This is a genomic window from Caballeronia sp. LZ034LL, from assembly GCF_031451215.1.
Taxonomy (GTDB): domain Bacteria; phylum Pseudomonadota; class Gammaproteobacteria; order Burkholderiales; family Burkholderiaceae; genus Caballeronia.
The window spans coordinates 1-57671 of sequence record NZ_JARUXR010000005.1; the positions used below are offsets into that span (position 1 = coordinate 1).

At 58.0% G+C, this 57671-nt stretch carries 53 protein-coding genes (1 of these 53 running past the window's edge); 28 read left to right on the forward strand and 25 right to left on the reverse strand.

What is annotated here, in order from left to right:
- Window positions 1–126: 126 nt before the first annotated feature.
- The 24 genes from QCE83_RS34095 (at window position 127) to QCE83_RS34210 (ending at window position 20491) form a co-directional block, all read left to right on the forward strand.
- Window positions 127–342: a hypothetical protein gene (locus tag QCE83_RS34095; RefSeq protein ID WP_309821222.1), complete on the forward strand. Its 216-nt coding sequence runs from the start codon at window positions 127–129 to the stop codon at window positions 340–342.
- Entirely contained in the window at window positions 314–850 is a 537-nt protein-coding gene (locus QCE83_RS34100; protein WP_309821223.1) for a hypothetical protein, read from the forward strand. Before QCE83_RS34095 ends, QCE83_RS34100 begins: the two co-directional genes overlap by 29 nt.
- Window positions 850–1056, forward strand: a complete 207-nt coding sequence (locus QCE83_RS34105; RefSeq protein ID WP_309821224.1) for a hypothetical protein — start codon at window positions 850–852, stop codon at window positions 1054–1056. Before QCE83_RS34100 ends, QCE83_RS34105 begins: the two co-directional genes overlap by 1 nt.
- Before the next feature lie 12 nt (window positions 1057–1068).
- Complete coding sequence (locus QCE83_RS34110) at window positions 1069–1242, forward strand: hypothetical protein (RefSeq protein WP_309821225.1); 174 nt, start codon at window positions 1069–1071, stop codon at window positions 1240–1242.
- Complete coding sequence (locus QCE83_RS34115) at window positions 1242–1418, forward strand: hypothetical protein (RefSeq protein ID WP_309821226.1); 177 nt, start codon at window positions 1242–1244, stop codon at window positions 1416–1418. The genes QCE83_RS34110 and QCE83_RS34115 overlap by 1 nt, the downstream gene beginning before the upstream one ends.
- A gap of 86 nt (window positions 1419–1504) precedes the next feature.
- Window positions 1505–1984: a hypothetical protein gene (locus tag QCE83_RS34120; RefSeq protein WP_309821227.1), complete on the forward strand. Its 480-nt coding sequence runs from the start codon at window positions 1505–1507 to the stop codon at window positions 1982–1984.
- Complete coding sequence (locus QCE83_RS34125; RefSeq protein WP_309821228.1) at window positions 1981–2874, forward strand: FAD-dependent thymidylate synthase; 894 nt, start codon at window positions 1981–1983, stop codon at window positions 2872–2874. Before QCE83_RS34120 ends, QCE83_RS34125 begins: the two co-directional genes overlap by 4 nt.
- A 150-nt stretch (window positions 2875–3024) precedes the next feature.
- Window positions 3025–3351, forward strand: coding sequence for a hypothetical protein (locus QCE83_RS34130; RefSeq protein ID WP_309821229.1), 327 nt, complete (start codon window positions 3025–3027; stop codon window positions 3349–3351).
- Window positions 3352–3355: 4 nt separating this feature from the next.
- Window positions 3356–5851, forward strand: coding sequence for an ATP-binding protein (locus QCE83_RS34135; RefSeq protein WP_309821230.1), 2496 nt, complete (start codon window positions 3356–3358; stop codon window positions 5849–5851).
- Window positions 5844–7847 carry a hypothetical protein gene (locus tag QCE83_RS34140; RefSeq protein ID WP_309821231.1) on the forward strand — a complete coding sequence of 668 codons (2004 nt, stop codon included), beginning with the start codon at window positions 5844–5846 and terminating at the stop codon, window positions 7845–7847. The genes QCE83_RS34135 and QCE83_RS34140 overlap by 8 nt, the downstream gene beginning before the upstream one ends.
- Window positions 7848–7946: 99 nt before the next feature.
- On the forward strand, window positions 7947–8294 hold the full coding sequence (locus tag QCE83_RS34145; protein WP_309821232.1) for a hypothetical protein: 348 nt from the start codon (window positions 7947–7949) through the stop codon (window positions 8292–8294).
- Window positions 8257–8766: a hypothetical protein gene (locus QCE83_RS34150; RefSeq protein ID WP_309821233.1), complete on the forward strand. Its 510-nt coding sequence runs from the start codon at window positions 8257–8259 to the stop codon at window positions 8764–8766. The genes QCE83_RS34145 and QCE83_RS34150 overlap by 38 nt, the downstream gene beginning before the upstream one ends.
- 61 nt (window positions 8767–8827) lie before the next feature.
- Window positions 8828–10141, forward strand: coding sequence for an AAA family ATPase (locus QCE83_RS34155; protein WP_309821234.1), 1314 nt, complete (start codon window positions 8828–8830; stop codon window positions 10139–10141).
- A 7-nt stretch (window positions 10142–10148) separates the two neighbouring features.
- Complete coding sequence (locus QCE83_RS34160) at window positions 10149–10682, forward strand: hypothetical protein (RefSeq protein ID WP_309821235.1); 534 nt, start codon at window positions 10149–10151, stop codon at window positions 10680–10682.
- 17 nt (window positions 10683–10699) lie between these two features.
- Window positions 10700–13321: a DNA polymerase gene (locus QCE83_RS34165; RefSeq protein WP_309821236.1), complete on the forward strand. Its 2622-nt coding sequence runs from the start codon at window positions 10700–10702 to the stop codon at window positions 13319–13321.
- A 131-nt stretch (window positions 13322–13452) separates the two neighbouring features.
- On the forward strand, window positions 13453–13824 hold the full coding sequence (locus QCE83_RS34170; RefSeq protein ID WP_309821237.1) for a hypothetical protein: 372 nt from the start codon (window positions 13453–13455) through the stop codon (window positions 13822–13824).
- Window positions 13821–14369 (forward strand): hypothetical protein, encoded by a 549-nt coding sequence (locus tag QCE83_RS34175; RefSeq protein WP_309821238.1) that lies wholly within the window; start codon window positions 13821–13823, stop codon window positions 14367–14369. Before QCE83_RS34170 ends, QCE83_RS34175 begins: the two co-directional genes overlap by 4 nt.
- 49 nt (window positions 14370–14418) lie before the next feature.
- On the forward strand, window positions 14419–15399 hold the full coding sequence (locus tag QCE83_RS34180) for a hypothetical protein (protein WP_309821239.1): 981 nt from the start codon (window positions 14419–14421) through the stop codon (window positions 15397–15399).
- Entirely contained in the window at window positions 15396–17591 is a 2196-nt protein-coding gene (locus QCE83_RS34185; RefSeq protein WP_309821240.1) for a primase C-terminal domain-containing protein, read from the forward strand. The genes QCE83_RS34180 and QCE83_RS34185 overlap by 4 nt, the downstream gene beginning before the upstream one ends.
- A 64-nt stretch (window positions 17592–17655) precedes the next feature.
- Window positions 17656–18423, forward strand: a complete 768-nt coding sequence (locus tag QCE83_RS34190) for an AAA family ATPase (protein ID WP_309821241.1) — start codon at window positions 17656–17658, stop codon at window positions 18421–18423.
- A 53-nt stretch (window positions 18424–18476) separates the two neighbouring features.
- On the forward strand, window positions 18477–19253 hold the full coding sequence (locus QCE83_RS34195) for a hypothetical protein (RefSeq protein WP_309821242.1): 777 nt from the start codon (window positions 18477–18479) through the stop codon (window positions 19251–19253).
- Window positions 19254–19259: 6 nt separating this feature from the next.
- Window positions 19260–19817 (forward strand): hypothetical protein, encoded by a 558-nt coding sequence (locus QCE83_RS34200; RefSeq protein WP_309821243.1) that lies wholly within the window; start codon window positions 19260–19262, stop codon window positions 19815–19817.
- Between the two features lie 3 nt (window positions 19818–19820).
- Window positions 19821–20312 carry a hypothetical protein gene (locus QCE83_RS34205; protein ID WP_309821244.1) on the forward strand — a complete coding sequence of 164 codons (492 nt, stop codon included), beginning with the start codon at window positions 19821–19823 and terminating at the stop codon, window positions 20310–20312.
- Window positions 20312–20491, forward strand: coding sequence for a hypothetical protein (locus tag QCE83_RS34210; protein WP_309821245.1), 180 nt, complete (start codon window positions 20312–20314; stop codon window positions 20489–20491). The genes QCE83_RS34205 and QCE83_RS34210 overlap by 1 nt, the downstream gene beginning before the upstream one ends.
- Before the next feature lie 79 nt (window positions 20492–20570).
- On the opposite strand, the gene QCE83_RS34215 is transcribed toward QCE83_RS34210, so the two are convergent.
- The 25 genes from QCE83_RS34215 to QCE83_RS34330 all read right to left on the reverse strand — a co-directional run bounded on the left by QCE83_RS34215 (window position 20571) and on the right by QCE83_RS34330 (window position 55624).
- Window positions 20571–31424 carry a hypothetical protein gene (locus tag QCE83_RS34215; RefSeq protein WP_309821246.1) on the reverse strand — a complete coding sequence of 3618 codons (10854 nt, stop codon included), beginning with the start codon at window positions 31422–31424 and terminating at the stop codon, window positions 20571–20573.
- Between the two features lie 79 nt (window positions 31425–31503).
- The gene (locus QCE83_RS34220; RefSeq protein ID WP_309821247.1) at window positions 31504–33789 is read right to left on the reverse strand and encodes a glucosaminidase domain-containing protein; all 2286 of its coding nucleotides are present in this window, start codon (window positions 33787–33789) and stop codon (window positions 31504–31506) included.
- Window positions 33790–33799: 10 nt separating this feature from the next.
- Complete coding sequence (locus QCE83_RS34225) at window positions 33800–34258, reverse strand: hypothetical protein (RefSeq protein WP_309821248.1); 459 nt, start codon at window positions 34256–34258, stop codon at window positions 33800–33802.
- Between the two features lie 13 nt (window positions 34259–34271).
- Window positions 34272–36764, reverse strand: a complete 2493-nt coding sequence (locus QCE83_RS34230) for a hypothetical protein (RefSeq protein WP_309821249.1) — start codon at window positions 36762–36764, stop codon at window positions 34272–34274.
- Between the two features lies 1 nt (window position 36765).
- Entirely contained in the window at window positions 36766–37668 is a 903-nt protein-coding gene (locus QCE83_RS34235) for a hypothetical protein (protein ID WP_309821250.1), read from the reverse strand.
- A gap of 74 nt (window positions 37669–37742) precedes the next feature.
- The gene (locus QCE83_RS34240; RefSeq protein WP_309821251.1) at window positions 37743–38360 is read right to left on the reverse strand and encodes a hypothetical protein; all 618 of its coding nucleotides are present in this window, start codon (window positions 38358–38360) and stop codon (window positions 37743–37745) included.
- 65 nt (window positions 38361–38425) lie between these two features.
- The gene (locus tag QCE83_RS34245; protein ID WP_309821252.1) at window positions 38426–39589 is read right to left on the reverse strand and encodes a N4-gp56 family major capsid protein; all 1164 of its coding nucleotides are present in this window, start codon (window positions 39587–39589) and stop codon (window positions 38426–38428) included.
- Window positions 39590–39670: 81 nt separating this feature from the next.
- Window positions 39671–40948, reverse strand: a complete 1278-nt coding sequence (locus QCE83_RS34250) for a hypothetical protein (RefSeq protein WP_309821253.1) — start codon at window positions 40946–40948, stop codon at window positions 39671–39673.
- A 3-nt stretch (window positions 40949–40951) separates the two neighbouring features.
- Window positions 40952–41311 carry a hypothetical protein gene (locus tag QCE83_RS34255; RefSeq protein ID WP_309821254.1) on the reverse strand — a complete coding sequence of 120 codons (360 nt, stop codon included), beginning with the start codon at window positions 41309–41311 and terminating at the stop codon, window positions 40952–40954.
- A gap of 72 nt (window positions 41312–41383) precedes the next feature.
- The gene (locus QCE83_RS34260; RefSeq protein WP_309821255.1) at window positions 41384–43621 is read right to left on the reverse strand and encodes a hypothetical protein; all 2238 of its coding nucleotides are present in this window, start codon (window positions 43619–43621) and stop codon (window positions 41384–41386) included.
- Window positions 43622–43711: 90 nt separating this feature from the next.
- Window positions 43712–44056 carry a hypothetical protein gene (locus QCE83_RS34265; RefSeq protein WP_309821256.1) on the reverse strand — a complete coding sequence of 115 codons (345 nt, stop codon included), beginning with the start codon at window positions 44054–44056 and terminating at the stop codon, window positions 43712–43714.
- A 230-nt stretch (window positions 44057–44286) separates the two neighbouring features.
- Window positions 44287–44619 (reverse strand): hypothetical protein, encoded by a 333-nt coding sequence (locus tag QCE83_RS34270; protein WP_309821257.1) that lies wholly within the window; start codon window positions 44617–44619, stop codon window positions 44287–44289.
- Window positions 44616–45047, reverse strand: a complete 432-nt coding sequence (locus QCE83_RS35205; RefSeq protein WP_404986198.1) for a cell wall hydrolase — start codon at window positions 45045–45047, stop codon at window positions 44616–44618. The genes QCE83_RS34270 and QCE83_RS35205 overlap by 4 nt, the downstream gene beginning before the upstream one ends.
- Window positions 45048–45059: 12 nt before the next feature.
- Window positions 45060–45314, reverse strand: coding sequence for a hypothetical protein (locus QCE83_RS34275; RefSeq protein WP_309821258.1), 255 nt, complete (start codon window positions 45312–45314; stop codon window positions 45060–45062).
- Window position 45315: 1 nt separating this feature from the next.
- The gene (locus tag QCE83_RS34280; protein ID WP_309821259.1) at window positions 45316–45660 is read right to left on the reverse strand and encodes a hypothetical protein; all 345 of its coding nucleotides are present in this window, start codon (window positions 45658–45660) and stop codon (window positions 45316–45318) included.
- Window positions 45661–45790: 130 nt separating this feature from the next.
- Window positions 45791–45958 carry a hypothetical protein gene (locus QCE83_RS34285; RefSeq protein WP_309821260.1) on the reverse strand — a complete coding sequence of 56 codons (168 nt, stop codon included), beginning with the start codon at window positions 45956–45958 and terminating at the stop codon, window positions 45791–45793.
- Window positions 45959–45970: 12 nt separating this feature from the next.
- Window positions 45971–48040 (reverse strand): hypothetical protein, encoded by a 2070-nt coding sequence (locus tag QCE83_RS34290; RefSeq protein ID WP_309821261.1) that lies wholly within the window; start codon window positions 48038–48040, stop codon window positions 45971–45973.
- Window positions 48037–48351, reverse strand: coding sequence for a hypothetical protein (locus QCE83_RS34295; protein ID WP_309821262.1), 315 nt, complete (start codon window positions 48349–48351; stop codon window positions 48037–48039). The genes QCE83_RS34290 and QCE83_RS34295 overlap by 4 nt, the downstream gene beginning before the upstream one ends.
- A 50-nt stretch (window positions 48352–48401) precedes the next feature.
- Window positions 48402–50177, reverse strand: a complete 1776-nt coding sequence (locus QCE83_RS34300) for a hypothetical protein (protein WP_309821263.1) — start codon at window positions 50175–50177, stop codon at window positions 48402–48404.
- Window positions 50178–50189: 12 nt separating this feature from the next.
- Entirely contained in the window at window positions 50190–50609 is a 420-nt protein-coding gene (locus QCE83_RS34305; RefSeq protein WP_309821264.1) for a hypothetical protein, read from the reverse strand.
- Between the two features lies 1 nt (window position 50610).
- Window positions 50611–51315, reverse strand: coding sequence for a DUF6682 family protein (locus QCE83_RS34310; protein WP_309821265.1), 705 nt, complete (start codon window positions 51313–51315; stop codon window positions 50611–50613).
- A 7-nt stretch (window positions 51316–51322) separates the two neighbouring features.
- A complete protein-coding gene (locus tag QCE83_RS34315; RefSeq protein ID WP_309821266.1) occupies window positions 51323–52915 on the reverse strand; it encodes a hypothetical protein in 1593 nt (530 codons plus the stop codon).
- On the reverse strand, window positions 52912–53610 hold the full coding sequence (locus QCE83_RS34320) for a hypothetical protein (protein WP_309821267.1): 699 nt from the start codon (window positions 53608–53610) through the stop codon (window positions 52912–52914). The genes QCE83_RS34315 and QCE83_RS34320 overlap by 4 nt, the downstream gene beginning before the upstream one ends.
- A 45-nt stretch (window positions 53611–53655) precedes the next feature.
- Window positions 53656–54426 (reverse strand): Gp49 family protein, encoded by a 771-nt coding sequence (locus QCE83_RS34325; RefSeq protein WP_309821268.1) that lies wholly within the window; start codon window positions 54424–54426, stop codon window positions 53656–53658.
- Between the two features lie 901 nt (window positions 54427–55327).
- The gene (locus tag QCE83_RS34330) at window positions 55328–55624 is read right to left on the reverse strand and encodes a hypothetical protein (RefSeq protein ID WP_309821269.1); all 297 of its coding nucleotides are present in this window, start codon (window positions 55622–55624) and stop codon (window positions 55328–55330) included.
- 663 nt (window positions 55625–56287) lie between these two features.
- Here QCE83_RS34330 and QCE83_RS34335 point away from each other — a divergent pair.
- From QCE83_RS34335 to QCE83_RS34350, 4 genes are all read left to right on the forward strand, one after another.
- The gene (locus QCE83_RS34335) at window positions 56288–56668 is read left to right on the forward strand and encodes a hypothetical protein (protein WP_309821270.1); all 381 of its coding nucleotides are present in this window, start codon (window positions 56288–56290) and stop codon (window positions 56666–56668) included.
- Between the two features lie 193 nt (window positions 56669–56861).
- Window positions 56862–57068 (forward strand): hypothetical protein, encoded by a 207-nt coding sequence (locus QCE83_RS34340; protein WP_309821271.1) that lies wholly within the window; start codon window positions 56862–56864, stop codon window positions 57066–57068.
- Between the two features lie 209 nt (window positions 57069–57277).
- Window positions 57278–57445, forward strand: coding sequence for a hypothetical protein (locus QCE83_RS34345; protein WP_309821272.1), 168 nt, complete (start codon window positions 57278–57280; stop codon window positions 57443–57445).
- Between the two features lie 72 nt (window positions 57446–57517).
- Window positions 57518–57671 carry the start of a hypothetical protein gene (locus tag QCE83_RS34350; protein ID WP_309821273.1) on the forward strand. Its footprint extends 245 nt past the window's final position, so only the first 154 of its 399 coding nucleotides appear in the window; it begins with the start codon at window positions 57518–57520; its stop codon lies off the right edge, out of view.

Consider the following 57671-nt stretch of genomic DNA (forward strand, 5'->3'; position numbering starts at 1 on the left):
ATCAACTGATAAGCGACCGGATCAGCAGGAGTATGGCTAGAGCAGATCTCAACCAGTAACTGCACGTGAGGGCGAGTAGTCGAAAGATACTCGCCCTTTCTTATTTCCTCTCAGGACAACTACAGGATGAACCTGCCCAAATTTGCCGAGCTGTCCCGGATCATGCCCGAGGGCTTTTCCGAGGACTACCTCAAGAAAGAGTTGGAGCGGCTGTGCACGCTCGCCTGGCATGAGGGCATCGTCCTCAGAATCGACAACTCCATCGATCCGCTGAAGCCGCAGGCCGGCGTGAAGATGACCACCGAAGTTCGCCGTGCACGAGGACATTACCGCGATGAGTGAAAAGTCAGTAAACGACCAACTCGCGTTCAAGCAATTCATGGAAGCCGTGCTGACACCGGCGCCGGAAGCAGCTCCGAATTCGGCCAGCATCGCTGATGCCATGCTGGCAGAGCTGGAGATCCTTCTCCTGGCTCAAAGCCAGCGGCGTCAGGGCAAAAGTCACATGGCCACTGTCGCGGAGCAGCTGGCTAAGCAGGGCTTGGTCATCGTCGAAGTGAAGACCGTCCGTGGAGAAGCTCCTCAGATGTTCATCATCGACGAGATCCACGAGGAGATCTACCGGCCCCAGACACAGTGGAACAGCCTCACGTTCGACCCATTCAAGGACATCCCGGCTGAGAAGTTCTCTGCCTGGTTCGAGGGGCATGTCAATCACACGCCGCCGTTCTGTGAACCGGTAGACGCACAGGAGCCGGAACCTCGAGCCAAGAACGGGAAGCTGGCCAGTCGCAAGACAGCCGATGCGAAAGCGAAGCTGCCCTTTTATCACAAGAACCGGAGGTTCTGATGGCCGACAAGATCCGCCTCAACCTGGACTTGCCGGCAGCAGTGGTGGAAGACGTGCGTGTACTCGCACAAGCCCGTAGCAGCAACATGACCGAGGCGATCCGCTTCTCCATCAACCTGGCCACCACGCTGAACCAGGAGAAGGAACGGGGCGCCAAGCTGATCATCGAGCGCAACGGTATTCAAACCGAAGTCCTTTTCGTCTAACAGGAGATTCTGATGGCGGAGAAAAAGTACGGCGGGCATACGCTCGCCGATATCAAAGAGATGCTCAAGCAGGCGGAAGACAATGGCGAAGGGCTCGATTCGCTGGTGGGTGACGAGGCATTCTCGTCGAGCATCATCAGCGACATGATCGCCGAGATCGAAAAGTCGCAAAAGGAAAAGGTCTGATGGCTACCGCACAAGTTCGCAACCAAGGTATTGAAATCACGCTCAGCCTCACGCAAGAAGAGGCTATTTACCTGAAAGCGATGATGCAGAACTCAGCACACGATCACGAGTCGAGCGTGGAAGAGGGCGTTCGTCGCGTCATCTTTCAAGCATTGAAGGACGCCGGCGTGTCGTGAAGTACAACAGCTCGGACCTCGTCATCCTGATCATCTGCATTCTGCTGGTGATCAGTTGGTTTTTTCGTAAGTAGCAAGGAAGCGTCATGTCTCGTACCCGGTTTTTCCAATCCCGCAAGAAATTCGTCCAAGGCTCAATCATGTTCCGCAACACGCAGAACGAAGAGCTCAACCTCGCCCTGGTGCCACACGGACATCTTCAAGCGATAGCGGAAGGGCGTGGTACGGAAGACGCCTATCTGACTGTGTGCTTTCGCATCATGGTCGGGGCATCACTCACGGCGTTCGCTGACGATGTTGGCAAGGAGACTCTTGAGAAAGAAGTCTTCTTGCCAGCTTCGGACAGCCTCATAGCGGTGGGTGAGCGGTACCAAAGGCTCGGCAAGTTCGGCGTCAACGGTGACGAACTGAAGAGTCTCAAAGAAGCGTTGAACCTGACTGACGACCTCCAGAACGTCACGACACGGAGACAACAGCGTGACATGTATGTGCAGGTGCAAGGGTTCGTCGGTGGGTTTGATTTCACATTAAACAACCTCCGCATACTCAGGGAACGTCACAAATGACTATCACAGTCAAAGTCATCGCAGATTCGATCAGTCCGTCTGGCCAACGGCTGAGCACCATGCAGCTCCGGTACCCGCGTTTCATCCATGCTGAGTTCATGACTCATCGTATGTTTTCCCGCAATGCCTCGTCATCCCGCGCTATCCCTGTGGAGCGGATCATCAGGGACATTCAGGAAGACCCGGCAGTCCCGGTTCACTGGGGCGCCAATCAGTCTGGCATGCAGGCTCGGGAGGAGCTCGACAGTGAGGCGAAGCTACTGGCTTCATGTCACTGGTTCGATGCGATGGATGACACCATCAAGCAAGTGCAGGAACTCGTGAAGCTCGGCCTTCACAAACAAGTAGCCAACCGGCTGCTTGAGCCGTGGAGCCACATCAACGTGGTGGTCACCGCTACCGACTGGGCGAACTTCTTCGCCCTGCGCTGCCATCCGGATGCACAGCCGGAGATCCAGCAACTAGCGCAAACCATGCAGCATGCCCTGCTGCTGAGCACTCCTCGTCTCCTGGTTCCAGGAGAGTGGCATCTGCCGTATGTCGAGGTCGATGACTATCAGGAAGCTGTGCGGTACCTGCAACAGGGCCGCGTAACCCGTGACATGCCGAGCCAGGAGGAAGTGGCTCATGTGCTCCGCAAGGTGAGCACTGCCCGTTGTGCCCGTGTGTCGTATCTCACCCACGATGGTCGTAAGACCACCCTCGTTGAGGACATCGAGCTGCACAACAAGTTGGTAGAGGCCGAGCCGCTGCATGCTTCACCGGCCGAGCACCAGGCCACGCCGGATGAGAAGTTCACGAACGTGTGGGCGAACGCACAGTTGCACGGCAACTTCGTCGGCTGGTGTCAGCATCGCAAGATGCTTCCCAACGAGTTCGTCGCCGGTTAGAATTAAGTTTGTGGGGACTGGTATGTATTTGTTTGGGGTGTCTGCCCCAACATGCCACTCTTTTGGGGACACTGGCTGACACTGGTGTCCCTATTTTTTCCTCTTTGATTAGAGATTTCTTTGAGGTCGTTAATCAAAGGAGAAAAGACCATGCTTTCTGAAGCCGAGTACCGGCAACGATTGGATCAAGTGTTCATCGGGTCCGGCCCGAACTGGGCACAAGGCGGGGCGGAATGGAACAACCAGATGATCCTGAACCTCGCCATCCATGGGCTGGTGCTGCTCCCTCGGTACGGAAGCTGGGGCGGCACACCGCCCTTCAAGCATTACATCGAAATGGCAGCACCGTCTGCCGAGCAAGATGAAAACGGCCATTACCAGGCTGCCTGGAAGACCAGCTGGATTGTCGATGCCGATTGGGAAGAGCACTACAAACCGCCTCTCAAGTTCCAATTCACCCCACTGAAAAAGAGCTAACAACATGCAAGTCGCAGACATTCAAGGCGTGGCCACTGCTGCCACACTCGGTGCCCAGCAAACCCAGTCGGTCGGAATGGTTGAAGACGCAGCGTTCCTGATGATGCTGTCATCGAACCTCTACTCGAACCAGCAGCTCGCCTGCATCCGCGAAGTCATCTGCAACGCATGGGATGCACACATCGAAGCCGGCACGACGCATGTGCCGATCAGCATCACGATCACGAAAGACAATGAGCTGATCATTCGTGACAGCGGCAACGGCATTCCGCACGACAAGATCGTCGAGATCTACGGCACCTATGGCAAGTCCACCAAGCGCAACAACAGCGCTGTGACCGGTGGCTTTGGTCTTGGCTCGAAGTCCCCCTGGGCGTACACCGATTCGTTCCGTGTCACCTCCGAGAACCAGGGAAAGAAGGTGGTCTACAACATGGTCCGCTCCTCGGTCGAGGCAGGGGGCATGCCGGCCATTCAGACGGTCCTGACGCTGCCGACCGAGCGTACCGGTGTCACGGTGCAGTTCACCCTCAACGAGGCTGATGTGCGTCAGATGACGCACTACATCAAGTCCATCGTGATGAACGGCGGCATCCTGGCCGATCTCACCATGCCTGATGTAGACGGCGAAGAGATCACCAACAGCCTGCCGACGCTCCAGATGGATACCACGCCCGGCAGCTATGACGTGAGCACCGACTGGTATCAGCACTACATGGGCAACCATGATGTGTTCGTGCGTTACGGCGCTGTCATCTACCCGATGCTGGAGACGCCGGCCACGCAGAAAGCCCTGAATCTGCTCAAGCAGTTCATGGAGATTGTGGGCTTTCGTCGCATGGTGGTGCAGGCTGCTCCCGGCACGCTGGCACTCACGCCTTCCCGCGAAGCACTCTCGAGCCAGAAGATGACCGAGGATGGTCTCACCGATCTGTGCGTGGCGCTCGTCGCTCGCATCGAAGAAGACATCATCAAGCAGATTCCGGCTTCGATCCTGAAGGCGGTAGAGCATCTAGCCAAGGGTGATTCGTTCTCGCATGCCCTGGCGTTTCGTGCTCCGGTGCAAGAAGCCATCACGCCGTATGCGGTGCGTAAGTACCTGTACTCGACCCTCGGTTCGGCCAAGCGTCTGAAGTATGACGCCATGCTGCTGGCTGCTGAGCACCGCGGTTTCAAGAACACGCACACCTTCGTCAACAAGACGGCGACGAAGGAGTATCACAAGTTGCGTATTCGTCTGAGAGCCATGGGTACGCAGGCCGATCGTGATCGGCATTGTGAGGCGTTCCTGCATCGTTTCATCCTGCGTCCGATGAGCCGGGTGTTTCAGAAGCATGCGGACATCCTCCGCGAAGACCAGCTCTACCACTCGGAGTATTTCCAGTGGAACGACGGCAAACGCAAGAGTCGCCTGCTCGAGAAGCTGGATGTAGCCCACCTGGTGCAGATGCAGCAGTTCATCGACGCACCGATTATGTTCGTCACGTCCCGTATCAAGAAGCTGAAGCAGAGTATCCAGTGCTGCCCGGATCTGGAGAACTGGAACGACGCCTGGGTGTATCGCCTGAGCAACCCCAAGGATTCCCACAAGGACGACATCATTAAAGCCTTTACCGAGGCTGGTATGAAGGTGATCGACCTGACACTCAACCACGAGTGGGATGACGTTGCCTACGAGATCGAGCAGGAACGTGAAGCTCGCAATGCTCGCCGTGCGGCACAGGGCAAGCAGGTCAGCCTTCCAGTTGGTGCCAAGCGTATCGCCAATGCGCTGCTGTCACTCTCCAACGTGTATGGGGATGACGGTCAACGAAAGATGGGGATTGGCTCGATCAAGCTGATGAACAAGACGGACAAGCAGACCACGGATACGCCACTGTTCTACGTGCCCGTGGATGAACTCACCTCCACTGGATCCTTGGGTCACTTCTGGAACTACATCGACCTGAGCCAGGAAGAGAAGGAACGTGGTGTCATCGTGCGCAACGGCATCGAGAAGAACATGGCCGTGAAGCGTGGCGCCATCCACATGAACAACTACCTGGTCCATAAGTTCTGGGATGCAGTTCATGCGCCGGCATTCACCGAGTACCGCACGAAACACCGTCTGCCCGCACTCGAGGAGCAATTCCCCATTCAAGTGGGGCATCTCGAGCTGTTGCAGTACCTCGGCATCAAACTTCCCGGCTACGACAAGCTGCGTGTCGACGATGCCATGGAACGTTTGGGCAATCGTCTCTCCAACACGCTTGCCAGCACCGTGTCTGCATGCTCAGGCAAGTCAGCTGACGGGTTCCAATCCTTCTACCAGATCAAGGAACAAAAGCTCGAAGAGCCGGCGTTCGTTGCCATGGTGAAAAAGGTGCGTCACGACCCGATGCTCGCTCGAATGTTGTTCACGATGAGCAGTCCTCTCGAACTCATCCAGCAGTTCCCGGACCGCAAGGCCGCAATCAAATCGCTCGTCATGAGCGCCATGAAAGGAAAGACAAATGAATAAAGAACTCGTCACCATCGTGGCGCTGTCGGTCGATACCCGTCACGCCGTGCTGTACAAGCTCGACGGCTCGACCATCACGATTCCGCAAGGCGATGCTCGTCTGCCGCGGATCCTGGCTGAGTCGAAGGAGTTTCTGGAAGAGAACATGCCGGCGCTGGTGGATGTATCGCCGATTGTGCCGGTACGTACCGAGTTCGGTGCAGCCGAGCAGGGCACCAAGGGCATGGTCAAGTTCTTCCGGGTGGCCAAGAGTTTCCTCAAGAAGCTGGTCAACACCGAGTCCCCGGAAGAGGTGCCGGCCGAAGTGGCCCACATCTCGCCGCTGGACATCGGTGTGTTCCCCGGCCGGGATGTGGTGAACCAAGGAACCAAGGAAGGAAGTGAAGCTCCGCAGAAGGCTGTACCTGATATGTCTGCGCCTCTGTCTCAGGAGGAAGCGGAAGACAAGCAGGTGAGGCTGGGACAGGATGCAACTACCCGTCAATCGCCGACCCCCCTGACCAATGACCAGAAGCTGGATGCAGCGCAAGCTCGCCTGCAGCAGCTGGTCGGCAACAGCGTCGGCACGGCCGATGCCTCGTTCCATACGCCGCTGAGCCAGGACGAGACGATCGTGGCCGTGCACGAGAAGACGGGTGCCATCATCCCCGATGCGCACAAGCTCGCTCGTCAGCTGCGCTCGTCTCAGAAGCTCCAGAACTACACGGGCTTCGAGCGCTTCATTGAGCGCCTGGCTGCGATCATCGATGACCGCGGTCACTCGGTCGAAGACCTGATGAAGTTCATCGAGCAGGGTGATCTGCCGATTGCCGATGACGGTTCGATCGTCATCTACAAGCGGCTCAACCGTGTGCAGGATGGTGTCTTCGTGGACGTGCACACGGGCAGGATCCGTCAGAAGGTCGGCTCGTATGTGTTCATGCGAGCGGGCCTGGTGGACCCGAACCGTCGCAAGGACTGCTCGAACGGTTTGCATGTGGCAGCGCTCTCGTATCTGGGTGGCTTCTCGGGCAACGTGACGGTCATTGCCAAGGTGCGTCCGGAAGACGTGTTCGCCGTGCCGGAATACAGCCACAACAAGATGCGGGTGTCGGGCTATCACATCCTGGGTGAGCTGCCGGAAGCACTGCGCAACCTGGTCAACGGCGGTGGTTCGATCTCGTCCAACGCCGAAGGTGCACGCCTGCTCAATGACGTGCTCCGCGGCAATCACATCGGGATCCTGGAGCATGTCGAGATCGGTGGAGACCAAGGCACCAATGTCACCTACACGAAGGTGGCAGGTGCTGCGCCGGCTGTGCTGCAAGCAGCCAAGGATCTGAGCCAGGCCGAGACGCTCGACATGAAGGAGGCACTCGAAGCTAAAGCGCCGGTGGCACCGGAGATCAAGGCAGCGGATCTGGTGCCGGCATCCAAGGCAGAGGATGAAGACACGGTGCACTGCGATCGCTGTGGCGATGTCATGGATGACGGTGAAGGCTATGACGGGCTGTGCGGCAATTGCGCTGACAAAAAGGAAGCAGGGAACGAAAGTTCGGTCATTGATATTATGTCAAATGACCCTCAAGATACCTCGCTGGTGGAGGAGGAATCCAAGGGTCAGGAGCCGAAGAAGCTGAACCAGAAGGAAAAGGCTCAAGCCCTCTATGGTGTCATGACCAGCGCGATGGACAAGGGTCTGTGCAGCCAGGCAGCTGGCAAGCTGTTGGCATTCAAGAAGTCCACCCGCAAGAGCTGGACGGCACTCGGCCTGCCTTCCCTGGTTCAGGCTGAGATCGAAGATGCCATGGGCGTGCAACCCGCTCCGGTAAACGAGGAGAAGCCGAAAGCCAAGGCTAAGTCGAAGGCTGCATCGCCGGCCAAGAACAAGGCCGTCTCCCCGCAAGAGTGGGCAACTCAGCTGCTCCAGGCAGGCAAAGGTAATGCCGAAGTCGCCGAGATCACTGGTCTGTCAAAAGACCAAGTCTACCGGCTGAAGAAAAAGCTCCAGAGCTAAAACTGGAGTTTGGTTCGGAACCACACGGTAAACCCTGCTCTCTTCCAAGATAGTTCTAGTCATGTCAAACTAGAGGTTATTTTGAGGAGAGTACCCACCATGTCTGGAGTTTACCGGGCGAACCGAAAGGCAACAGACGAGGACATCATCCGACTGAACAGCGTTGGACTGTCCTTGTCTTCCATTGCCAAGTTGTTGGATTGTCATCCAACCACAGTAACGATCCGCCTGAAGGCACTGGGAGTCAGCCCATCTGATACTCGCCGGACCTTTATGGAGGACGTGTTCATGTCACTCTCTCCTAAGCAGCAGGACTGGTTGATCAAACAACTGGGGCCACATATCTCAATCAAGGATTACGTGCGCAATCTGCTTGTGAAGGAGTTTCTCGCCAAGGATGGAGAAACTGATGTCAAACCCCCAAGAGCCGCAAAAAAGACCGGATAGTGCCCTGAGCGTAGCTCTTGCATGGTTCCAAGCAGCACGCCCGGAACCCACCAGCAAACAGTTCCATACCCAGCTCGGGGTTCATTTCGAAGAAGTGGGTGAGATGCTCGATACGCTCTCCCCGCTCACTTCGATGGCCAGCTGGAAGCTGCACGAAGCGAGAGTTGCCCTCAAGGCATTGGCCGACATGCTCAAACAGCATGACCAACTGGTCTCTGTTGAGCCTGCCAATCGAGCCAAATTCCTCGACTCGATCTGTGATCAGATCGTCACCGCCTCCGGTGTCGGCCATCATTGTGGTTTTCCGGTTCTGGAAGCCATGCACGAGGTCAACGAGTCGAACTTCTCCAAGTTCGTGGACGGCATTCCCATCTTCGATGAGAACCTGAAGGTCAAGAAAGGCCCGTATTACTGGGAGGCCAATCTGGACCAATTCGTCCCCGTACGCATTCCCGTCTTCGACGGCGAATAAATCCCTTACCTGTTTTTCCCCTGGTTCCGTGCCGGGGGTTTTCCCCCATTAGGACTCCTACATGGAACTCGCGGAACCAACCAAAAGTATCGCCCTGAACCAGGGGCAAAAAGCAGTCGCAGAAAGCTTCATGCAATTCCTGTTCGGCAAGGAGAAGGAGCTCTGCATCTCCGGCCCCGGTGGCGTGGGCAAGACCTTTCTCATGGCTCACCTGATCGACGAAGTCATGCCGCAGTATCAGAAGATGTGCGACATGATGGCCGTGAAAGCCGAGTACGTGGAAGTGGTGATGACTGCCACCACCAACAAGGCAGCGGAAGTGCTGGCTGAGGCCACCAAGCGGCCGACACAGACCATCCACTCATTCTTGGGTTTAGTGCTCAAGGAAGACTGGAGCACCGGCAAGATGAAGCTCTCCCAAGGCAAGGGCTGGCACATCCATCACAACAAGATCATCTTCATCGACGAAGCTTCGATGATCGATACGCCCCTGCGTCGAGAGATCCTTGAAGGCACGCACCACTGCAAGATCATCTACGTGGGTGACGCCTCACAGCTGGCGCCGATCATGGAGCCGCTCTCGCCGGTGTACGCCGATACACGACTGCCCTTCTTCGAACTGCTGGAGCCGATGCGCACCAGCATCCCCGAGCTGCAGGCGGTCAACGCCCAGATCCGGAAAACGGTTAAGACCGGCGTGTTCAACCCGATCCAGGCTCACCCCGGCATCATCGACTGGCTCGATGGCCCGCAGATGGAAGCAGAGGTCAATCGCACCTTCGCCGGCCAGACGCATGAGGCCCGGATCCTCGCCTACACCAATCCCCGTGTGCTGCAGTACAACTCGCACATCCGGGATCTGCGTGGCCTGGGTGCGGACTTCACGGTCGGCGAATTCCTGGTCAACAACTCGGCCGTCATCATGTCCTCGAACATGATGCACGTCGAGGAGGAAGTGGAAATCAAGTCGATCGAATCCTCGCACGAGATGATCGATCTCGATGGCCATGCCCAGCTCGAAGTGGTCCGCATGGACCTGCAGAACCGCTACAACGAGGTGTACCGGGACGTCCCGGTACCGGTCGATCGAGATCACTACGATCGGCTGCTTAAGTATTTCAAGCAGCAAAAGCTGTGGCGTACCTTCTACCAGCTCAAGAACGGTTTCCCGGATCTGCGTCAGCGAGATGCGGCAACCGTCCACAAGGCACAGGGCAGCACCTACGAGACGGTCTTCATCGATCTCGAGGATCTGTCCACCTGCCGCAATCCTGAAACCGCAGCCCGACTGCTCTACGTTGCCTTCAGCCGTGCTCGGCGCCGTGTCGTCTGTTATGGCGAGCTGGCCGAGAAGTTCGGAGGCATGACCTACTGAGGCAATTATGTCGAAGGAAACTCGTGACCAATACCACCAGACCATGCGGTTCGTGGACCAGGTGGTGCACCAGCTGTTCGAACCAGAAGGACGAAGGCTGCAAAGCATCGTCGACCGAATCGTGGAAGAGAACGATGCTCTGCGAGCCAAGGAAGGAAAGTTCTCGGCCGAGTCTTTCAAGTTCTACGGCAGGGGCTACAGGAAGAGCACTCCATTTCAGATATGGGGTGATGACTTTCCTGAGCTGTACCCGGAGCTCGAGCCGAAGATGTTCGCTTACCTGGAGGATGAGAAAAACATCCTCCGGGATCGACAGCAGATCGACCAGGCACTGGCCAAGTACCTGCTCGGTTTCACGAGTGACCAGAACGTCCGAGACCGGATGCCGGACACACTTGTTTCCTTGGTTCCAAGCTGGAACAACATGCCGAGGGTGCAGTCATGGGAAGAAGCAACGGGACTGAGTGTGCAGGCGATCAAGCGCAGCCAGAAGACGCTGGAAAAGATCGCAGTGTACGCAGCAGCAAGACTGATTTACTGACGAAGGAGCTTCACAAGATGCGTCATCACGTATGGTCAACTCAGCCGGAGTATCCGGTGTGCCTTCTGGTCGGTCAGATCATGAAGGACGAGATCTCCCGTGCCTACTTCCCTGATGGATCGGACGTGGACCGGGATGATGTGATGGTGCTGGACCTGCACTTCACGGGCAAGAAGACGCCGGCCAGTGAGATGCAGCGCTACATCAAGGAGCAGTTGCAGGGTGTGCTGGATGACAACAAAGTCCAGTACATCTTGGTCACCGACAGCAGCTACTTCAAGACCTTCACCGGCGCCAACAAGTCCGATGCGAATCTGGGCTACGTGCTCGATTCCAAGTTCGGCGACCAGAAGGTGCTGTACATCCCCTCCTACCGGGCGATGTTCGCAGACCCGGTTGGCATCCGCACCAAGATCAAGCAGTCGCTCGATGCTCTGGTGAGTCATGCGACCGGCAGCTATACCAGTCCCGGCCATGGAATCATTCAGTCCGCAGCGTATCCGCAGACGGATAGCGAGATCGAGGCATGGCTTGAGAAGCTGCTGAAGATGAATACGCCGCTGGCGATCGACATCGAAGGCTTTGGCCTCAAGCATTACAACTGCGGCATCGGCACGATCACCCTGTGCTGGAGCCAAGGAGAAGGGATCGCTTTTCCGGTGGATTATGTGCCCATCGAGGGAGCAACGGCCGCACCCTTCGGTATCCAGGTGCGGAACGAGCATCGCCGCATGCTGCTGCGCAACTTCTTCGAGCGGCTCAGCCAGCAGACGATCTATCACAAGATCGACTTCGACGTGTACGTGCTCGTCTACCAGCTGTTCATGAAGCACATCCTCGACACCGAGGGCATGCTCCATGGCATGGAAGTGATGCTCAAGAACTGGGACTGCACCAAGCAGATCACGTATCTGGCGACGAATTCCTGTGCTGGCAACGACCTGAGTCTGAAGACGCAGGCACAGGCATTCGCCGGCAACTACGCACAGACCGAGATCAAGGACATCACCAAGATCCCTCTGCCGCAGCTGCTGGAGTACAACCTGGTCGATGGTCTTTCCACCTGGTTCACGTATGACAAGCACTACCCGGCCATGGTCCAGGATCAGCAGCTGGAGATCTACGAGACCCTGTTCAAGCCGGGGACCGTGGACATCATCCAGATGCAGCTGACGGGCCTGCCCATCAACATGCGGACGGTAGCCAAAGTCAAAGCGGAGATGCAGGCCGACTATGACAAGGCGCTCATCACCATCTCGGGCTCGAAGATCGCCCAGGACTATCAGCTGAGACGAGCTGAGAAGTGGATGGACAAAAAGAACGCCACCCTCAAGAAAAAGCGGGTGACGATCGCCGACTGTCCGCAGGCGGATCGGGAGTTCAATCCCCGCTCGGCGCCGCAGCTGCAGGATCTACTCTTCACCGTGCTCGCTCTGCCGGTCATCGAGTACACGAAGACCAAGCAGCCGTCGACGGATGCCGAGACGTTCAAGGCGCTGATGAATCACACCACACGAGCAGACGTACTCGAGTTCCTCGATGCCATGCTCGGCTTCAAGCTGGTGGAAAAGATCCTTGGCACCTTCATCCCGGCGATGGAGAACGCTCAGCTGGGTCCGGATGGCTGGCACTACATGTTCGGTGGCTTCAACCTGGGCGGGACGGTCAGTGGGCGGCTCTCGTCCAATGAACCGAACCTGCAGAACCTGCCGGCCGGTGGCCATGCTGGTCGCAAGGGTGAGTACGGCAAAATGATCAAGTCTTGTGTGGAAGCCCCGCCTGGATGGATCTACGCAGGTCTGGACTTCAATTCGCTGGAGGACAACATCAGCGCATTGACGACCAAGGATCCGAACAAGCTGAAGGTCTACACCGATGGCTATGACGGACACAGTCTTCGCGCATTGGCGTATTTCCCTGAAGAGATGCCGGACATCGATCCCAACTCGGTGGATAGCGTCAACTCGATTGCGAAGAAATACAAGGTGCAGCGCCAGAAGTCGAAGGCACCGACATTCGCTCTCACCTATCAGGGCACGTTCTCGACGCTTATGAAGAACTGCGGCTTCACCTTGACGCTCGCCAAGACCATCGAGGCGGCGTACCAGTCGCTCTACAAGGTGTCGATCGACTGGGTGCAGGCGAAGCTCGACCAGGCCAGCAAGGACGGCTTCGTGACCGCGGCTTTCGGTCTGCGGGTGCGTACTCCTCGCCTGGCTCAGGTGATCCGGGGTACCAGCAAGACGCCCCAAGAAGCCGAGGCCGAAGGACGTACAGCCGGCAATGCCTTGGGGCAGAGCTGGTGTCTACTCAACACCCGTGCCGGCGTCGAATTCATGGCGAAGGTCCGAGCCGATCCGTATATGCGCACTCGCATCCGGCCGTGTGCACATATCCATGATGCCCAGTATTACCTGGTGGCTGAGGACATCAGATGTCTCGAGTTCATGAATGAGCATCTGGTGCGCGCCGTGCAGTGGCAGGACCATCCGGACATCTGGCACGACCAGGTGAAGCTAGGTGGTCAGGTCGGTATTTTCTTCCCGACCTGGGCCAACGAAATCACCATTCCCAACGGAGCCAAGGGAGAGGAGATCCTGTCAGTACTGGATGCCGCCATGGAGAAACTCGCAGCATAAATTCGATGTTTGTCTGGGGTGTCGTTAACCGCTAGACACCATTGAATCAGTCCTTTATCATCCATTCTTAGATATAAGTTTGAGGGGAGCCAGAGAGATCAGGCTCCCCTTTCTCTCCTTTTGAGGACCACATGAAAGCAACCACTCAGAACGGCAAGCTGTTCCATTACATGGCAGCGGCCGAGATCACCTTCGTCGTGCTCGACGAGAAGACGAAGCAGCCCATGGGTCAGCCCACGTTCACCCGTGTCAATTGCCTGGTCACGCACACCGTCGATCAGATCGGCATCCAACAACTGGCTGTCATCCAGAACACCGCTCAAATGGCGCTCAAGCAGAAGATCGGCGACGAAGAATTTCTCAAGCTCGCCGTGCTGGACGTGCTCATCTCGAACGTGTTCCTGCTCGGCTTCATGACGCCGGACGAGTTCCACCACCGTCCAGAGCCGAAGAAGGGTCTGGAGCTGGTGCGCCAACAGATGGCCGCGGACACGCTGCAATGAGCCAGGGAAAGGAATCCTCTGGTGGCCGGGTGAACTACTACCTGGCCCGCATCGAGTCTCCTCAGCGTGAGGAGCAGCCGCCCTACATCGCTGAGTGCGAGGACATCATCGATGTCCTTGGCATGACTTTCGACGAGGCCAACATCTTCAAGGAGATCTGGCGCACGGCGAACGAACGCACTCACGGCAAGGGCAAGGTCGGCAACACCCCGCTGCGTGCGGCGCAGAAACTGGTCCACTATGCCGGCCGGATCCTTCGCAAGGCACAGCGTGCACAGTCGATGCCGGATGACGCCATCATTCCCTTGATGGCCCAACCTGCTTCCTCCCTCACCGAGCAGATCACCCGTGAGGTGATTCTCAATGGTCATCGCTGGACGCACTGGGGAGGAACGACCGATGGCAAACCCACAGTCAGTGATAACTTGAAGGTGGAGGTGCAACTTCAGAGTGGGGAGTGTCGCATCGATCGAGCAGACAAGTTCGACTGGAAAGTGCGTGGCCATTTGACAGACATCTGCAAATATCGGGCAGCACAGGACTGATCTTTTCCTTGGTTCCTGCCTCTTCCCCATTAAACAGTGAGCACTCCTCATGAGAGTATCCAACAACAGTGATGTCTCGCTGCCGCTGGCCGTCTGGCTGCTGCATGACGAGTATGACTACCAGAACGATCCGGATTACATCAGCGTCACCAAGCTGATGCGCCCGCTTCGTCACCTGGTACTGCCGCACCGGATTCCGGATGCCCAACGTGAAACACCGGACGTGACGGACTTCATCGCTTCGGCACTCGGCAAGTCCCTGCACGACTCGATCGAGAAGGCATGGACCAAGGGCTATCGCAAGGGTCTGCAGATGCTCGGTTACACCGATGACATCATCGACCACGTTCGGATCAATCCGGAGACACCGGAAGAAGGGACGATCCCGATCTACATCGAGCAGCGTGCCAAACGTAAGGTTACGGTCAATGGCCGTACCTACACCATCGGCGGCAAGTTCGACATGGTGATGGAAGGCCAGGTGATGGATAACAAGTCCACGACTGCCTACACCTGGGTCTACGGCGGCAAGGACGAGGACTATCGTCTGCAGGGCTCCCTGTATCGCTGGCTCAATCCCGAGAAGATCACCGAGGACACGATCCGGATCAACTTCATCTTCACCGACTGGCAGAAGATGCAGGCCAAGACGAATCCGAACTATCCGCAGCATCGCGTCATGCACAAGGACGTGCCCCTGCTGAGCGTCGAAGAGACGGAAGCCTGGGTCATCTGGAAGCTCACGCAGGTCCAGAAGTACTGGGGCATGCCAGAGAACCAGATTCCGGAGTGCACGGATGAAGAGCTGTGGCGCTCGGACCCCAAGTTCAAGTATTACAGCGACCCCACCAAGACCGCTGGAAAGTCGACCAAGAACTTCGACACGTTGCTCGAAGCGAACCAGTACTGGAAGGCTGAGAAAGGTGGCAAGGGCATCGTCATCACCGTCCCCGGCGAAGTGAAACGCTGTGGCTACTGTGACGCCTACGATGCGTGCACACAAAAAGACAGGTACATCACCACACCATGATTGATCTCACCGGAGTCACTCACCATCCCGTGATCGAAGAGCTCACGGACGTGCTCTGCAACAAGACGCAGAACACCGATCGCGGATTCTTCCGCACTGAAGTCGCCTACTTCCTGGGCAAGATGGCCGCAAGCATGCGTGCCACGATCATCACCAAGGACCGTGGTGAGATTCCGGTGAACATCTACGCACTGGCTCTCGCCACCTCGGGCTTCGGCAAAGGCCACTCGGTCAATGTCGTCGAGAACGAGTTCATGGCCGGCTTCCATCAGCGCTTCACGGAAGAGACCTTCCAGGTCATCGCCGAGAAGCATCTGTGGGAGCAGGCCAATGCGCGTGCTCTGCGCAACAGCTCGGATGCGAACGACGAGTTCGAAGCCGTGCAGGCCGAGTACAAGCGCTGCGGCACCTACGTCTTCACCTTCGACAGCGGCACGCCGCCGGCGATCAAGCAGCTGCGCAACAAGATGATCCTCGCCAAGTGCGGGGCCATCAACCTGCAGATCGACGAGATCGGGTCCAACCTGATCGGCTCAGTGGACGTGCTCACCCTGTTCCTGGAGCTTTACGACCAGGGGCTGGTCAAGCAGAAGCTGACCAAGAACACCGCGGAAAACACCCGTGGTGAAGAGGTCAACGGCAAGACGCCCACCAACATGCTGCTGTTCGGTACGCCCTCCAAGCTGCTGGACGGATCCACCACCGAGGACCAGTTCTACTCGTTCCTCGAGACGGGCTATGCCCGGCGCTGCCTGTTTGGCTGGGGGAACCAGGAACGCAAAGCTGGCCATTCGATGACGCCCGAGGAGATCTACAAGAAGCTCACGGCGCCGTCCAACGATGCCAACGTCAAGAAGTGGGCAGCTCACTTCGAGAAGCTCGCTGATCCCGGCATGTACGGCTGGAAGATGATGGTCGAGGAGCCGGTCGGCATCAAGCTGATCCAGTACAAGATCGCCTGCGAAGCCGCGGCCGAACTCATGCCCGAGCATGAAGAGGTCAAGAAAGCGGAGCTCGGTCACCGCTACTGGAAAGCGCTCAAGCTGGCCGGCGCCCTCGCCTTCGTCGACGAGAGTCCCGAGATCGAGATGGACCATCTGCTCTCGGCCATTCTCCTGGTCGAGGAGTGCGGCAAGGCATTCGAGAAGATCCTCAATCGTGAGAAGAATTACGTGAAGCTGGCGAAGTACATCGCCACTTGCGGCAAGGAAGTCACGCACGCGGATCTGAACGAGAACCTGCCCTACTACAAGACCGGCCAGGCTGCTCGCAACGAGATGATGACGCTGGCCATTGCCTATGGCTACAAGCATCACATCATCATCAAGAAGAGCTTCGCCGATGGCATCGAGCTCTACAAGGGTGAGACTTTGCAGGAGACGAACATCGACGAGATGAGCTTCTCCTACTCAGACAACTGGGCCTACGAGTACCAGGGCGAGCAGCAACCCTTCAGCGAGCTGCATAACCTGATGCTCGCCGATGACGGCAAGGGCGGTCCGATGCACTGGGCCAACCACCACTTCAAGAACCGTCACCGGGCCGAAGAGAACGTGGTGCCGGGCTTCAATCTGCTAGTGCTCGACATCGACGGTGGCGTGTCGCTGGACGTGGTGCATGAACTGATGAAGGACTACAAGTTCATGACCTACACCACCAAGCGTCATCAGGTGCCGGTGGAGAAGGATGGCCAGATGGTGGCGTTCGATCGCTTCCGTCTGATCCTGCCGATCAACTATCACCTGGAGCTTTCCTCGGACGAGTACAAGGAGCTGATGAACAACATCATGCAGTGGCTCCCGTTCCCGACCGATGAAGCGGCGAACCAGAGAAGCAAGAAGTGGGAGACCAACCCCAAGGGTGCGTATCACTACAACCTCGACGGCGAGATCCTCGACGTGCTGCCGTTCATCCCGAAAACGGCGAAGAACGAACAGCACACGGCCGAGATGCAGAAGATCGCATCGATGGACAACCTGGAGCGTTGGTTCGCTCAACGTATGGCCTCCGGCAACCGGAACAACAACCTGCTCAAGTACGCCATGGCATTGGTGGATTCGGGCATGGGTCTCTACGAAGTGCAACAGGCTGTGATTGCTTTCAACGGAAAGCTCTCCAATGGCCTGACCGAGGACGAGATCCGCCAAACCATTCTGGTGTCGGTATCCAAGCGTTATTCGACCAAGAGCTGAAAACCACAAACGTCTGATCCCTTTCCTTGGCTCAAGGACTGGGATTGGACGACGGGAGAAAACAATGAGTGAAGCAGCAACAGCAGATGAAGTCGAGCAGCTCGGTGAACCCAATGACCAGCTGATCATGATCGCTGGCTACTCCGGTGAGGGTAAGAGCGCATCGCTGCGCAACATCCTGAACCAGGAACGATGGGTGTATCTGAACTGTGAGGCCGGCAAGCGTCTGCCGTTTCGCAACAAGTTCATGAACGTGCGGATCACCGATCCGTATGAGGTGTTCAGCTACTTCGACGAGTGCACGGCTAACAAGGATGACGTGGACGGAATCATCATCGATTCGGTCACCTTCCTGCTGGACATGTTCGAGTCGCTATATATCGCCGGCGCCGCCAATGGCCAGGCCGCATGGGGAGCATTCGCGCAATACTTCAAGACCCTCATGCAGCAGAAGGTCACCCTCTTCGGCAAGCCCGTCATCATCATCGCGCACTTGCTGGACGTGTACGACGAGGCGAGCCAGTCGATGAAGATCAGCGTGCCCGTGAAGGGTTCGCTCAAGAACAACGGTCTGGAAGCCTACTTCTCGACCGTGGTTGCCGCACGCAAGATCCCGCTCAAGGAGCTGGAGAAGTTCGGCAACAAACTCCTCGACATCACCGAGGAGGAACGGGAACTGGGCTACAAGCACGTCTTCCAGACCCGCCCGACGAAGCAGACCACCGGCATGCGGATTCGCTCGCCGATGGGCATGTTTCCGAAGGAGCAGACGTACATCGACAATGATGCGCAGAAGCTGTTGGACCACCTGAACGAGTTCTACGATATCTGATCGGTCAGCACCCGTTTAAACGAAACCTCTTTTTTGAAGACACACGACACACTATGAGCACTCTGTTCGGAAACCTCAGCACGGACGGTCTGGAAGAAGCAACCGATCGCCTGGGTGGCGGATTCGGCCCCCTCGACACCGACATCTACGTGATGAAGATCAAGGCCATGTACGCTGGTCAGTCGGACGGCGGCGCCCGTTCGGTCACTCTGATCGGTGATAACGGCGGCAAGGAATATCGTGAAACTTTCTGGATCACGAACAAGAAAGGCCAGAACTTTTTCATGGCCAAGGACAAGCAAGGCAACGAAACGGGCAAGAAATCGCCGATGATGGGCTTCACCATCGTCGACGACATCTGCCAGATCACCACCGGCAAGCCGCTCTCCGAGCAGGAGACGGAAGACAAGGTCGTCCAGGTCTGGGAAGACGGCAAGCAGGTCAACAAGAACGTGCCGATGCTGGTCGAAACCCTCGGCCAGGAAGTGGCACTGGGAATCATCCGTCGCCGCGTCAACAAGAACGCGAAGGACGAGAGCGGAAACTACGTGCCGACTGCTGAAGAGCGCGAAGAGAATGGCACCGACAAGGTCTTCCACCCCGAGCTCAAACTCACGATCGTCGAAGCCAAGGCTGGTGGCGACAATCCGGAACCGGTGTTCTGGGATGCCTGGCTCGTCCTGAACAAGGGCAAGACCCAGGATCGTCGCAAGATCAAGGACGGCCAGGGCGGCGCAGCTGGTGCTCCGCAAGCAGCTCGTGCTGCAAGCGCAGCGCCGGCCGCTGGTGCCTCGGCTGCACCGAAGAAGTCGCTGTTCGGCAAGAAGTAAAACAGCATGAAGATCCCGGTCGTCGGGTTCGATCCCGCAATGCGTAATTGGGGGATCGCCCAGGCAGTTCTGGATCTGGATTCTGGCGAGCTTTCTACACCCTTCCTCTCCGTGGTTTGTCCCAAGGACATGGAAGGCAAGCAGGTTCGCCAGAACTCCAGCGATCTCTACCTCACCCGGCAACTGGCGGAGGTAGTGCTCCCGGTTGCCCGTAAAGCGAAGGTGATCTTCGTCGAAGTTCCCGTTGGATCCCAGTCAGCGCGTGCGATGGCGTCCTACGGTTTTTGTGTTGGTGTGCTGGGTGCGGTGATGGCCGAGGGGATCCCCCTGATCGAAGTCACGGCACTTGAAGTGAAGAAGGCATTCTCCGGTAAGAAAGACGCGACCAAGAACCAGATGATTGACGCGGGCTTGGCTCTGTATCCCGATGCCAACTGGCCGTATCACAACGGCGCAATATCAGCCACCAAGGCAGAACACGTAGCGGACGCCATCGGCGCCATTCATGCAGGCGTACAGACGCCCATGTTCCAGAATCTCATGCGACTTTTCGCAAAGGTGTAGCAAATGAAAATCCAAATCGTCCAGGCAGAAATCGAAGAAGCAATCCGCAACTACATCGGCGAGCAGATCTCGATCAAGGAAGGCATGAAGATCGAGATCGATCTGCGCTCGACCCGTGGTGATGCCGGCTTCACGGCCGACATCGACATCACGCCGGCAGGCAAGCCCACGCCCCCGAGCGGTACGTCGAGCACGAAGCCCACCACCGCACCGGCCACCGAGTCGACCAAGAAGGAAGACCCGGCTCCGAAAGGTGATCCGGACCCGAAGGCTCAGGCGGAGGACTTGAACCAGGGAAACGAACAATCCCCGGCCACGTCCCCGGCGTCGGACGCATCGACCGGTGGTGCAGCTGCGGCGGAGGCTGGGACTGCCCAGAATGCTGGGGATGAGCCGCAGCAGGCAGCAACGGGCGAAGGCGAACTCGGTCAGCAAGAGAAGCCGGCCGCACGCAGCCTGTTCAAGAACCTGAACCGCGTGTCGAACGCAGCCTGATGAACCTGCTTGCAGTCGTCATCCTCGTGGTGGCGATTGTGGTAGGTCTCACAGTTGCCATCATCGCAGCAGCGCCCTACATCGCTTTGGGCATCGTCATCGTGGCCGTGGGTTACGTGCTCGTGAGCCAGGGAGAGGAAGATCCACCAGACGATCCTCGCCCACCTGCAGTAAGATAGCAGTTCGCCCTGAGAAAGCGAGAGAGGTAGCAGCACCGAAAAGCCCCACCGTCCTGAGAGAGCGGTGGGGCTTTTCTTTTTAGTGACTCAGCAAGTGAGCCCACGGGTTCATCTGCGGAGCACGAACCAGGGAGCCGAATCCCACCCCGTGCATGAGCCCACCATCCACCGCCTGGGTGAAGATGTTGTCCGCCATCGGCAGGCCCACATTGCCCAGCAATGCCGGCGTGGGAATGACCGAGGCGAGCAGTGCATGCACCGGGTTGTTGCGGATCGTGGCGAGTGCCACCTTGGCCATACGCACCTTGTAGTTATAGAACCAAAGCATGCCCATCGATTCCATGTAGCCACGGAAGCGACCCGGCAGACGATCGTAGTTCACGAACTCTTCCGTGATGTGGCCCAGTGCCTCGGCTTTCGACTGGCCCTGTTTGATCAGATGATCGTACAGCACAGCCTTAGCCAGAAAGTCCCCGTACTCCACCGCTGTCTGCATGCCCTTAAAGAGCGCCGTGTCCTTGGTGATCAGTGCATAGCGGCCGGCCGTCCGGATCCCAGGTGGGAGCTGGTTGACCTTCTTCTCCATGTACTGGTTCAGGTGACCGGAGGTGAGCTCGACTTCCTCAGCCGTGGCCTGACCATCGGACACCGCGGAGAACTCCCCTGCTTCGATCAGCGGCCAGATCGAGAGACGCTTGTGCGAATCGGTGATCGACTGGATCTCGGCTTCGAGTTTGATGATGGCAGAGCGGTCCTTGCGACCTTGTGCTGCACGCAGCTCGGCATCGGCTGCAATACGGCGCACTTCCGACTTGGTGAAGAGCTGGACTTCCTGCATCTTCTTGGGCATGCCGCCCACGATCGAGCGCAGCGGCACACCGCGGCTGATCAGCTGGTAGCCATTGGCCACGATGTTCTGGATCGGTACCACCACGGACTTGACCACGATCAAGGTCTTGGCGTCACTCACCAGATTCTGGAACTTGCGCTCGGCATTGACCATGTACTGGTATGCCTTGTTGCCGAACACGCTCATAGCGATGTCCTTCATCGCGTTCTGCGTGCTCTTGCTCCAGCGGGAGTTACCCGTCCAGGCATCACCCACCGAAGCCGAGCGGTAACCCAGCACATCGTTGAGCATGTCTCGACGCACCCAGAACTCATCCTTGCCGAATGCCGTCTCGATCTCACGCTTGGTCTGTGGCGTGATCAGCTTGACTGCATCGGCCAGCACCGGATCCTTCGCCAGTTCTGCCTTGTCGAACACGTTCACATACCGGCTGGCGTTGGTCTTCGACGCTGCCAAGTCAGACTCGTACATGTCCTTCGTCTTCTGGACCAGCTGGGAGTTGTACTCGCGTGCGAGCTCTTCTTCCATCTGCCGGCCACGCCAGACACCCAGCATCTGATCGAGCTGACGATTGAACTGCAGCTTGTCGTCGACAATGCTCTGATCCAGGGAACGCTCGTAGGCCACCACTTCACCGTGCTGGTTGAAGAGTGGCATCAGGTGTTCCTTGGCTCCCTTCTCCGCACCTGAGTGGATGATGGCAGTTGCACGCTGCACCGCATCCGGATTGGTGATGCGCCCGGCCGTGAGCTTCTGCGAGTAGCCTGAGCTGATGTCCACACCCCCTGCCGTTTGCCGAGCGTTCTGCACGATGCCCTGCTGGAACGGCGTCTTGCCCGAGACGGAGAGGAAGTAGTAGCCCCGCTTGGCCTTGTTCACTTCAGCACGGGAGCCGGTGTAGTCACCCAGACGCTTGTAGCTCTGGCCCACCAGCTTCGCATACTCAGCGTCATCGGCCACGATCAGCGAGGTGCCGGCCTGCTGCACTTCAGGCACGTAGCCCTTGAAGTGGTTGAACAGTGCCCGCTCCGACTGCAGCGACTTGGCTACTTCGTCAGCCCGGTTGCCTTGCAGGTATGCGAGCGTGAACTTCATGCCATTGCCCTGCGCTTCGATCAGGTGCTTCATCGAAGTCTTCTCGGCATCACTCAGATGCTCCAGTGCGTAGAGTGACACCAGCTGGTCGATGGTGCGGGCCAGATCCTTGGCGATCACTCGCTTCGGATCGGTACGCTCACCCAGCAGGTTGGCGATCGCATTGGCATTGCGCAGCAGGTTGGACGAAGTCTCGCCGGTCATCATGTAGCGAGCCAGCTCCTGAGACTTGCGCATGATGAGCTCCGAGTTCTTCACACCCTTGCCGTTGACGATCGTCTTGCCACCATCCATCTGAGCAATAGCGGATTCCAGTGCCTTCGTCTCCTTGGCTCGAGCAGCGTCGTCATGGATCAGGTTGAGCGCTGCATCCTGCGTGCGACCTTGAACCAGGGAAGCGAGATCGGTCCTCGCCATCGCACGGTGATTGGTTGCCCACTCGGCATCGGTCAGCTGACGCGTGAACTGGCGGTTGATCACCTTGGGCACTTCCTCGCGGAACTGCTGGCGCATCTTCTGCACCATCGAGCGCACGGTCTTGATCATGTCGTAGACCTCGGCGTTCGACGCCACCCGGCCGATCATGTCGTGCAGGATGTCGGTGAACGGCCGCATACCCTTCACGTTGTTGACCGCGGTCAGCAGCCCTTCTGCCACGATGCCGGCCTGCGTCTCGTTGATGACTGCAGAGAGCACGCTGGTGGTCTTGGCCACCAACTTGGTGAGCGTGTTGTCGTACTTCTCGTGCAGTGCGGCCGTCTTGTCCACAGCAGCCTGAGACAGGGCATTGGCTTGCTGCACCACGTATTCATTCAGACCATTGCCACCCTTCTCGGCATGCTCGATGAAGCTCATCTTGTCCTGCACGAGATCGGTCAGACGCTGGTTGAGGCTGTCCACCGCATCGAGCATATTGCGGCCTCGAGCTTCACCCGAGAGCATGCGGCCCAGATTGTCGAGCGTGTCCGTGCCCAGATTCTCCAGCGCACGATCGACACGGGACTCGGCATCCGAGCGTTCACCCTTGGTCTTCTCCAGCTTGTTCAGCACATCACGGAAGTGATCGTTGGTCATGGAGAGCGCCACGAACGTGGGCAGCAGGGTCGATCGACCATGCATATCACTGTCCTGGAACGTGTTGCCGATCACTGCATCGTACTGAGCCTTGGCCGGGTTGTAGCGGCGGTTGGCATCCGGTTCATTCGGATCCTCGAACATCTCCGGCGTGAGCTGCTTGGTTACCTGGCTCCAGAGTTCCTGCATGCGTGCGAGCGCATTCGGGTTGAACTGGGTGCCCGTGGCCAAGCCAGCCACCACCTGCGAGAACACGTTTTTCTCCTGCGGCGTCATCGGGAATACGCTGGCAAAGTCTTCCGCCATGGCGCCGCCCAGATCGTTGGCCGAGTGCTGCGCTTCGTGCGCACGTTCAGCACGCTCCCGGTCATTGCGAGCCGAGTTCACGTACTGGGTCACCTGAGCTTCGAATGAGTCGGCGATGTCTTGCAGGCGTGCATCCTGACCGTAGACCCGGCTCATGTAGGCCGTCACGTCCTGCGTCATGGCCTGCACGTTGGGTTGAACTGCCATCAGCACCTGGGTGTTGAACATCAGGTTGCTGAACATGTCTTGACCCGGCGACTTGGGCACCTGCTTGCCGAGTGCACCGTAGACCAGATCGCGGATGAACTTCACCACCGACTCGGCCATCTTCACCAGCGGGTGAGCATCGACTCGTTCCTGCAACTTGGCAAGTTGCTGGTTGGCCAGACCCCATGCCATGTACTCGTTCAATGCCATGGCCTGGCGAGTGGCATCGTCCAGCGCCGGGTCATTGAGATGACCATTGATTGCGGCAGCTGCGTCAGCGTAGCGGGCCTGCATCTCCTGCGGCAGGCTCTGCGCATCCTGAACCAAGGAAAGGAACTGGCGCATCAGCGTTTCGAGGTTGCCGATGGTCTTGTCCAGCACACCTTGCTGCTCATGCGTCACACCGTTGTAGTGATCCTGCACCACCTTCATGGTGACCGCGTGGATCATCTCGTGTGCGAGCGTCTCCGAGGACGGCGAGATCAACCAGATCTGCTTGGCGCCGGTACGGGTGAAGCCCAGGTTGTCCGGGTTGCTGATCTGGCCGCCGTCGACTGCATCACCACCGAGGGAGGTATTGTAGGCAGCGAGCTCCGAGCGGGTACCGTGGATGACGCTGTAACCATCCCGAGCCAGGGAAGAGATCGCCGCATTGATCAGCTGTTGCTGATGGGCCGGGACCGTGCCTTCCAGCAGGTAGGACAGTTTCGTCAGTGCCTGTGGACCGAGCACCGTTGCACCCGATGCATGCTTGGTGCCGACATCGAGCACATCCTTCTCGATATTTTCCTGCGCGTCATCCGGTGCGACTTGGTCACGTTCAGCGTCACGGCGCATCTTGGCCGACTCTTCCTGCGTCAGCTCGGAGATCCGTTGAGCTTGCTCCGCATCGGTGTTGCCGATCGACTCCGTGCCGCCTGCCTGATACGGCGAGGAGGCTGCAGCCATCTGGTCGATCGAGAATGCCACACGCTGCATGGCACGATGACGTGCATCGACATCGGCCGACTCATTGGTGAGACGATCGTTCAGCTGGGTCAGCAGATCCACTACCTTCTCAGGCGGGAATGCCTTGACCATCTGTGCCTGGTTGTCCTGGTTCACCTGTTCATCGAGCAGGGCTTTCAGCAGATCAATGTGCATCTGCGAACCAGCTTCGATGGCCGGCATGCTCTTCAGGAAGCCGGCAAACGACTTCTGCACCGCAGCCAGCGGATTGCCCATCATGGCACCGAACGCTGCCTGGTTCAGGATCGTCGATCCTGCATCGATGTTGTCCAGCGGCAGGTGCACGCCGTCATAGATGTTGAGCACGCGATCATTGCCACCAGGCAAGTTGGAGGCATTCTGAATCATCTTGCCGTCCCCCATCCCTTGGTTCAGGGAAGCGACAGCAGCCACGCCGATATTGCCCGGACCGCGGAGCAGTGTCGGTGCTTCGTACTTTCCATCCATGGCCGAGGCAAAGGAACGCAGATCCTTTCCGTTGGCACCCTTGAGCAGATCATTGCCCGTGAACATGAAGTTCTGGTCCGGTGCCTTGATGTCTGCTGCGACATTGCGCAGTGAGTCGCCAATATCGTTGAGTTCGTCACGAGAGAGGAACTCACCGGCCTTGTAGTCCGGACTCTTCTTCTTGACTTCCAGTGCTTCAGCCACCTTCTGTGCATACAGATGCTGGTAGACGATGGACTGAGACTGGGTTGCACGGCGAACCATGTCCATGCCAGTGAAGACTTCCGAGCCCACCACGTTCTTCACCACCTCTTGCATGGGGGTCATGAAGAGATTGCGCAGGTTGGTCGTCAGTGCTTCCTTCTCTTCATTGGTAAAGGTGCGGTTCTGCAGCGACTGATTGCGACTCGATGCCTTGCCACTCATGTCCTGACCTGAGACCTTCCATGCACCCGTCTGGGAATCCTGATACACGACCGTAGACGTCAGTGCTTTGAGACCCTCTCGCAGTGCATCGTTCTTGGTCTTCTGGTCCGGACCATACGGCTCGTCCTTCGACCAGCCGTTCTGCATGGCGATGCTGTATTGGGCGTAGATCTTCTTGAGCATCTGGTCTACGACACCGGCTGAGACACTCGTCGTGCCGGCCGCATACATCATCTGCATGAGCGGATTCTTCGAGGCATCCCGACCCACGTTCACATCGTCACCACCCTCGTACTGGATTGCCTTGTTGCCCAGCAGCTGGCTCATGAGCGTGAGCACATGGCCCAGATTCTCACGGGGAATGCCATCCATCTTCTGCAGACGCTCGGTCAGGAGCTTGTTCAGTCCCTGGCCGGTGGCCGTGTACATGTCAGCCTGTGCCTTGAGCGCACGCTGCACGGTAGAGGTGAGCGTGGGCTTGCCGCTGGCATCCATCGGATCGGCGCCGAAGTAGACACCACCCATGCCCAGGTGCTTGACGATCTCCGGCTTCATCGGGCCACGGCCGAACATCATCATGGCCATAAGCACGCCGTTGGTCATGCCATCGGCTTCGAGGTACAGGCTCGTCTTGAATGCCTTGCGCTCAGCATCATCAGCATTCAGATACCGGGCGTATTCCTTCAGGGCGTAGGCTCCTGCCACCGAACCATTCAACGACCGAGCCAGGGTGGAGATATCCTCCTCGGCCAGCTGGGGATGGGTCAGGAAGCGTTCCATCACGTTCAGGGCATCAGCGTACTGGCCCGGCTGACCGTTCTTCTCGAACAGCTCGTGCAGCTGCGGCAGCATGTCCTCGTAGGGCATGTTGTGCACCTTGATTCCCAGCGCCTGAGCCACACCCAGCATGAAAGCTTGCGTGTGCCGCTCGTTGCTGAAGTCCAGCACGGAGCGAGTCGGCAGGAAGGCATGCCGAGTCACCTTCGATGCCACCGGGTTGTAGGAGCCCCGCATCTGCAGACGGCCGGTACGGATCACGTCATACGGATAGTGGATCTCCACTTCCTCTGGATCAATGCCCCTCTCCTGCGCGTGCTGAAGCACGGCCGCGTGCGTTTGCTCGACCACATCGAAAGCCTGCGTGATCGACAGATCTTTGCCGCGCTTGGTCTTCAGATCGTTGACATTCATCGTCTTCGGATCGAAGGCGCCGTTGGCGAAAACTGCGGACATGCCGATCGAACCGAGCTTCGAGAAGAAGTCGATCATCTGCGTGTCAGCGTAGTGCGCCACATCGATGTTGTTGCCCACCATCGCTTTCTGCTTGGCAGTCAGCGGTACGGACGGATTGCGCAGCTGCGTCTTGGGCGTCTCCGGCAACTCACCGCCGAGATAGTGATTCAACTCCGGACGAGTGGCCACGACCCGTTCGATCGCATCCGGGATCTCAGCCAGACCGCGCTCCTTGAGCGTCTGAGTCGGCTTGAAGATGGTGACCGTCTTGTCACCCATCACCGTGTCCGAACGCTCCAGCATGCCGGCTTCTACCATGGTGCGCAGCACCTCAGCCGCCATTGCCGAAGGAATGCCTTCGGTATAGGACGTGTCCATCGAGCCAGCAGGAACGACACCCCAGTAATCGGCGATCTTCTGCGAGAGTCCGCGGAACGCATCCCGGTAAAGCGTGCCCGTATTCATCAGGTCAGCAATGGCTTCTGCACGGGGATCGAATTCGTCGATACCCATGGCGGCCGCTGCCTGTTCCTGGCTCGTGTGACTGTTGGTGCTGTCGAGCGAAAGCATCCACTGCAGGCCTGCGAGTGCTGCTGTCTCGACCAGTCCCTGGTTGAAGACGTAGCGGCCCTGAGCATCCTGCTCGACCAGGTTCATTAGCTTGCCATTGACCCACCGGTTGGCGTTGTGTGCGTCCTTGTTGCCCTCGACCTTATTCTTGAGGAACGTGGTCAGATGATCATTGAAGGCGCTCACCATGCCCTCGACATTGCCCAGCAGCGCACGGTAGCTCTTGCGCATCTCGGCATCGAGCCGCTTGCCCTTGGCAGCTTGCGAGAAGCGTTCCTCGGAACCAAGGATGGAACTGACCTTGTCCAGCGGCTGAGCTTCCCGTTCCAGATTTGACTTCTGGGTCTTGGGGAACTTGAAGCCATCGACGAAACGGTTGCCCGAGCTCATGGCAATGAGGTTCGGATACGCAGCACGCACCGTGTTGCTGCTGTGCTCATCCGTATCAGCACTGACAGTCGGCTGGATCGGGTTGATCTGCTTCGGATGGAGCTGCTGTTGCAGATCGTCCAGACGTGCCTGCTCCTGCTTGTTCAGCCCGCTGGTTGCCGCACGGTTGATCAGATCGGTGAGCTCGTCCTGCGGATCGATGACATCCGGCTTAGTCGCCTCGGCTGTACCAGACAGTTCATCCTTCTGCAAATCAGCTGAGCCTGCTGCGGGCTTTTCAGCCTCACTATGAGTCTCGTTTACCGATTCAACTGGCGCAGCGGTTTCTTTTACTGCATCCTTCGTTTCAGTCTTCTCAGACGTAACGGGTTGTTTCGGAGCTTCAGCTGCCGGCTTTTCGTTACTAGACTTGGAAGCGACCGCTTCTTCTTTAACCGGCTCGGTGGTCTGCACTTTGCTCCCCCGAGTACCGTTCGCAAACTCCTTGGCCACCTGTGCAGGTGTGCCATTGGCCAGCAACGGATCCAGGGAAACCTCACCCAAATGCTGAACATTCAACTTCGGAAACGCCGTAGCCAGTGCATTGTGGAGCCGGGTCAGTGCGTCTGCCTCAGCAGCAACCTGCTTGACGAACTTGATCGAAGTGGCTGCATTCTTCCCCCGGACCGTGACCCCAAAGGGCTTGTCGGACTGGCGGAACTCGGACTTGTCACGGGGGATGAAGTCGTAGTGGAGCGCGTTGTGCAGGTTCGCATCCCCACCGTGCGTCGCAATCTGGGTGTTTACCGCGCGAACCTTATTCTGTTGGCTCTGGACGAATTTCGAAAAATCGGACATGGCACCTGCGGCACCGTCGAAATCTCCTCGACCATAAAGCGTCCGAATCTTCTGAGCATGCTCAAACGCCGACTCGCCGCCTTCCGGCGATCCCTCGTTAGCCCGCACCCGCTGACTCACTAGGTCAGGAGCGCTGTTCAGGCCCAGAGCCTTCGACTTGTTCACGAAGCGCTTCTGGGCATTCTGAATGGCGATCGCCGAGCGCAGCGCTGCCTGCGTCGGATCATCCAGCGTCACTTTCCCTGCTCGAGCCATCTTCATGATGAGCTCGTTGTTTGCCTGGTTCGAATACTGCGGGCTGATCGTTGCGGCCGCAATGGCTGCCTGCACCTGTTGCTGACCTTCCGGCGTGTCGAAGTGTTCTTCCGTCAGCGGCGTCTCGGCCACCTTCTTGGCGATCTCGTCTGCCCGTTCCTGGTTCGATGCCACCTTGCCGGCCGGCGACTGGTCGAACGAATCCATCAGCTCACCGAGCTGCGGCATGAACTGGCGCATGGGGTGATCTTCACCCAGCGCACGGAAGCCTTCCTTGTCGCCGACGAGGAAGCTGCGGATCCCGTCCTTCTGGCCCATCAGCACCTGCATGGCGAGCGCCTGTTCCTGCGGGCTGTTCTTCGGATTGCGTGCTTCGTTGGCCAGGTTCTGCAGGAATCCGATCCGGGTCGTCTGACCGTCTGCCGCACGCCGCAGCACCTCGGCCGAGCTCGGTGCGACTTCTTCCGGACTGAAGTGCGTGAGGTCGGCTGCATCCTGTGCGTACTGGCTCAGGCGATCCTTCTGCTCGGTGGAGAGCGAATCATCCGCATGCACTGCAGCCTGTGCTGCCTGGACATTCTCCGGCGTGGCTTGTGTTGCGGCTGCTTGCGCAGCCTCGGCGACGTTCTGATCCGAAACAGGCGAGTCGTTTTCGTTCTGCGTGCGGATCCGCTCAGCACGCCGGCCGGCCGCATCAGTGATGGCCTTGCCCGTACCGGTGACAGCCCGGCCGGCGCCTGCTGCAAGCGAGCCAGGACCAGAAACCGCACCGGCTGCTGCCATCCCGTACAGGCCACCGAGGCCTGCCTGTTCACCGACACCTTCAAGCAGGTCCTGATTCTTGTTGGACGTTTGCTTGGTGGCGATGTTCTGTGCGAGCTGGCCGGTAGCGGACTGGGTCGTTTCTTCGGCTCCCTCCTTCAGGATGTTCTGGCCGAGTTCACGCAGGGTCGGGATCTTGAGCGGATGCGCCTCGAACTTCGACACCAGTGCACCAGTGGCAGTGGCGATCGGCGCCTGGATGGCGGCAGCACGCAGACCCGAGGAGTTGGCCACTTCCTGCCGAGCCTGTTCTTCCGACATGCCGCCCATGACGAGACGGTTGAACATGTCGCTGTTCTTGTGCAGATCGGCGAAGGACGTGTCCATCACATCCGCGGCGTTCTGCTGGTAGGCACCACCGGCTTCCGTAGCACCAATGCCGGCCATGGTTGCGCCTTCGTGCCCGATGAACTGACCGGCCTTCAGCAAGGTCGGGTTCTCTGCTGCACTGGCGATCAGGCGAGCAGCCATGCTGCTGCCTTCTCCCATGGCACCCGCCAAGGCTGCTTCCTTGAGCGTGCCACCGAGAGCCGCACGACTTACTGCAGTTGCACCGAGTGAAATGCCCTTGCCGATCGGGCCGGCAGTCAGCAGCGAGCCGATACCCTGTGCCAGACCATCAGAGGCCACAGTCGGATCGGTCACAGCATTACCCACTGCAGTCAGTGCATCCTTGCCGACACGGCGCACGTCATTCAAGAACGAGCCATCGGACTGTGCCTCGTTGTCACGGTAGCCGAGCTGGTTCTCAGCTGCGTTGAGTCGACGGTGCGAGTTCATCGCGTCCGACTGCAGGTTCTCCTGCACCAGGTCATTGAGTGCCTTGATCCCGGCTGCAGCGGCAGTGCCCGCACGCTTGTTGACGATGCCAGCGCCAAGAGCCGCAACACCGCCCACCGAGTTGGCCACACCGAGACCGACACCGGAAGCGAAGTCACCTGCAACCTGTGCAGGCGTGCGCATCGAGCTCTGATCAGCGGAGATCGAACCACGGGCATTCAGTCGAGCAGCGACAAGCTGGTCGGCCATGTCGGAGCCGTACTTCTGCGAGAGCTGGAATGGCGACAGGTTCTGCAGGTCGGCCGACATCTGATCTGGCAACGTCTGTGTGCCGACACCCGTCTGCTGGGAGAGCATCGTGCTGTACACCTGATTCGAGGAAGGCACGCCATTGGTCTGTGCCACACCTGCCTTCTTCGAATCAGCCGTCACCGCGAGATCTGCTTTCTTCTGGTCGGCTACTGCTGCAACTGTCTGCTGCTTGGGATTGACTGCCGGAGGTGCCGGTACGTCAGGTGCATCTGGAGAGAAGGGATTGTCGACGGTCTGCGTGACTTTCGGCTGATTCAACGGAGCTTGACCATTCCCTGATTTTCCAAGGTACAAGTCAAACGCCTCTTGTGCACCGGGCATAAGAGTTCCTTCTTTAGAGGTAAGTTTGAGGTAAGACTGTAGCAAGAAGCCCCACTCTTTTGAAGTGGGGCTTCCTGATTTAGATGCCGGGCGTGTAGAGCAGCGGGTTCTTCGTGGGGTCCAGAATGTCGTCCATGGCTTGCTGGACGCGGACCGCAGATTCCCGCTTGTTCGACGCTGCCTGAGCGTTCTGTGCGTTGGCCACATCCTGCCCACGCTTCTGGAAGTTCTCACCACTCAGACGTTGCTGAGCATCACGAAGGCGTTGCTGGAGCCGGTAATACTTCTCGGCCACTCGCATCTGATCCTTTGCGTCAGGTGCTCGACCGGCTTCGACCGCCGCATTCATGGTGGCAACTTCCTTCTGCACATCGGTAAAAGCTTTGGTGGCACTGTCCACCGCAGCTTGAGCCTGAGCATTGCCCGTCACTTTCGTTGCAGCATCTTCCATCCCGCTGCCGTTGATCGTGGCCAGAAGGCTGTCAGCAGCGTCCGAATCGAAGGATCCACCGCTCTTCAGGTGAGGGCCAGGCAGCACCGAGTTCGGCAAGATCTTGCCCGGTACAGATGCCGACTTCCACAGATTGCTGCCATGCTCCAGGAGAATGCCGGCCTGCGCAGCAGTGGGCGTGACATCGTTGCCGTCCTTGTCTTTCAGACGGCCGGCCGTCGAGTTCTTGATCCGCTCGATGGCCTTGAGCACGTCATCCAGATTCTCGCCGGCCAGTGCTCCGCCCTGCAGATTCTCCTTGGAAGGCGGTGCAATCAGACGACGAGCGACAGCGAGGTTGCTCGTTTCCTGATCCCGGCCAGCCGTTGCCCACACAGCCGGATTGATCTGCGCTGCGGCGATGTCCTGCGAGGTGCGGCCTTGCTGCCCGACCGACAGACCGATGTTGTCCTTCTCCACCTGGTTCGCGTCCTGACGGACCTGAGCCAAGGAAGGAAGACCTTGCGTTGCCACCTTCGCCAATGCATCAGATGCCGACTGATTGCCGCCTGCCGCCGTCACATCTTGCTCACCTGCATCCAGTGATCCAGCCGGAGCCGGTGCACCCTGCCGGGAACGGTTGACCATCGACGCTGCGGCAATCAGCTTCGAGGCGTACTGCGGGTCAGTAGCGTAACCACCTGCCACCAGACCCTTGGCCGTTGCATCCGTGTCGAAGCCGGTACCAATCGCACCCTTGTAGCGACGATTCAGCAGATCCGCATACGCATTGCCGAAGTCTTCGGGCGTGGCGAACTGCTGGTACTTGTCGACCGAGCCCGTCTGGTTGTCTCGAGCCGCCACACCATCAGCCGTGGTGGATTTGATATTGCCCAGGTTGTTGGTGCCGGGAATGACCGACTTGCCCCAGCCAGTCTCCAGACCCCACTGACCGAGAAGCGTATTGGCATCGATCCCGGTCTTCTTCGAGACCTGATCGGCCACCGGAGCATACTGGGACACGAAGGCATCCATCGCTGCACTGGCATTGCCGGCACCAGCCGCAGGAACTGCACCACCACCCATGACAGCACCTGAGCCAAGGGGACCGGGAGAAACCTTCCAGCCACGCTTGTTCAGGTTGTCCCGCACCATGGCGTCAACTGCCGGGGGAAGCTTCGCTGCCGTGATCCGGTCGGACATGCCCTGGTCATCAGTCGGCGCACCTTGCAGGAAGTTGGCCGTTGCTGCATTGGCCGTCTGCAAGTTTTGTCGATCCTCGACCGAGGTGTTGAACTTGAAGTTCCCATCCCGAATGTCGAGCGAGCTCTTGCCGGCCGTCAGTCCTGCCTGATCCAGTTCGGCCAGCGTCTTCGGATCTACCGAAGCACGCATTGCCTGGTAGTCAGGGGAAGTGGAGAGCTGATCAGCGAGATCATTCTGCCCCACACCACGCAGGTAGTTGATCCGGTTCTGCATCGCACGGATGCCGTCCAGTCCAGCCTGGTTCTGCTGAGCCACACCCAGATCGAAACCTGACTTCTGTGCACGAGCCGTGTCATACAGCCCCTTCTGCACTGCAGCAGTCGTCTGGGCCGTGTGCAGATCATTGTTGACGCGATCTCCCACACCTTTCTGCAATGCCTCGATCGTCTTGGCATCCACACGGGACGGGTCGACACCGAGACCTTGAAGCCCGGAGAGCAACGAACCATTACTCAGTGCGCTGCTCAAGTCACTGGCGGACTGGTAGCGGGAAGCCGCCTGCACCGCGGCATTGTTAGCGAGATCCGTCTGGGCCTGGCCGAACTTACCGATGGCATCCGACAATCCGTTGGAGCCATTCGTAAGCAGGCCAGCTGCTGTTGCCAGACCGGCAATTCCGGCGTTACCGCCTTGTGGCGCATCGACATTGCGCCAGGTCAAAACAGCCATGGTGGGCTCCTTAGCTCAGCTTGTTGGCGGCGATGTAGGCATCCCGGTCAGCCGCACTCTGGCCTTCGGTCACAGCACGAGCCGTGGCCCGATCCGTGAGTGCCGTGTTGTAGCTCGCCGTCTGGTTGGCCAGGTTCTTCTGTGCTAGCTGCTTCTGGAAGTCGAAGGTGTCCTTGGCCAGACCCAGTGCCTTCAATCCCGAGTAGAGATTGAAGCCGGTGCCGAGCGCACCGAGTCCCAGCTGAAACGTGGGGATGTTGGCGCCCAGACCCTGGACCCCAAACAGACCCGACTGAGTCGAGGTGGCCGGCGTGAGATCCGAAGCGTTGGCGCCGAGCGTGGGCGAGCTCATGCCGAAGCCATTGAGTGAGCTGTAGCCACCGGTATCGGCGACACCCAGACCAGTCGGCACGGTGAAGTTGTAGGGCGTGACATTGCTGCCCGCCCCGAAGTTGAGATCGTAGGCCATTTTCTCTGGTTCCTTACGTAGCAAGGTTTTGGTCGAGATCCAGAGTCAATGCGGTGAATTGCGAGATCAGAGCGGAGTTCAACTCAGCGACATCGCTACCCGTCATCAGTGTTCTGTTCAGGAAGACCGAAGGTGGTTCCGAGACAAATGCGCCTCGGGAGGAAGCGCTCGAATCAGTCAGATCCAGGGGATTGATCGTGCCCATCCCTGCACCGAAGGTGGACAGGTATTGATCGGCGACTGCTTTCGTCTCGGTATTGTACTGATCAAGCATCGTCTGCGTCTGCTTGGCGATGTCATTGATTTCCCCTTGTTCATACTGGACAACACCATTGCCGATGGCATTGGTCAGTGCCAGCAGATTCTGCGGTGAGGTGAGCTGGGCCAGCCCCTCAGCGAATCCACCTCCATTCTGAAGCCCGGAGCCGTAGACGATCATGACCACTGCCGCCACGGCAGTGACGATCGCACCCACCTTGTCACCGAATGCGGCCGTGGCCACCATGCCCACAATCTTCAGCAGGATCATTGAGGCGATCATGGTTAGCGCCAGGCCGGCGATAACAGCCGCCACACCGGTGAATCCCAGTGCAGTGCCGATACCGGCATAGAAAGATGCGGCCGGCCCAGTGCCGGAACCCAAGCTCACATAGGTGATGGCAATGATGATGACCACCATGACCACCGAGAAGAGCCCGGTCTGATACCACTTCTTCTTGACGATCTGGTAACAGTTGAAGACCAGGAAGCAGCATGCCGTGCTCATCTGGGTGGCATCGATCAGCGACATCGAGGCGTAGATGTCCTCGTGCAGCGGGATGATAAACCCGGATTCATCGGCATCCTGCAGTGCTTCGACAGAGGAGATGTCCACGGACTTTCCACCGTAGATCATGTTCTGGTGCTTCAAACCATACAGATCCAGAGAGCGCCAGCTGGTGGTCGTCTCCTGCCAGTAGAGCGTGACGTGCTCCATGACGATCGTCTCAGTGTGCAGCTCCGGACCGTTGTTGTTATCACCTGAACCATAGGTAATGGAGTACACCGGGTAGGTCGAGCTCGGGTTGACCTCGAACCAGAGATCTCCCTTCTTAGCTCCAGGACGAAGTCCAGAGCCTACGGTCTCCTCAATACCGGACCAGATAACCGACATGTCGTAGTCCATCACCGGCCGGTTCTGACTAGTCACCCGCACGCTGTAGTTCGGTGCCTGCGGATACTCCTTCATGACCGGTGTGTCGCCGGTGTTGCCGCCTGCACCCTGTGCCTGATACCAGTTCCAGTAAGCCAGCACCGAGTCGGATGCCGCCTGCATGTCGCTTTCCCACTGCGCATAAGCAGCAGGGTTGGTCAGATCTGAGTCCAACAGGAGCTTGAAGAACTGGTAGATGTACTTCTTCGCTGCATTGTCCTGCACGTTCAGGGCCACACCATAGACCGCATAGGCGTAATCGATGTCACCCAGCGATTCGTTATCGGCGATCTTGTCGATGATGTCGTCGAAGTCACCGTTCATGGCTTTCTTGAACGCCTTCTTCGCCAGCGGATACACGTCAGCCAGGTTGGTGGGGGAGACGAACTTGTCATCGATCCGCATCGGGATGAACGGGTAGAACGTGCCCATGTTGGTGGGCCGGCCGAACATCGCATCGAGTACGGAGTTGCCCGTGTCGAACTTGTAGATGAAGATCTGCAGCGGGGCCACCACCTGCAGGGTGATGTTCTGCGTATCGATCCGGTACGAGCGGGACGTGCCCACCGTATCCTGATACATGGTGGACCTGACCGAATAGGTACGGGTCGGGTTGTCTGGCGAGACACCCTTGTACTCGGTCTTGCTGTAGACGCCATGGCCACCCGAGTTGCTCACCACGGTCCAGCCGACCGTGCTCGGAAATGAGTCCGTTGAGCCAAGGGAAACGGTGGGACCGGTCACCACCGGGCCATTCTCAGCCGGCAGTGTCTGGTTGTAGCGGGCATACAGGTAACGCACAGCCGGATCGAAGTTGGCCGGCGTGAACGACTCTTTCACCCCGTTCTCGTAGGTGATGGTGATGAGATTCGTCGTCTTGTCGATGTCAGCCGTCCAGGCCGTGTAGAACAGCTCCTGGTGGTTGTTCGCCACATACTGCTCAGCCCAGTAGGTGAAGTCCGCATAGGAGATCGACGACGCCTGCAGCTGGACCGAGTTCGCACCGTCCCGCGGGATCTGCGCAATCAGCTGATCCGTGATGATGGTGTCACCCGATTGGATGGTGCCTGTCACCAGTCCGATCAGATCGTTGTAACCACTGCGCTCTGCCCAACCGGGAAAGTTCCTGAAGCGGATCCCCGGTCCATTCAGATACGCCTGGTTGAGCGACTCTCCCAGCGAATTGTTGGTGTCGCCGATGACATTGCCCGCGATCGTCGAGCGCAGGAAATCAGGACGCTTGGACACATCCCCAGCGAGGTTGTACACCACGCTGGAGACGATGGTTGTGGACGAGGATCCGAAGAAACCCATATCAGGCGCTCAGCTGCAGGTTGTACTGCACCTTGGAGTAGGCCGTGTCGATGTTCGCATTGGTGAACGAGTTCGGCGCAGTCAGTCCGTCATCAACGGTCTTTTGCGTGATCCAGGAATCCCCCAGCATCTTCACGAACTTGATCTCCGCATCCCGTTGGTAGCTGGTGATCTGCTGTGCATACAGATCCTTCTGCTTGCCGACCGAGCCGGCCACCGCAGCGAAGTCCGAGCGCACATCAAGCGTCTGCGCACGAGCCGCTTCACCCTGCTCCGCATACAGGAACTGCTGCTTCTGGATAACCAGCAGCTGCGCACCGAGGTTGGTGAGCTGAGCGTTAGCCGTGGCCAGTTGCACCGGCAGGATATTGTCGATCTGGTACTTGCCCTGACCGTAGTTCACATCTTCCGTGGCGATCTTCGCCTTGGTCAGTGCGACGGTGGCCTTGGCGTTTTCGGCTTCGAGCTTGACCGTTGCTGCCTGCAGCTTGGCTGTCTCATTGGCGATACGTGCCGTGATGGCCTGAGCCTGAGCGGTCACCGACTGCCAGTAAGCCTGATCCCGACCGAGCAGATACTGCACGGCAAACTGCATCGTCGATTGGGTGAGTGAGATGTATGCCTTCGTGTACTCAGCACCGGTAATGCGTCCCTTATCGAACTCTTCACGCAGCTGGGCCTTCATGCCCTGCATCATCACATCGAAGGTGCCCGCACCATCAATGGCGCCTGAAGTCAGGTCTTCATTGGTCAGACGGGTGACCGGCTTGTAGGCATCCGAGTCCGTCCCACCGGGGATCTGGTACTCGGGGCCGGACAGATCCAGATCCGGGATCTCCACATCGGAGTCCGCGGACAGTGCCTGGTACAGCTGCAGCGCATCGGTTTCGATACCGTAGCTCATGGTGTTTTTCCTGGTTCAAAACAAAAAGCCCGCCCAATCACTGAGCGGGCCTCTGTGGCAGAAGACGCTGAGCCTTATTCGGCGTGCACGTCAACCGAGCCTGCAGCGATCTGGGCCGTGGCCAGTTGGTGCAGTTCCTTAGCCGTGAGCGGCGGGAGCACCTCGATGGCGAACTCCTTGTTCCAGCTCGTGACCGGACGTGTCGCACCCGTGCGCTTGTCTCGGACCGTGCGGATGTTCAGGAAGCGTCGAGCCTCGAGCGTCTTGTAGAGGATCATCGGGATGTGATATCCGCCATCGGTGGCTTCACCGTAGGGGATGAACTTCTTCACGTTGCCGATGTACTCGTTGGCCACCGTCAGGACTTCGCCCGGCAGGTTGGCTTTCTTGGGGTCCAGACACTGGATGCGAACCCGGACGAGCTTCATGTTCTCGTCGTAGAGATGCTGGCGCAGCGTCTTGCGCTTGACCGGCTTGCCGTCTTCACTTGCCATTTCACCAGCGAGCGGATTGGCCTGTGCAGCTTGGACTTCCGGCTCTTGCTTGCCGGACATCTTTTCGTCGATCTTCGCTTTGAGCGTCTCGATCGAGATGTTGTTGCTGAAGGGAATGCCCATCAGTTTTGCGCGGTCCTTCAGCAGCTGGAGTTCGGTGGGCTGCGAGTCAGCCGGATCTTGCAGGAGGTCAGTCATGATGATTCCAGAGTAGGAACCAGAGGAAAGGAGCCTCAATCGAAGCCCCTTTCCCTTGGCTCAGGTTAGACCGGTGCGACGGTCTTGATCAGGGCCAGACGTTCCGGACGCTTGATCAGAATGCCGTAGTACCACTTGATCGAGCTGAAGCCCGTTTCGCCATACGGATCCGTCTTGTCGGCGGTTTCCGCACCCGGCATCTTCGTGAGCACCGAGAACTTGACCGTCTTGCCGTCCGTCTGGAAGCCGATGGTCGTGAACGAATCGTCACCGATGGTGAGCATCGGGAAGATGTCGTAGTGCTCCGTGCCACCGACCATCGAGCTGCGATAGCCGGGGTTCTCGTCGACTGCCTTGCCAGCGCCTGCCCAGTGCAGCATTTCCGGCACCTGGATGAAGCGCCACTTGCCGATCGCACCGATCTCGCCGTTCATGATGTTGCCGGCATCCGCATAGTGCTGGATTTCGACGAACGCCTTGTTGCCGAACAGATCGGTCATGGCCATGAGTGCCGGAGCGAGCTCCGAGCCCACGTACATGACACGCGTCGAGCCGATCACCTTCGTGTCTACCAGACGCGAACCCGTGATGATCGTGACCTTCGTCGGCGAGCGGTTGTCGGTCAGGATCTGATCCAGACGCATCAGGTTCTTGTACGACACGATCGAGGCCGGAATCTCCGGCGTGCCGCCTGCGGCCGGCGTCACTTCGGCGGTCACTTCAGCGTCCGACGTTGCAGCACCTGCGTACAGGACGACACCGGGAGCTGCCAGCAGATCCTTCTGCAGCACGGCTTCGGTCAGCTGCACGGCGCCGTTCATCAGCTCCGTCGACAGATGGCTCATCAGCTCCGAGTCCGAGTCGAAGTCGAGCGACTCTTGCGTGAACTCGGTGAAGAAGCCGAACTTGTGAATCGAGCCTTCACGCTCCAGACGGGTGAAGCCGACTCGGTTCACACGGCCACCGTTTTCGGTCAGCACCGGGAGCTTCGACGTGATCGTGCCGATGTCTTTGGACGAACCGTACAGGTTGCCGTTGGTGATCGTAGCGCCCGTGGCGTCGATGCCCTGGTCATTGATATTGCGGTCATCGAGCAGCGGCACATACTCGTACACCTTGATCTTCTTGCCGTAGTTCTTCGGCATGTTGGTGACCGAGGCGAGCGGCATGAAGTACTGCTCTTTGCGCGAGGTGATGATCGCCTTCTTCAGCCAAAAGAAGGTGTTCATCTGATCCGACGATGCCGAATCGATGCTGGACTTCGAGCCCTCAGCGGGGGCGTTGTAATTCAAAGGCATGGTTCAGTGTCCTCAAACTCGAAATTGATCAAGCTTCAAGAAGTCCTCATCGCTCATGGCGAGCGGATTGACGACTTGCTTGTTCTCTCGGGGAGTGCTCCGCGTTGCAGCAGCTGCACTTGCCTGATCTGAGTTCGAGACGGCCGGCTTAGGTGTGACGACACGAGTCGCTACGGGTGCCTTCTCTACGGGGGCGGAAGGCGTGGTAACCGCAGCTGAACCAGGGGAAGGATCTTTCGACGATGTGGGTGTGACCAGATCCGCGAAAGCGCCCGCCGCCTGCATCCGTTCGCCGACAACCCGATAGGCGTCGATAAACTTCAGATCGGCAGGAAGGTGCCCAAGCGTCTGTTGCCGAGTCACTTCGGTCACGATACGGTCGTAGATACCGTTACCGCGCTGCGTGTGAATCGACTGCATGATGCTCGGATCCTTCCAGAGCTCTTCCTTACTGGATTTGTCCCACGTCGAGTTGATGGTCTGAAGCGTGGTTTTGCCTTCCACATCGGAGTTCAACTCCTGCAGGGCGGCGTGAAACCGTGCCTCTTCATCACTGACTTGGTGATTCCCACCAAGGTAGGTTGAATCTTCGCTGGTATCGATGGACATGGGATCGATCCCCTTGTCCTTCAGCAGCTTGTGGATTGCCTTCTCGTCACCGTTCTTGAGGTCAATCAGGAACGACAACTGAGCCGGGTCCAGCAGCTGGTTCTGCTCCAGCATCAGCAGCGTCTTTCGATGCGGCTGAATGTCCTGCATTTTGCGGGTGTAGTTGGCGCCCATCTGCATCAGCGAAATCGCTTCGTTGACATCCCGAAGTTCGATCATCTTGCCGTTTGCCTTGAACGGCGCCATCACCTGCTTGTAAAACGCTTCGTAGTCAACAGCAGCGCTCTGGGTGGCCGGTTTGGCTTCAGGCGTGCCCGCCTGATCCTTGCCCTGGGCATCCTTGGCTTCGCCTGCCGGCTTAGCTTCAGGAGTGCTTGCAGTTGCCTCGTCCTTCTTGCTGTCCTGATTGACTTCTGAATTGGTGGGAACATTACCACCATTCGACCCCGGTTTACTAGGGGTGTCTTGCGTGGAAGCAACATCCGACTTCGTTTCGACTTCAGTCGACTCGGCCGGATCTGTCTTGACCTCGGTTTCAACTTCGGTCGGCGTCTCGACGACTTCGCTGGGAGTGTCGGTGGGAACTTCTTGAATTGCCTCTGCACCCGGCAAAGGCTGATTCAGGAAGTCCTCATCCGACATCGCCAGCGGATTGACCTTCTCCGCTGCGATGTCCGGCATGGCTTATTCGCCTCCCAGTTCTTCCACGTCGCCACCAGCACGAACGTGTTCGATCATTTGCTCGTAGTCGGGGATCTGGCCGACTGCGTTGTCGCCCATGACCATTTGCACGGCGAGCCAGCGCTTGAGGTGACCGGCCGCTTGAGCCATGGCCAGGGCATCGGCACGTTGACGATCCGGAAGAGCCGGGTCAGCCGACTCTTGCGCGTAACGCGCACATTCCTTCTCACAAAAGGCTTCTCGGATCACCTTGCGGAACTCACGGTTGTCCATGAGTTTGGCGATTTGATTCCGAAGCTCGACCTGTGCTTTGGCCGATTCCAGTCCCGCTTCGAGTTGCTGGAGTTGGGATACTGCGTGCATGGATGGTCATCCTTGACTATAAAGTTATGATCGGTTTGCTGGCCACGAAGGCCAGCCCGTAAGGGGATCGGCTTATGCCGGTACCCCCAAGTTACCCTGTGGGATTGTAGGGTTTGCAACCGGTTGTTGTCCAGCACCAGACTGGGCTTTCGACAGTGCGTTGTACCCCACAGCAGCCGGGATGTCGGGCTTCGACTCCGACCCATTGGCCAGCTTCCGCTTGGCAAGCAGTGCCTTGGTGACTTCGAGTTGCTGATTACCCTCAGCTTGTCCTGCCTGCTTCTCCATCTCTCGAGCATGCTTGGTGCCGGTTTCCTGCTCGACATAGTCCAGGTTGGTCTTGTCGGTAGTGGCACCTGCCATTGCAGCCTGAGCCCGGAAGAGTTCGGCCTGAGCCTCGTTCTTGTCGATCTCGGATTGTTTGGCCTGAAGTTCGAGCGCCTGCATCTTCTGCTGGAATGGATCGGGCTGCGGCTTGTAGTTCTCCAGCTGGTGAGCCAGGTCAGGCATGCGCTTGAGACGGGCGATTTTTGCCAGGATCATGTACACCATCGCCGGATCACCCTTGGGTCCGAGGGTCTGGAGCATGAACGCCAGATCCTGAGACTGCTGGTTGTCGACTTCAGCGGTGGAGATGTCCACCTTCAGATCGAAGTTGCCGATCAAGTCGTCGCGGTTGACGCTCACGAACTGCTCATTGGTGACACGCACCACTTCCTTGTCAGACATGAATGCCTGGTTCATCGACACGACCTTGGTGCCGATCTGCGTCATGCCGTTGGCCAGGCGCCGGAGAATGGCCATCTCCCGCTTGGCAGCAGCGTCCAGTGCACCTTTGATGCCGGCCGCCACATCGCCGTATGCCTGACCGGACACCCCACCTGAGAAGGACTTCACCCCGGTGAGTGCTTCCGCGTCCTGGTTCATGTACTGAACCATGTTGAGCGCCGACACCGGCAACTCTGGGAACTTGTGCTCGATCAGCCCGCTGGCAATCGGCATGTTCGGATTGAACTCGTAGTCCTGCCCGTTCTCGTACTTCCGGCGATTCATCGGATCGAGCATGCCCTTGGCAAAGCCCTGCTGACCGTTGGCCGAGCGGCCCATGACATCGATCATGCCGCGGACTACTGCACCCAGAATCTTCTGGTTGTCCTCCAGCATCTCGGCATCCGGCTCCCCGTAGGCAGCACGCTTGATCGGCAGATAAGGCACGACGACGAAGGGGATCTTCTGGTCCGGGAACGGATTGGCTTCCATCCGGACGATGGTGTTGGCAATCCAGGTGGCGACAAACGGCACAAGCACACCATCGTCATTCACATCGTAGAAACCCCAGTATTCGTAGGCCACCACCTTCTTGCGCACGGCATCCTTGAACTGGAAGTCCTGCGGCGTCTGGGTGGCATGGTCCGGATCCTGGACGCTCGATGCACCTTCCCAGTTCACCAGATCGAGGTTCTTATAGCGCTGGGGTTCCTTGAGCAGCTCGGCCTTGTTGGTCTCAAAGGAGACCACGGCAAACAGTGCCTTGTCGGTGTCGCCGTTGCAGCTCGGATCGAGATAGAAGTTGCGGATGTCGATGACTTCGACAGTCGGCCGGTTCTCCAGCAGCGAGTCGGTGTCGACAGTGCGTACCCCGCTCTGCTTAGCATACGTCGCCTGACCTGTCTCCTGGTAGTGGGAGACAGCGGACTGCATCTCAGGCGGGACCGTTTCCGAGTAGGTCTTCGGATCCGATTGAGCCAAGGAAAGGGCTTGCTGCAGCGCCATCAGCTGCTCTTGTGTCTCGATCTCGAAGTGCGCGAACTCCGGCACCTGCTGCTTCACTTTCTTCGAGACACGCTTCCAGCCCAGACGCATGACAGATGTGCCTTCATCGACCGTGCAGCGCACGTAGTCGTCGATGAACTTGATGCGGTTGACCTTGGTACGGAACTGCCAGTTGAGTACGAGCTCGTTTTGCTCGGCGCCCTTCTGATCTTCCCAGCTCACCGGCTCCACTTTGAACAGCTTGTCTGAGCCAAGGAAAGGCTCGGACAGTGCCGAGTATCGCCATTCAGCTTGCCGGCGAATGAGCTTAGGCTGGACGGAGGAGCGACCCTTGACCTTGGGCGGTGCGGCCTTGCCCTTCACGTCCATGAGCGCCACCCAGTGATTGATCCGGGTGACCTGTGCATCATGGGACGGCTTGGCCGCTTCGAGGTCACCCTTCAGTGTCTCGAGGGTGGGCTCGTTCTTCCAACTGGTGAGTTTCTGCGCAGGCACTTGCGGCGGAGGCAAGACCTGATCGGGGCTGTCGATCTTCATTGGCAAATTTCCCTGTGCCGCAAAAGACCAAGGAAGCAAGCCCCGAACTTGGAGACTTGCTTCCTTGGTTCCTTCGCAAAACTTGAACGGTTAGGCGGCAGCGTTCGAAGACGTGCCCATCGAGGTCACCGCGTTGTATGCAGCCTTCGCCTGGGCGATGATGTCCGCGATCAGCGCCTTGACGTTGGCCGTCCAGGTGACACCGATCTTGACCGCCACGGCTTCGAGCGCTGCCAGCACGCCGGCGAGCTTGCCCGCACCGTTGGCCGAATCGCCGATCTGGGCATAGGCGTTCTCGAACGTCTGCATCAGATCCGGGATGTAGGATACGATCTTCTTCACGTCCGACACGACCACACCGACAGCGGTGATGGCGGATTCGACAGCGACTGCGCCTTGCACCACGGCCGAGGCGATTTGAGTGAGGGTCAGCATTGCTTGATTCCTTTTCGTTGGTTCAGTTGATGAGCCCTTGGGCTCGGAGGGTTGAGAGACAGGCAGCGACAGCTCGACGCTTGGCTTGCTCTTGAGCAAGAGACTTGTCTGCGTCAACTGCCCAGTCTTGCCAGGCACTGGCGTAGGCGCTGACTTGAACGAGATCACGCTCGTCATCAGGAAGTTTCGGATACGCTGGATTGTGACCATAGGGTGCGTTCTCGCCGCAATTAACGTTCGGAACCAGCTGACGAGTCTGCGCGATCTCGCGTTGCATCGAGGACTTGTCCTCGTGCGCGCAGGCTGTTGCCAGCAGCGGCAAGCTGAGCATGACGGTCATCCGCAACAGTCTGCGCATTCGACACTCCCTCATCGATGTTGGCCTGACTCTCACGCGAGGTCTGAGCCGCTACCTGGTTGATCTTGTTCTCGATGGCCACAGCTCGAGTGTTGGCGTCTTCCAGACCCACGGTTGCATCCTTCTTCTTCCCGAACAGACTGGTGATGAAGTTGTATGCACCGTTGAGTGCCGAGAAGACTGTGGCCAGCAATGACCAGCTCATGGCACGTCCTTGTAGAAGATGTGGCTTCCGATCTGAACCGTGCGGGTAGCGCCCTTGGTCCACGCAGGAGCAGCGATGCTCTTTGCGTAGTAGTGCGTCGCACCCATCGTGATGTCAGGCTGGAAATTGGCGAGAACCAGGAGCGCCGCATCCTCACACTCCTGGTACTCGGACTCGGGAATTCCTCGGGAACCAGAAAGGAAAGGGTAGTTCGGGTCATTCGGGTTCCAGCAACTGAACTGGAACTTGGCCCGGCAGACGCTTGCGTAATCCTTCCCCCACCATGTCTTTGGGGAAAGAACTCGGTTTTTGATTACCCAAGCGACCGCTATCTTCCCTGTCTTGCTCTCTCCTCGGGCTTCCCCCCAGAGAGTCCTGGCTACCACATCCAAATCCCCATCAGTATATGTTGGGTTTGTAACAGACACAATGCTTTCCTCCTATTGTTGCTGCGTTGAGGACTCCTCAGCGGAAGATTTGTCCAGCTTCGGCTGGTCGATCACCCGACCAATGACACCGGAGATGGCAACGAACGGCGCCAGTCCCCAGAGCATCCAGTGACAGTGGTCCTGCCAGGTTTGCGGCATTGAGGCAAATGCGGCCGGGATGCCACCGGCCAATGCCAGTGCGTGGGTGCAGTACCACTTCCACCAATCCTTCGCATCCGGAACCAGGGGAATGTTGATCAGCGCCATGTCACTTCCCCGTGAAGATGGAGAGCCAACCGGCTTTCGCCGCAGCGATCGTAGCGACCAATCCCAGCAGTCCGGTGAGAGCAGCCCACACCCAGCGGCCGGCGGTGCCTGCGCCTTCCACCTTGTGCTTGATCGTCACGAACTCTTGAATCGTGGGCGACTGGTCAGCGAGTGAGTTCTCGACTTTCTCCATCCGGCCATCGAGCTTGGAGAGCGTCACTGTCTGCTCTTCCATCTTCTCGTACTGGTCCTTGCGTGCGAGTTTGGCTTCGATCAACTCATTCTTGATGTGGCCCATCTCGGTGACGAGAACAGCGAGTTGAATCTTGATATCTGTGTCTGGCATTTCACGGCCCGTAAACGAAAAAGGGCGGACCTCCTTGTGGGAGAGTCCGCCCGTGGTGACTGAGAAATACCCCCGTCACTGGGTTGCATAAACTTCTCAGATGATACGGGAATTACTCACCTGCCTCTAGTTACTGGTCAGTATTTCCTGGCTCTGTTGCATCCTGGTCAGGAAGGTATGGCTCGATCTGCGCCCGGTCCTGCTCGTAGAAAACTCGAGAGGTATGGGGCAGGAACTTGTTGCCGTTCTTCAGCCAGTCAGCGAAGGAGATGTATTCCCAAGGTCCATCAACGTTCATGAGCATGTCTCCTTATGCGAACTCATAGACGAGGCACACACCCTGGGTTCCATCACCACCCTTCTGTGCTGCATTGCCACCGGCCGGTGCGTTGCCGCCACTACCACCTGCACCGTATCCGGAACCAGGAAGACCCGGCGCCGCAGTGGCACGAGGGACGCCGCCTTGACCGAGCGGGCTGTTCGCACCATACCCGCTGGTGGAGAACGAGCCGGGGGTAGTGACCAATCCGACCATGAAACCTGACCAGCCTGCGAATGCGGCGAGCACAGCACCAGCAGTCACAGTCGGGGCGACAGGCGGCGATGCATTCGGGAAGGTGTTGAGTAGCGTCACCGACCAGCCAGCCGCAGCACCATTGCCACCCGGACAGGTGATCAGCGAACCGAAAGAGGTTGTGCCGCCTGCAGTGCCTGCGCCGCCAGCTGGTCCACCTGCACCAGGTGCGCCGATTGTCACCGTCACACCATCGAAGCCAGAGGTGAGATACACCTTGGCATAGGATCCGGCCGAGCCACCGCCTGCTGTGGCCGACTGGCTACTGGCTGCTGCAGGCACACCACCGCCGCCACCCCCACCACCAATCGCCTCGACAATGACAGCATTGGTGCCGGCCGTCTTGTTGTAGACTTGGGTGGCCGTGATGACTCGGACATTGAGCAGCCGGCCGGGAAATCCTGTCAGCGTGCCGGTAGCAGTCAGATCCGTGAACTTGCCCGAGCCCGGAGTAGTGCTGCCGATCGCACCAGGAGATGCCAGATTCGGCGATGTACCGTCCGTTCCCTTGGCTCCGTCTGCACCCTGGTAGCTCACGTTGTAGCTCGTGACCGTGGTGGTGTCGGTCAGCGTCAGGACCGTGCGTACCCATAGGTATTGGCCCTTGGTCAGCGTCGGAATCGTGCTGGTCCAGGTACCCGTGGGTGTCGTCGTACCGCTTGCCGACATCTGGTAGGTGACGGCCACACTCTGGATACCGCGGCCGGCTGCACCCGCATCACCATCAGCGCCGTCCGTTCCATTCGTTCCGTTGGTGCCATCAGCTCCCTTGGCCCCATCGAGAGGCTGATACGCCACCGAGTAGGCAGTCACGGAAGTCGCATCTGTGAGCGTGGTGACCGTGCGCGTCCACAGGAATTGACCCTTGGTGACAGCCGGAACAGCGGAGACCCAGGAACCAGAGGGAGCACTGGTACCGCTCGTGCCAGCCTGGTAGGTAACTGCCACCGTGCTGACACCCTTGCCATCTTTCCCGTCTGCGCCATCGGTGCCATTGGTACCGTTGGTGCCGGTGACAGATGCCAGTGTGAAGAGGTCAGCCCAGTTGCCGCCAGTCTGCCGCCACTGCACGGCCGTCGACGTTTTCTGGAGCTCGACTGACTTCCCATCCGCTCCGGCCGGCGCCTGGAATTCCACCCAGTGTGTCGGGTCATCCTTGGGTGCGATCGTTGACAGATAGGGCGTGCTGCCCTTGGCAATCCACATCGACGTGTTGCCGGAACTGTTGGGCGAGAACGTGTAGTCCGATGGGTTGTAGGTCGTGCCCGATACCCAGACTTGGCGGTTGGTCAGTCCGGTACCGGCCGCTCCATCCTTGCCATCAACACCGTCCTTTCCGTCTGCTCCAGCCGGTCCACGCTGCGCTGCTATGAAGTCAGCTTGCGTGCCGGTGTTACCCAGCGCCAGCCACAGCGCATAGGTGGACTGTCCGTCATGACCATCGACGCCGTTGGTCCCATTGGTACCGTCCGTGCCGTCTTTACCATTGGTCCCATCTTTTCCGTCAGCACCATCTTCGCCATCGAGACCTGGCTTGCCTTGCAGTGATCCGAGAAAGTCAGCCACCGTACCGGTGTGGCCTGCTGCCACCCAGACTTCATAGGCTGACTTTCCGGGAGCACCGTCATGGCCATTGCTGCCATTCGTGCCGTTCGTCCCATTGGTTCCGTTGCTGCCGTCTTTACCATCCTTGCCCGGTTCTCCTTGGGGACCAGTGTCTCCCTTGAAGAAAGGCACGAAGCTCACATCGAAGATCTCGTTCGATGCTTCATCCTCGAACTCGATGCTCAGGTTGTATTGGTTCATTGCGTCACCCGTTCGATCACAGCAAAGCACTGAGTCGGCGAGCTCACGACATTTCCCCCGGCATCGGTCATCTTGATGTCCAGATACACCTCGGACACCGGCCACTTCACCGTCTCGGCAGGCAATGCAGAGAGACGAATTTTGCCGGTGGCCGCATCGAGTACCGTGACACTCAGATGCTGAACCAGGGAAAAGCCAATGGCACTGCGCAGATCAGCAGCGACTTGCCAGTCACCCAGCGGCAAGGGATCAGCCCCGTTCTTGACGGTCCCCGCCCAGCTGAACGTCTGGCCACGTTTGAATGTCCTCATGTTCTTGTCCTTGTGAATGTGGGCCTCGATGATCTGAGGCCCACTCGGTCTTACATCGGCGGCAGGGTGTAGGTACCCGAGCCGGCCGAATTCGGGCCGGTGCCCTGATACAACAGGTTGGCGCCGAGGAAGAAGCACGGATCCGTGTTCGTGTCCGCCGCGTTCTGGCCATGCCGAATGATCTGCAGGAAGATCGTGTCACCCTGCTTGTAGGAAACCGGCGTGGTGAACGTGATGGCGTAACGCTTCTGGGTGTATTGCGCACCCGCTGCCACCGTCACAGTCTGGTCAAGTGTGGGCGTCACCACCGTGGCACCGCCACTCGTCTCAGGCGTGCCGGCCGTCACCCGGATCTCGAAGTTGTAGTTGGCGCCAGACGTGCCATTCGATCCGATGAGCAGCTCCAGGCCCGTCAGATTGCCGGCATCCAGGTCATACGGCGCCGGGACGATCGCAGCCACCGACGAATCGCCGGAGTCAGCCATGGTCGGTGCATTCCACTGCAGAGCGTACTTGGTCACCGTCATGGTCGAGTCAGCGACGAAGGCACCGGCCGGCAGATTGATCTTCTGGTTTAGCCGGTAGACGTGCGTCTTGTAGACCTTGCCATTGACGTAGTCGACCAACTCGCCGTCCCACATCGAGCTGCCCGACACCTGGTGCATGCCGCCTGCCTCACTTACGTAATGCAGGAAGCGGGTCCCCTTGAGCCCATCGTCATACTTGGCCGGGCCGGCGACGTGGCCGAGCACCGTATGGTTGGACGGTTGCGAGCCAACGTTTTTCACGTAGAGCGCCGTACCCGTACCACCTGCTTGCACCGACGAGTTGATGAAGTCGATACGGCTGTTGTCCGTCTCGGCGATCTGCACCATGTCGCCGTTATAGATCAGGCCCACCACGACACCGACGAATTGCTGGGTGGCCGGCACGTTCGTGCCGTTGCCGGCTAGAACCAGACCATGGGAGTTCTGACAGACGGCCGACACACCCCAGATGTACTCGAGGTCGATGTAATTGTTCGCGGAGAAGTTGCCCGGTGTACCGCTGGCCGAGTCCACACGCACAGCCTGCACTGTCACGTTGCGGACCTTCACATCGACATGAGCGAACTTGGTGTTGTCCAGGTGGACGGCGGTTGCCGCCAGACCGTTGCCGTCATACTCGATGTTCTTCGTGCCACCACCCCAGATGCCCTTGCCCACCGTGTCAGGCTTGACCGTGAACATGGTGGCACCTGCCGCACCCCGCCACTGGATCGTGGGCATGGCCATGACGATGCCGCCACCATTCGTGTTGGTGGAGATGTCACCCCGGACTTCTGCCATCAGCATGATCGGGACATTCACGACAAGTGCCGTGGCCAGTGCGAGCTTGGAGCCAGGCGGGATGGTAATGCGTCCGCCATTCGGGAGCGCTGCGATCGCAGACAGGAATGCGGCGTCACTCACCGTGCCGGCAGTCGGATCGAAGCCGGTGAAGTCGGCGAGCGACACCGTATCCTGCAGTTTGCTCTGAACCGTCCGAGCCAGGGAACCGCTCGTGCCTTGACTGAAACCCTTGTAGGTCTGCAGGACAAACTGAGCGAGCTTGGTCAGGACAAGACGGAACTTGCCGCCGCTCTGCTCGATGGCCAGGGTCTCCGAGCCATCCAGCGCAGCAGCGTCATCAACAGGATCCATCGGCAGCACGATGCCACCGGCAGTCTCGCCGTCATGCAGTCGCAACTCCTTCGTGTCGGTCACGAAGGTCAGCTCAGCTTCGGCACCGGTGAAGGCGTCGTGCTGAGCTGCGGTGCCTCGACGGAGGCGAAGTGTGTTGCTCATAGTTCTGGTTCCTTAAACGAGGGTTCCGAGATCGAACGTGTTGGCCGGCGCATCGGTGACAAATCCCAGATCGATGTTTGCCGCGGTGAAAAGTGTCTGGACACCCTGAAGCGAATCGGAGACAGCAGCTGCATTGGCCGCACTCTGCGTCGCACTGACAGCTGCAGCTTCTGCTGCATCCTTGCTGTTGCTGGCGTTGGTTTCGGATTGCGTGGCCGAAGCGGCCGCATCACTTGCGGTTTGGGCCGAAGCTGCGGCCGCATCCCGTGATGTGTGGATGTCGGTCACGATCGGATCGACGTTCTCGCCCAGATAGGCGATCGTGTCGAGCTGGTCATAGACCGACTTGACCACGGTGTAGGCCGTGCCCAGTGCCTTGTCTACGATCTCCGGCCCGGCACAGGTCGGGTCAAACGTGTTGCGCATTCCCATATCAGATCCATCCGTTTTTGTTGAAACGCTCGTTGGTGGTTGAAGTGCTCGTGCTCACCAGATCCTGCTGCACGACTTCTGCGCAGGCGGCTTCGTACTGGGCCTGGTGTGTCTGGGCCATGGCCAGTGCTTCCTGGGTCTTCATCTGACCGAAGGCCCGATAGCCGATCCAGTCACGCAGGGCCGGCACCAGCACCTCGGGCAGCTCGATCTCTTGCGTGAGATCGGCAAGTGTCAGCGTCGGATGCTTGGCCTGATAGCTGACCGAGAGCACGACACCGTCTTGCGGGTGCGGTACTTGAAGCACCTTGCCTTGGGGGGTGAAAAGCGAATGGGGATTGCCGTCATCGTTGAGCGGATATTGGTAGCCGTAGCTGTTGAACACAGCCAGGATCCGGATCACGTCATCGGAGAACTTCTCCAGCGGCATGTCCCGGATATAGAGGAACGGCTGCGTGGCCTCTTCCCCTTGGCTCACAGCGAAGCGTGCGTCCAGGTGGTAGTTGGTGATCCAGCTCTTCAGCTCGATGAGGACATCGTTCTCCTTGAGCAGGAAGCGGGTGTAGAGCTTGAGCAGCCCATCGTTGGCGAAGCGGATCAGCCGTTCCTTGCCCGCATCCGTGATGGTGCCGTTACCCTCACCTGCCCAGTGCAGGATCGAGAGCTCGCCGAAGGAGAGATCGGCGAAGAGTTCAGCGATATTCATTCGAGCCTCACACGATGTAGGTCGCTAGTCCACTAGGTTCCGAGTGTTGCTCCTCGTCCTCGTAGATTTGCACTTCGTCTGGTGTGGCCGGCGCTGAATCAGAAGGTCGCCACGGCTTGAGGAACGCCAGCATGCTGACCGTATCCACGAAGTCGTCTTTACCTTTGATACCCGACGAGGTGACCAGCTTGATCTGGCCCATCGCCTCACCCATGATGACGCTATGCTTCATCTCTTCTGGGAAGAACATCTTCCCAGCCTTGAACCAAGGAACAACCAGATTGAAGCGGGAGAGCTTGTCGGTGATTGGGCGTATGCCAGGAGAGCCACTCTTCTCGCTGCTCGCGAAGCTGAACCAGATGTTCCTGCTGATCTGTTCGTTCTGGAGCCAGGAGATGAAGCCCTGCTGCTGTCCCGTGATCTCGATGCCTACCTGCTGCGGTTTGTACTCCTGAACGAGACGGAATAGGTCATTCAACGTCTTGTCCATTTTCTGGCGCTGACAGATTCCATCAACCCAGAACCAGTCGCCGTTCGAATTGTATGCCCAAACACTGATGACGGAGAAGTCAGCCGTGGTTTTTTCACTGGTGGCGAAGTCTGTGGTGATGTAGAAGTTGAAACTGTTTCGATTCGCCAACAGATTCTTGCGCGAGTACCAGCGCACTTCCCCATCCTGCACCAGGCGCTCTTCGTCCGAGCTGATCCGGAGCATCAGCTCCTGCATGAATGCAGCGAGCTTGCCGTTGCCCAGGTGCATGTCGTACTGCTCTTTGATGAACTTGTACGTGAAGCGATCGGGCCAGGCGCCGACGAATTCCGACTCCTCGCACGGGAAGCGCTCACACACCGGCCATACGTTCACGTCCCACTGGCCGGACTCGACCGCCTCGATCAGGATGTCTTCCTTGTTGAACGGCGTGCCGTTGAAGACGATCTTGCGCTTGGTCGGATCGAGCGCGTGATTCACGCCCTTGTAGACCGTGTCCTTGATGGCGATCATCGCGGCCTTGGACTTGGAGTCGTCATCCGACACCAGGTCATCGAGCACGCAGAAGGTCGGCCGCTTGCCGAAGATCTTCGTCCCCCGGATACCAGTCTTGGCGCCGAACATCTTGACGCCCAGACGATGGCCGTCCTTGGACTTGAACTCCAGGTAGTTGTCCGTGAAGGTGGCTTCCGGGATCCAGTGCTGCAGGAATTCCGAGTTGTTGTAGCGGAATTCGATGTTCTTGCGTGCCGACTTCACCCCGTTGTCCATCGAATCGGACACGTAGATCATGGCCTCGACCTTCCCGAACTTGGGGATATAACCGAAGACCGCCAGGAACAGAGTGAGGTATTCGAAGAACAGCGTCGTCTTCGCAGCACCTCGGAAGCACAGATTGGCGATGTAGTCCGACTGCGAGTCAACCACCTTGTCCAGCATCTTCAAGTGGACCGGCGGAGTTTTATGAGATTCACCCTGCTCGCCATTGACGAGCTTGATGAAGTTCATAAAAGTCAGCGCGAATTCGCTTGGTTTGTAGCTGAGACTGTTGAGTTCTTGGTAGTTGACCTGGTCGAGCCATACATCTAGCTCTTGTTTGACCAGTGTCATGGAATGTCTTTCGCCTCCACGTCAGTGACATCGATCAGACGTTGTGCTGCGATCTCTTTCGCCGGCACTCCCTGATCAATGAGTTCACGTTGTTGTTGACTCATCTTCGTCAACATCTCCTTGAGTTCTGTCATTCCCGAACTCTCTTTCAGGTCAATCGGAAGCAATGCCTTCACTTCCTTGGGTTTGCTCAGGTGAGTAAGCAGTGAGTTGGCGGCATCCGTGCGCACCTTCTCACTCTGCGCACTTCGCATAAGAGTGGCTTGCGTGGTGATGGCCTCCTGGTAGATGTGAGCGTTGAGCACCCAGCTGGGCACCAGGGTTTGTTCCAGCACCAGGTTCACGAGTTTGTTCTTGGCATACGAGGAGCTGTAGGCCGAGATGGTTTTCTCGTCTGCCCCGTTCTTGAGCAGCGCTGCCATGCGATCCGGGAACGTCTTGAAGTAGGCGTCCTTGATCGAGTCGTTCATCATCCGGTAGCTGACGAAGGTCACGGCCCGGATGTAGTCGGCGAGCTTGAACTTGCCGTCCTTGAGGACAGAGCTGTAGCTCACGAAGTTGTTGCGCACCTGCTCGGCAACGAGCGGATCTGCGGCGATGTTGTTCACGAGGTCGACGAGATCCGGGGTCACCGCACTCTTCAGGTTGGCGGGCACCGCTCGTTCGACGACTTCTTTGGTGAGTAGCTGGGTCATGGCGTATACATATAGAGGGGGAAGGCCGGCGCCCTCCCCGTTGGTTCAGTCTGCGAGTGCGTCCTTCAGGCGCATCTCCAGGATCCAGACGTATTCCTGCATGCACGCCTTCTGCGCCATCAGCCTGCGCTGAGCACGAACCTTCAGGTTGTCGTAGTGCTGGGTGAGCAGGAAGCGCTCGAGCTTGGCGAGTTTGCCGGCCTCGTGCTGGAGCTCGGCCTGCAGGCGTTCGATGTAGGTGGTCTCACGCGGCTCGAGTCCGATGGAGTAGCTGCGCTCGAAGACACCCTTGGGCGACCAGCTCATGTAATAGCTGTGATCGGACGTGACGCTGTCGGGATACTGGACGAGGTAACCCTCGTCGGTGAGCGGACGGCTTTTCTCATCGACCTTGATACCCATCAGTGCGACCCAGTCGCCGAAGGTGGCCGGTTTTGCATGGACCGCCTTCGTGCCGACATAGGTCTTCACATCGGAACCAAGGGAAAGGATCTGGCCATCCGGCTCGGGCGCGGCGTCGATCTTTGACAGGCGCCAGGCCAGCACCGTACCGAGTGCCTTCCACACTTCGTCGGTCGCACGTTCCAGGGCGAACTTCTCCCCCATCTCCTGGTTGAAGTTCTCCTTCGAGACGCACGCGCTTTGCCCTTCAACCGAGAACCGGCCCCCGAACAGCTCGATCTGGCACACGGTCGTGCGGCCATTCGGCAGAACGGTGTAGGTCACCTTGCTCTCTCGGATGGCGCGCTCGACATCGGCCAGGCTCACGCGAGGAGCCTTTGCTACGGCCGCAAGTTTTTCTTCAGAGACTTCCATTGATCTGGCCCTATTGGCAGGAAAGAAAGGAAGAAAGTTTCCTTGTTTCCTTGGTTGGTTAACGGTATAGTCCGGTCTTGGACTATATGCAGTCTAAAGTCTAATTCAAGATATGTCTAATCTTTCTCTATCGTAAACGACGATTGGAGGGCTATTCCTATGGCGAACAGCAGGGGGAAGACTAGACATTATGGTAATAATGTCAAACTGACCGACACAGACCGTAACATTTCGAGCGTAATACGTTGTATTCCTTACCGTCTGATGTTAACGTTCTTCCGTGGAGCCCAGCTCCACACGCGGAAGAGCCGGAAGTAGCTTCGATTCGAACCCTAGCGGGCGTGGGGATATAACCACCGCAGTTCCAGCTGACGCACTCCACTACCGGGGTTTCATGCTTTGCCCGGTAGTTCAGCCAGTGATGGGATACAGAGCCTGAACTGTTAAAAAGTCAGGAGCCAAAGGAGAGCACTCAGATCCCCGCTGATGCTCTCCTTTGTCTTTGGTGGGTCAGTCCTTCATGAGCTCGGCCAGACCTGGGAAGTAAATGTCGCAGCGCTCATATACCGGCGCCGTCTTCTTGGGACAGTTCGCCAGTCGCTGACCGAGCTCAGTCATGGGGAAGTCGGGGCCTAGCTTCTCAACCAGTCGTGCCGTCTGGTACTTCCCTCGCCTGTCGCACCTGGAACATACGACCTCCAACTCAGTGGCTCGCTCGGCCACGTCCTGCAAAGCAATCGATCCGATCCTACGCATGCTGCTCCCTTCGGGTGGAGCCAGGGAAAAGACCGGTAGTTGCAATCCTCCTGGCTCAAACCATCCTTCCATATGAACGCGAGGGTTGCCCCCTGGGCAAGCCGAGTCCAACTCAGTCACTTATCAGATGTAGCGATTTTCTCGGTCAGATGCCGGAATCTACAGGCGGAGCATCCGCCAACCACTCCAGTAAATCGCTGCGAGCCTTGAACCGTGGACGTTCCAGCCATGCCGTGAACGCCGGCGCCCAGTCATCCCAGACATAGTCGTCTAGGTCGAATCCCTCATCGAGCAACCCCGAGTCATCCTCCCGAAGAAAGGCGAACTGGACTTGATCTCCATCCCAGTACGCCACGATCTTGTCATCGAGTTCGGCCGTTACACCCCGCGGTTGATCTCGCAGAAGCATGCCCAAGTTGGTAACGAAGTCAGCTGAGTTCATGTGAGTCTCCAGTGAATACCAGCCCACAGCAGCTTTCAGGCCGCTCTACCCCCGCCTATAGAGAAAAATTCTCGCCAAATTTTTTGGCCGACCCGGATTCTCGTGTGCCTAAAAAAGAGGCAGAGGGTTGGGGGAATTCTCATAGTTACGTCACTGCGTAGGGTGTGGCCCTCCAGCTTTACACGCGTACACATACCCCCCCGGTATCGAATCTGTATGTGGAATTGCATGGCCCCCTTGTTGTACACGAGGTACACACGCCCTACGGGCTGTGCAGAGCGCTCACATGGTGTGAGTGCAACGCTATTCGGAGGCTGTATGGACCACTGGGATGAGCTTGAGTATGAGTTGTATCAGATGCAGCTTGCAGAGGATGCAGGTTGTGCTGCACATGTGACCGTTGGGTATCTGCACCACGTACACACACATCACACTGTGGATCAGGACTTGTCTGTTCCCTTCTAACTCAGCCACCACTGAGTACACGTTGAGTTGCTGCTCATGCCTATATGGAGTGAGGTGAGTTGGAGTGTCACTAGGCTCTGACTCATCTCCAAGTTGGTCCTACGGACCAGTCGAATCTCTTTCATCGTTTTTCTTGGTCTGGCCTAAACCCTAGGTCGGACCTTCTTCTTTCAACTTATCTCTATTTGGAGTTCTACTATGGCATCCGCACGCATGACGTTGGGCACGATCTTCGGTACGGTTTCGGACACGGCAGTTGCCGTCAGCACCACGCTTGGCGCAGTCACTCAAGGCGTGGAAATGCTGGACAACTACGTCAAGGAAGCTGTCTACAAGCAGCAGCAGCGCAGCATCGCTGAGATGAGCTCGTTCAACGAGAAGCTCATGGAAGAACTGGCGCAGGAAGACACCGTGCGTCAGATCGCAGTCCAAGAGTTCATGGGCAAGAGCAACAAGCATCGTGAGCTCTACATGGCCAACTACAACCGTCTCGGTCGTGTTCTGGCTGCATCGAAGAACGAGAAGTGGGAGGACGTGGCCGACGAGGCACACACTCCGCTCAAGTCCGTCGCTGCATAAGCGCAGTCAAAACCTTCGGTCTGCTCAGTCCTTCGGGATTGGGTCAGGCCGGAGCATTCACCTTCGATAGATAGTGCAGCGATCCGCGTCAGCGGATCAGGCATTACCCAGTCTCACCTTCCGGACCAATCGGACAGTCAATTCCCTGAGTTGACTGCTCTGTTGGTCCTTTTTTATTTCCCCGAGGATTATCATGAAAGTCCAAATTAATATCGTCATCGCATTACTCATGGTCCTGATCGGCTTCGGCTTCATTATCTGGAGCGTAGCTCAAATGACCTTCGTCATTCCCTTCTATTCAGACTGGAGTGATGTGGCAGGATTGGCAATGGGCATTACCAGCTTCATGATGGCATTCATGGCTTACACCGATCTGCAAACCATCGAGTTGCGAACGTGAGTTACACCCAATGCAACGCACACGTGTATGCGTATTGGATCGAGCAGTTGCTCGCTGATACACATGTGTCGCATGTCTTTGATTGGCTTAGACATTTAGGTCTGGAACCAAGGGCATAAGCTCACGATCCCCATAGTCAGTAATAGCCCTACGGGCTAGGTGAGGAGTTTCTCGCTCCTCATCCTTTTCACATCTCTCAGGTGGTTCAAATGCCCAAGAAAAACCGTGGTGTTCAGTTGCTTTTGCTCATCGCCATTGCTGGTGGTGTGGCATGGCAGCAGGCCGGCTACTACGCATCGGACGTGGAAGCAGCCAATGCAGGAGCCAAGGCAATCACCAGTGGCAAGGCATTCGCACGGAAGTTGATTCAAGCGTAGTGCAGTTGTAGTTTGTTCTGGGGGTCATCTGACCCTCAATCTCTCTCTCTCAATTTCTCAAGGAGTATCACCATGGCCGTTCAACGCAAAGCACTCTTCTCCGCCAACGCAGCACCGCAAGCTGGCGAAGCACCGAAGAAGAAAGCCAACTTCTGGATCAACGTGGGCCTGACCAAGATGGTCGACGGCGAGGAAGTGTTCCTGTCCCTGCCGCTGGGCATCCCGC

Coding starts and splice junctions, on each gene's coding strand:
- QCE83_RS34325 (WP_309821268.1), bottom strand. CDS start 54,426: ATGGAAGTCTCTGAAGAAAAACTTGCGGCCGTAGCAAAGGCTCCTCGC.
- QCE83_RS34240 (WP_309821251.1), bottom strand. CDS start 38,360: ATGACTGACCTCCTGCAAGATCCGGCTGACTCGCAGCCCACCGAACTC.
- QCE83_RS34165 (WP_309821236.1), top strand. CDS start 10,700: ATGCGTCATCACGTATGGTCAACTCAGCCGGAGTATCCGGTGTGCCTT.
- QCE83_RS34320 (WP_309821267.1), bottom strand. CDS start 53,610: ATGACCCAGCTACTCACCAAAGAAGTCGTCGAACGAGCGGTGCCCGCC.
- QCE83_RS34220 (WP_309821247.1), bottom strand. CDS start 33,789: ATGGCTGTTTTGACCTGGCGCAATGTCGATGCGCCACAAGGCGGTAAC.
- QCE83_RS34155 (WP_309821234.1), top strand. CDS start 8,828: ATGGAACTCGCGGAACCAACCAAAAGTATCGCCCTGAACCAGGGGCAA.
- QCE83_RS34160 (WP_309821235.1), top strand. CDS start 10,149: ATGTCGAAGGAAACTCGTGACCAATACCACCAGACCATGCGGTTCGTG.
- QCE83_RS34230 (WP_309821249.1), bottom strand. CDS start 36,764: ATGGGTTTCTTCGGATCCTCGTCCACAACCATCGTCTCCAGCGTGGTG.
- QCE83_RS34335 (WP_309821270.1), top strand. CDS start 56,288: ATGGCATCCGCACGCATGACGTTGGGCACGATCTTCGGTACGGTTTCG.
- QCE83_RS34210 (WP_309821245.1), top strand. CDS start 20,312: ATGAACCTGCTTGCAGTCGTCATCCTCGTGGTGGCGATTGTGGTAGGT.
- QCE83_RS34175 (WP_309821238.1), top strand. CDS start 13,821: ATGAGCCAGGGAAAGGAATCCTCTGGTGGCCGGGTGAACTACTACCTG.
- QCE83_RS34190 (WP_309821241.1), top strand. CDS start 17,656: ATGAGTGAAGCAGCAACAGCAGATGAAGTCGAGCAGCTCGGTGAACCC.
- QCE83_RS34110 (WP_309821225.1), top strand. CDS start 1,069: ATGGCGGAGAAAAAGTACGGCGGGCATACGCTCGCCGATATCAAAGAG.
- QCE83_RS34125 (WP_309821228.1), top strand. CDS start 1,981: ATGACTATCACAGTCAAAGTCATCGCAGATTCGATCAGTCCGTCTGGC.
- QCE83_RS34305 (WP_309821264.1), bottom strand. CDS start 50,609: ATGGGAATGCGCAACACGTTTGACCCGACCTGTGCCGGGCCGGAGATC.
- QCE83_RS34135 (WP_309821230.1), top strand. CDS start 3,356: ATGCAAGTCGCAGACATTCAAGGCGTGGCCACTGCTGCCACACTCGGT.
- QCE83_RS34095 (WP_309821222.1), top strand. CDS start 127: ATGAACCTGCCCAAATTTGCCGAGCTGTCCCGGATCATGCCCGAGGGC.
- QCE83_RS34115 (WP_309821226.1), top strand. CDS start 1,242: ATGGCTACCGCACAAGTTCGCAACCAAGGTATTGAAATCACGCTCAGC.
- QCE83_RS34315 (WP_309821266.1), bottom strand. CDS start 52,915: ATGACACTGGTCAAACAAGAGCTAGATGTATGGCTCGACCAGGTCAAC.
- QCE83_RS34345 (WP_309821272.1), top strand. CDS start 57,278: ATGCCCAAGAAAAACCGTGGTGTTCAGTTGCTTTTGCTCATCGCCATT.
- QCE83_RS34290 (WP_309821261.1), bottom strand. CDS start 48,040: ATGAACCAATACAACCTGAGCATCGAGTTCGAGGATGAAGCATCGAAC.
- QCE83_RS34150 (WP_309821233.1), top strand. CDS start 8,257: ATGTCAAACCCCCAAGAGCCGCAAAAAAGACCGGATAGTGCCCTGAGC.
- QCE83_RS34215 (WP_309821246.1), bottom strand. CDS start 31,424: ATGCCCGGTGCACAAGAGGCGTTTGACTTGTACCTTGGAAAATCAGGG.
- QCE83_RS34255 (WP_309821254.1), bottom strand. CDS start 41,311: ATGCACGCAGTATCCCAACTCCAGCAACTCGAAGCGGGACTGGAATCG.
- QCE83_RS34330 (WP_309821269.1), bottom strand. CDS start 55,624: ATGAACTCAGCTGACTTCGTTACCAACTTGGGCATGCTTCTGCGAGAT.
- QCE83_RS34225 (WP_309821248.1), bottom strand. CDS start 34,258: ATGGCCTACGATCTCAACTTCGGGGCGGGCAGCAATGTCACGCCCTAC.
- QCE83_RS34300 (WP_309821263.1), bottom strand. CDS start 50,177: ATGAGCAACACACTTCGCCTCCGTCGAGGCACCGCAGCTCAGCACGAC.
- QCE83_RS34285 (WP_309821260.1), bottom strand. CDS start 45,958: ATGAACGTTGATGGACCTTGGGAATACATCTCCTTCGCTGACTGGCTG.
- QCE83_RS34245 (WP_309821252.1), bottom strand. CDS start 39,589: ATGAACACCTTCTTTTGGCTGAAGAAGGCGATCATCACCTCGCGCAAA.
- QCE83_RS34105 (WP_309821224.1), top strand. CDS start 850: ATGGCCGACAAGATCCGCCTCAACCTGGACTTGCCGGCAGCAGTGGTG.
- QCE83_RS34250 (WP_309821253.1), bottom strand. CDS start 40,948: ATGCCGGACATCGCAGCGGAGAAGGTCAATCCGCTGGCGATGTCGGAT.
- QCE83_RS34340 (WP_309821271.1), top strand. CDS start 56,862: ATGAAAGTCCAAATTAATATCGTCATCGCATTACTCATGGTCCTGATC.
- QCE83_RS34170 (WP_309821237.1), top strand. CDS start 13,453: ATGAAAGCAACCACTCAGAACGGCAAGCTGTTCCATTACATGGCAGCG.
- QCE83_RS34195 (WP_309821242.1), top strand. CDS start 18,477: ATGAGCACTCTGTTCGGAAACCTCAGCACGGACGGTCTGGAAGAAGCA.
- QCE83_RS34130 (WP_309821229.1), top strand. CDS start 3,025: ATGCTTTCTGAAGCCGAGTACCGGCAACGATTGGATCAAGTGTTCATC.
- QCE83_RS34200 (WP_309821243.1), top strand. CDS start 19,260: ATGAAGATCCCGGTCGTCGGGTTCGATCCCGCAATGCGTAATTGGGGG.
- QCE83_RS34180 (WP_309821239.1), top strand. CDS start 14,419: ATGAGAGTATCCAACAACAGTGATGTCTCGCTGCCGCTGGCCGTCTGG.
- QCE83_RS34140 (WP_309821231.1), top strand. CDS start 5,844: ATGAATAAAGAACTCGTCACCATCGTGGCGCTGTCGGTCGATACCCGT.
- QCE83_RS34270 (WP_309821257.1), bottom strand. CDS start 44,619: ATGAGCTGGTCATTGCTGGCCACAGTCTTCTCGGCACTCAACGGTGCA.
- QCE83_RS34280 (WP_309821259.1), bottom strand. CDS start 45,660: ATGCCAGACACAGATATCAAGATTCAACTCGCTGTTCTCGTCACCGAG.
- QCE83_RS34185 (WP_309821240.1), top strand. CDS start 15,396: ATGATTGATCTCACCGGAGTCACTCACCATCCCGTGATCGAAGAGCTC.
- QCE83_RS34205 (WP_309821244.1), top strand. CDS start 19,821: ATGAAAATCCAAATCGTCCAGGCAGAAATCGAAGAAGCAATCCGCAAC.
- QCE83_RS34265 (WP_309821256.1), bottom strand. CDS start 44,056: ATGCTGACCCTCACTCAAATCGCCTCGGCCGTGGTGCAAGGCGCAGTC.
- QCE83_RS34275 (WP_309821258.1), bottom strand. CDS start 45,314: ATGGCGCTGATCAACATTCCCCTGGTTCCGGATGCGAAGGATTGGTGG.
- QCE83_RS34145 (WP_309821232.1), top strand. CDS start 7,947: ATGTCTGGAGTTTACCGGGCGAACCGAAAGGCAACAGACGAGGACATC.
- QCE83_RS34295 (WP_309821262.1), bottom strand. CDS start 48,351: ATGAGGACATTCAAACGTGGCCAGACGTTCAGCTGGGCGGGGACCGTC.
- QCE83_RS34260 (WP_309821255.1), bottom strand. CDS start 43,621: ATGAAGATCGACAGCCCCGATCAGGTCTTGCCTCCGCCGCAAGTGCCT.
- QCE83_RS34310 (WP_309821265.1), bottom strand. CDS start 51,315: ATGAATATCGCTGAACTCTTCGCCGATCTCTCCTTCGGCGAGCTCTCG.
- QCE83_RS34120 (WP_309821227.1), top strand. CDS start 1,505: ATGTCTCGTACCCGGTTTTTCCAATCCCGCAAGAAATTCGTCCAAGGC.
- QCE83_RS34235 (WP_309821250.1), bottom strand. CDS start 37,668: ATGAGCTACGGTATCGAAACCGATGCGCTGCAGCTGTACCAGGCACTG.